The sequence below is a fragment of the Lysinibacillus sp. FSL W7-1291 genome, assembly GCF_038593415.1.
GTDB classification, from domain to species: domain Bacteria; phylum Bacillota; class Bacilli; order Bacillales_A; family Planococcaceae; genus Lysinibacillus; species Lysinibacillus fusiformis_D.
The window spans coordinates 1-57,671 of record NZ_CP151994.1; the positions used below are offsets into that span (position 1 = coordinate 1).

The following is a 57,671-nucleotide window of genomic DNA, read 5'->3' on the forward strand; positions in this document are numbered from 1 at the left end:
TTGGAACATTTAGAAGAACTATGGAATAATGTCCTGGCTCAAGTTGAACAAAAAATTTCTAAACCAAGCTTCGAAACGTGGCTAAAGTCTACAAAACTACTATCTTATAATGGTAGTGGTTCCACTGTGACAATAGCTGCGCCTAATTCGTTTGCTCGAGACTGGCTTGAGAATCATTATATTCATTTGATTACAGGTATATTAACGGAGCTTACAGGCGAAGACTTGCTTATTAAATTTGTTGTTCAAAAAAACCAGGATTCGGACGATTTCGATTTGCCGGCGCCGATTATCCAAGCGAAAAATAACGATCACCATGATATTTCACCAGGTATGTTAAATCCGAAATATACTTTTGATACGTTTGTTATTGGCTCTGGTAACCGCTTTGCACACGCTGCCTCGTTAGCTGTCGCTGAAGCCCCTGCAAAGGCATATAATCCTTTCTTTATTTATGGGGGAGTTGGGCTAGGTAAAACACACTTAATGCATGCGATTGGCCATTATGTTTTAGAACATAATCCAAATGCAAAAGTAGTCTACTTATCATCCGAGAAATTTACAAATGAATTTATTAACTCTATTCGTGATAACAAAGCACTTGATTTTCGCAATAAGTACCGCAACGTGGATGTACTGCTAATTGATGATATTCAATTCCTTGCTGGAAAAGAATCAACTCAAGAAGAATTTTTCCACACTTTTAATACTTTACATGAAGAATCAAAACAAATTGTTATATCCAGTGACCGTCCTCCTAAGGAAATTCCAACATTGGAAGATCGTCTACGTTCACGCTTTGAGTGGGGGTTAATAACTGATATTGCGCCGCCTGATTTGGAAACTCGTATAGCTATCTTGCGCAAAAAAGCAAAAGCAGATGGTCTAGAGGTACCAAATGAAGTAATGCTTTATATTGCGAACCAGATTGACTCCAATATTAGGGAGCTTGAAGGTGCGCTTATTCGCGTCGTCGCCTATTCTTCACTGGTGAACAAAGATATTACGGCAACATTAGCAGCTGAGGCATTAAAAGATATAATCCCAAATTCAAAGCCGCGAGCAGTGACAATACTAGATATTCAAAATGCAGTAGGGGAACATTTTAATATACGTTTAGAAGATTTCTCTGCCAAAAAACGTACAAAATTAATTGCTTTCCCACGTCAAATCGCTATGTATTTATCACGCGAATTAACAGATTTTTCGCTGCCGAAAATCGGCGAAGAATTTGGTGGTCGCGACCATACGACTGTCATCCATGCACACGAAAAAATATCTTCTATGTTGAAAGATGACGTTCAACTACAACAAGATGTTAAACAAATTCGTAGTATGTTAGGTAAGTAATTACTGTGGACAAACCAACTATTTAAACACAAACTTATACACAGTCTATCTACATGTGGATAGACTGATTTTATTCATAAAAATACACTTATCCACAAATCCACAGGGCCTATTACTATATCTTTTTATTTTATATAAATAAATAATATAAATATGTGAGGGAAATAGAATGAAATTTGATATTTTACGTGACCGTTTATTAGAGGGTTTAAATGATGTCATGAAAGCAGTAAGTTCAAAAACAACTATTCCGATTTTAACGGGGATTAAAATTGATGTAACAGAGGAAGGTATCCGCTTAACAGGTAGTGATGCTGATATTACAATTCAAACATTTATTCCAGTAGAGGAAGATGGACAACAAATTATTCACATTACTGAAACAGGATCTATTGTTGTACAAGCACGTATGTTTAATGAAATTGTACGTAAATTACCAACAAACGATGTTGAAATCCAAGTAACACCAGGTTTCCAAACGCATATTCGTTCAGGTAAATCTGAGTTCCATCTAATTGGCTCTGATGCAGCAGAGTACCCATTATTACCAGAATTAACGGAAGATCAAAAATTTACTATTCCGGCTGATCTTTTAAAAACAATTATCCGTGAAACAGTATTTGCTGTTGCCACTTCTGAAAGTAGACCAGTGTTGACAGGTGTAAACTGGCAGATCAAAAACGAAACTTTAATCTGTGTTGCAACAGATAGTCATCGATTAGCAAGACGTAAAGTGCAATTGGAAAATTTACCAGAAGTTGAACATAGCGTAGTTATTCCAGGGAAAAGTTTAAATGAATTAAATAAAGTACTAGAAGATTCAACAAATCTAGTGCAAATTGTTATTACAAGCCAGCAAGTATTATTTAAAACTGGTGATGTATTATTCTTCTCTCGTTTACTGGAAGGCAATTACCCAGATACAACGCGTTTAATCCCTGAAGAATATCAAACAAATGTAACGATTAACGGTAAAGCTTTATTACAAGCTATCGATCGTGCGTCACTTGTTGCACGAGGAGATCGTAACAATGTTGTACGTTTTGAAATATTAGATAACCAAGCAGTTGAAGTTTCTTCTAATTCTCCTGAGATCGGTAAAGTGCAAGAAGAAATTCCTGTTGAATCATTAGAAGGAGAAAGCTTGAAAATTTCCTTCAGTGCAAAATATATGATGGAAGCTTTAAAAGCAATTGATGGCCAAGATGTAGTTATTCAATTTACAGGAGCGATGAGACCATTTATTTTACGCTCCGTTCACGATGATGCTATTTTACAATTGATTTTACCTGTACGAACTTATTAAAAATTTCATAACTGCTAAGATAGTCGCTATTGTGACTATCTTTTTTTACTTATGGCGTAATTTTAGGTATGATAGAGAGATAGACAGTCTGTATTCGGAGGGAAACACACTATGCAGGACATTAAAATTGATGAGGAGTTCATCACGTTAGGGCAGCTTTTAAAAATCACTGATGCCATTAGTTCAGGTGGCATGGCCAAGTGGTTTTTACAAGAAAATGCTGTATATGTAAATGGAGAAGTAGACGATCGTCGAGGTCGAAAATTACGTGACGGAGACGTTATAAATATTCCCGGATGTGGTCGCTTCCAAATCGTAGGACCAGCTGGACAATAAATTATGTATATTGAGCAAATAAAACTTACAAATTATCGTAACTATGATGCCTTAGCTTTAAACTTTTCTCCAAAAATTAATGTTTTTATTGGTGAAAATGCTCAAGGAAAAACAAATGTTATGGAGTCCATCTATGTTTTAGCAATGGCTAAATCCCATCGAACAACGAACGATAAAGAATTGATACGTTGGGATTCAGACTATGGTAAAATAGAAGGGGCCGTTAAAAAAAGGCATGGTATTTTACCAATCGAACTTACGATTACAAAGAAAGGTAAAAAGGGCAAGATAAATCATATAGAGCAAAGTCGCCTCAGTCATTATATTGGTCAAATGAACGTTGTTATGTTTGCGCCAGAAGACTTGAACGTTGTAAAGGGGAGTCCTCAAATACGCCGACGTTTTATTGATATGGAGATTGGGCAAATTTCGCCTGTCTATTTACATGATTTATTGACCTTTCAAAAAGTTTTAAAACAACGTAATCATTTCTTAAAGATGAATCAAGGCAAGTCCATGTCAAATGATGTGATGTATGAGGTCTACAATGAACAATATATTCATGCAGCTACCCAAATTATTCGTAAAAGATTTCAATTTATGGATTTATTGCAGGAGTGGGCAGAACCTATACACGCAGGCATATCACAAGGTAAGGAAACACTGGTTATAAAATATCGTACGGTAGCTGGTATTGAAAAAGAACACTCTACCAGTGAAATTGAAAATACTTTACATCAAAAATTGATTGAAGCGAGAGAACGTGAATTTGACAGGGGTGTGACACTTGTTGGCCCACACCGTGATGATTTGCAGTTTTTAGTAAATGGCTATGATGTTCAAACTTATGGCTCTCAAGGACAACAACGTACAACTGCATTGTCTTTAAAGCTTGCTGAAATTGAATTAATTAAACAAGAAACAAAAGAAACACCCATACTACTTTTAGATGATGTTTTGTCGGAACTCGATGATTATCGTCAATCGCATTTATTAAATACCATTCAAGGTGAAGTCCAAACCTTTGTAACAACTACAAGTGTGGATGGAATTCATCATGAAACGATGGAACAGGCTCAACTGTTCCACGTGAAACAAGGTGCGATTGAAAAAAGTTAGCCAGGGTAGTTTTTTAGATTACAAAAGAATGGTAATAGTCAGCTCGGTTGACTGTTCATTCATTTACACACAATGATGTTATGAAGGAGTAGATGAAAGCCGTGGCTATAGAGAACGAAGGTTTACAAAACCAAGCTTATGAAGCCGATCAGATACAGGTACTAGAAGGTTTAGAGGCAGTACGTAAAAGACCAGGGATGTATATCGGTTCAACAAGTTCTAAAGGGCTTCACCATTTAGTATGGGAAATTGTTGATAATAGTATCGATGAAGCTCTTGCAGGATTTTGTACAGATATACAAGTAACAATTGAAAAAGAGAACTGGATTCGCGTAGAAGATAACGGTCGAGGTATTCCAGTTAGCATTCAAGAAAAAATGGGTAAGCCAGCTGTTGAAGTTATTATGACAGTTTTACATGCTGGTGGTAAATTTGGCGGTGGAGGCTATAAAGTTTCTGGTGGTCTTCATGGAGTTGGGGCATCAGTGGTGAATGCACTTTCTGTTGAAACAATTGTTCAGGTTCATCGTGAAGGTCATATTCATGAAATTAAGTTTGAACGTGGGAAAACTGTTCAAGAATTAATGGTGATCGGTGAAACAAACCACAATGGTACAACAACGCGATTTAAAGCTGATCCAGAAATTTTTAAAGAAACGACTGTTTATGAATATGATATTTTAGCTCATCGTATTAGAGAATTGGCTTATTTAAATCGTGGTATTAAGATTACGATTGCTGATGAACGAGAAGAAGAGGTTCGTTCAACTACATATCACTATGAAGGTGGTATTCGATCTTATGTTGAGCATTTAAACCAATCTAAAGAGCCAATCCATGATCCAATTGATGTTCTTGGAGAGAAGGATGGCATCTCAGTGGAAATTGCTATGCAATACAATGCTGGATTCTCCTCTAATATTTTTTCATTTGCTAATAATATTAATACGTATGAAGGCGGTACACATGAGTCTGGTTTTAAAACAGCCCTTACACGTGTTATTAACGACTATGCTCGAAAAAATGGATTGCTTAAAGAATCTGATGCCAATCTTACAGGCGAGGATGTACGTGAAGGGTTAACAGCTATTGTTTCTGTTAAACATCCAGATCCACAATTTGAAGGACAAACGAAAACAAAGCTAGGGAATTCAGAAGTAAGTCAAATTACTAATTCATTATTCTCAGATGGCTTTGAACGTTTTATGTTAGAAAATCCAACTGTTGCTCGTAAGGTAGTAGAAAAAGGTTTAATGGCTGCCCGTGCACGTGTAGCAGCGAAAAAGGCACGTGAATTTACTCGTCGTAAAAATGCACTTGAAGTATCAAGCTTACCGGGTAAATTAGCTGACTGTTCTTCTACTATCCCCGCTGATTGTGAAATTTATATTGTTGAGGGTGATTCAGCCGGCGGTTCGGCTAAATCTGGACGTGACCGTCACTTCCAAGCGATTTTGCCTTTACGTGGTAAGATTCTTAACGTTGAGAAAGCTCGACTAGATAAAATTTTATCGAATGCGGAAATTCGTGCAATGATTACAGCATTCGGCACAGGTATTGGTGAAGAGTTTAATTTAGAAAAAGCTCGTTATCATAAAATCATTATCATGACAGATGCCGATGTCGATGGAGCACATATTCGTACATTACTTTTAACATTCTTCTTCCGTTTCCTTCGACCACTTATAGAAGCAGGCTATATTTATATTGCACAGCCACCACTTTATCAAGTGAAACAAGGTAAGCATATTGAGTACTGCTACGATGAAGAAACATTAAAAGAAATTATAGAACGACTACCAAAAATGCCAAAACCAAATGTGCAGCGTTATAAAGGTCTTGGTGAAATGAACGCTGAGCAACTTTGGGAAACAACAATGGATCCAGAGTACCGCACATTATTACAAGTAGAATTAGATGATGCAATTAAAGCTAACCAAGCATTTGAGCGTTTAATGGGCGATGAAGTTGAACCTCGTCGTCAATTTATCGAGGAAAATGCCGTATACGCTAATTTAGATATCTAATTTTTCTTGAGAGGAGGTCTACACTTTGTCAGAACAAGAACGCTCCGGTGTTAAAGGAGTTAATATCACAGAAGAAATTGAAACATCCTTTCTTGATTATGCAATGAGTGTAATTGTATCGCGTGCATTACCTGATGTACGTGATGGATTAAAACCAGTTCATCGTCGTATTTTATATGGGATGCAGGAATTAGGTAACACCGCAGATAAAGCTTACAAAAAATCAGCACGTATTGTTGGGGATGTAATGGGTAAGTACCATCCACATGGTGACTCATCCATTTATGATGCAATGGTACGTATGGCGCAAGATTTTAGTTATCGTTATATGCTTGTTGATGGTCACGGAAACTTTGGCTCTGTTGATGGTGATGGAGCAGCAGCCATGCGTTATACAGAATCACGTATGTCTAAAATAGCTATGGAAATGCTTCGTGATATCAATAAAGATACAATTGACTACACTGATAACTATGATGGATCAGAAAAAGAACCAATTGTTTTACCAAGTCGCTATCCAAACCTTTTAGTGAACGGTGCTGCGGGAATTGCCGTTGGTATGGCAACGAATATTCCTCCTCACCAGTTAGGAGAAACAATTGATGCTGTTATAGCACTTTCTGAAAATCCAGCCATTACTACTGAGGAGTTAATGGATATTATTCCAGGTCCTGATTTCCCTACTGGAGGATTGATTTTAGGGCGTAGTGGTATTCGCAGAGCTTATGAAACTGGACGTGGTTCCATCATTATTCGCGCGAAGGTGGAAATTGAGCAAAAGTCAAATGGTAAGGAGACCATTCTTATTCATGAATTACCTTACCAAGTGAATAAGGCTAAGCTTATTGAAAAAATCGCAGAGCTTGTACGTGATAAAAAAATAGATGGTATTACAAATTTACGTGATGAATCTGACCGTCGTGGTATGCGAGTAGTCATTGAAGTTCGTAAAGATGCCAACGCTAATGTAGTTTTAAATAATTTATATAAACAAACAGCTATGCAATCAAGCTTTGGTATCAATATGCTGTCATTAGTAAATGGTCAACCAAAAGTATTGGGCTTAAAAGAAATGCTTTACCATTATTTAGAGCACCAAAAGGTAATTATTCGTCGTCGTACAGAATTCGAACTTCGAAAGGCTGAAGATCGTGCTCATATTTTAGAAGGCTTACGAATTGCACTCGATCATATTGATGAAATAATTGCCATCATTCGTGGTTCACGTAGCGGCGAAGAAGCAAAGCCGCAATTAATGGAGCGTTTTAGCTTATCAGAGCGCCAGGCTCAAGCTATTTTAGATATGCGTTTAGTTCGCTTAAGTGGATTAGAACGTGAAAAAATTGAAGCAGAATACCAAGAGCTTCAAATTCTTATTGCGGATTTAAAAGCAATTTTAGCGGATGAAGAAAAAATTGTGGATATTATTCGTACTGAAATTTTAGAGGTGAAAGAACGTTTTAATGATATACGCCGTACTGAGATTACATCTGGTGGTCTAGAAATGATTGAGGATGAGGACTTAATTCCTGTTGAAAACTCAGTTGTTACTTTAACACATAATGGCTATATCAAGCGTTTAGCTGCGAATACATATCGTAGTCAAAAGCGTGGTGGTCGTGGTGTACAAGGAATGGGGACAAACGAAGATGATTTTGTAGAGCATCTAATGAATACCTCTACCCATGATACAATTTTATTCTTTACGTCAAAAGGTAAAGTATTTAGAGCAAAAGGATATGAAATTCCAGAGTTCGGTCGTACCGCTAAAGGATTACCAATTGTAAACCTACTCAACATAGATAAAGGTGAAAAAGTAACAGCCATGATTCGCGTTGGATCGTTTGATGAAGATGCTTACTTTATCTTTACGACGAAAACAGGTATTACGAAACGTACACCTGTCTCACAATTTGCTAACATTCGAACAAATGGTTTAATAGCTATTAGCTTACGAGAAGATGATGATCTTATTTCTGTACGTCTAACAGATGGAGATAAGCAAGTGATTATTGGTACACGCGATGGTATGCTCGTTCGTTTCCAAGAAGATGACATTCGTTCTATGGGTCGTACAGCTGGTGGAGTGCGAGGCATTAAGCTACGTGATGGTGACGAAGTAGTAGGCATGGAGATTGTTGAACCAGGGCAAGAAATTTTAGTAGTTACTGAAAAAGGTTACGGTAAACGTACTTCTGAAGATGAATATCGTTTACAAAGTCGCGGTGGTGTAGGTCTGAAAACCATCCAGATTACAGATAAAAATGGACCTATGGTAGCTGTGAAAACAGTTGATGGTTCTGAAGATCTCATGCTTATTACAATCAACGGTATGTTGATCCGTATGGATATCAATGATATTTCATTAATTGGACGTAGTACGCAAGGAGTTCGTTTAATTCGATTAGGAGACGACGAATTAGTTGCGACTGTAGCTAAAGTTGAAAAAGCTGAAGAGTCTCCAGAAGACGAAGAAGATGAAATAGAGGAATAATTTCAACCGATGACGACAGAATTACATGTCGTTCATCGGTTTTTTTTACGTAAATAATGAAAAATAAGTAATTATTTAGAATTCCATGATAAAATGAAGATACCTTATTTGAAGCAAGAAACAGTGGAGAGGTGTTCATTTCGTGGAAACTATATATGTTCCGATTTCAGAGTTAGGCGTTGGTAAAGTAATTTCTGAAGATATTTTTGCTAATACACAGTATCCAATCATTTTTAAAGATACGATGATTTCCTACGTACATTTGCAAGTATTTCATGCGTTTAATATTTTCAACGTCCCCGTTTATAAAAATGAAAACGATACTCGAGTAGAGAAGAAAGAAAATGATGTTGAGGTTGTGATAGAAGAAATACCGACTTTTAGAAAAGTCTATAATAATTCTGTTGAACAATTCAAAAAAGAATTTAAAAATTGGGAAGCCGGAGCAAAAGTAGATATTGCCAAGGCAAGGACAATTATTTTACCTCTAGTAGAGATGGTCCTAGATGATCGTACAATTATATTTGATTTAAATGAGTATTCAAATGCGAAAGACTACTTGTATCACCATTGTGTTGCAACTGGTTTGATTTCCGCAGTGATTGCTCAAAAGCTTGGTTATGATAGAGGGATTACCATTCAAGTTGCAATAGGTGGTTTATTAGCTGATTGTGGTATGGCTAAAGTACACCCACGTATTAGAGATAAGAAGACACCTTTAACAGAGCAAGAGTATGATGAAATTTATAAACATCCAATTTATAGCTATAATATGGTAAAAGATTTAACAATTTTAAAGGAGACAATGAAAGAGGCAATTTTCCAACACCATGAACGTTTAAATGGAAGCGGCTATCCGAAAGGTGAAAAGATCGCTAATATCTCAATTTTTGCTCAAATTATAGCTGTGGCAGATGTCTTTCATGCTATGACATGTGAACGAGTATATAGATCAAAACAATCTTCATTTAAAGTTATAGAAATGATTAATGAATCTGAGTTTGGGAAGTTCGATATTAAAGTAGTACGTGCTTTAATCGATATTGTTGCAGATCTTCCTATAGGTACGATTGTTGAACTGTCTAATTTGGAACGTGGTGAAGTAATGTTTGTAAATAAATTTGCACCAACACGTCCACTCATTAAATTAATCCATTCAGGAGAAATTTTCGATTTAGGAAAAAATCGTAGTTTTTATATTTCACGAATTATAACAAGTCTTTAAAAATATTAGGGCAAACCATATATTATGGCTTGCCATTTTTTGACCCTTAATGCCATTAGTAAAGTATGTGTCCATGTTGAGTATAGTTTGCATCTTCTTTACTAAGTGTCTGGATAGTATATTTTTATAAAATAACAAACAATATTAATCCATTAGGTAGTAGTCTTATTTGCTATGATGGTGTTTAAACGCATTTAATTATATTGCATTTAAATATTTTCGGAGAAAGTGTTGACATAGTTTTAGAATCTTGATATTATAAATGAGTCGCCAAGAGGTGACAGTGAAATAATGAACATGAACCTTGAAAACTGAACAAGCAAAACGTAATCAATAAAGTTTTCAGTAACTAACTTCGGTTAGTGAACAAAACAAAATTTTGGACATCAAAATGATGCCAGCAAAACAATTTGAGCTATTCAAATTTCTTTTATGGAGAGTTTGATCCTGGCTCAGGACGAACGCTGGCGGCGTGCCTAATACATGCAAGTCGAGCGAACAGAGAAGGAGCTTGCTCCTTTGACGTTAGCGGCGGACGGGTGAGTAACACGTGGGCAACCTACCTTATAGTTTGGGATAACTCCGGGAAACCGGGGCTAATACCGAATAATCTGTTTCACCTCATGGTGAAACACTGAAAGACGGTTTCGGCTGTCGCTATAGGATGGGCCCGCGGCGCATTAGCTAGTTGGTGAGGTAACGGCTCACCAAGGCGACGATGCGTAGCCGACCTGAGAGGGTGATCGGCCACACTGGGACTGAGACACGGCCCAGACTCCTACGGGAGGCAGCAGTAGGGAATCTTCCACAATGGGCGAAAGCCTGATGGAGCAACGCCGCGTGAGTGAAGAAGGATTTCGGTTCGTAAAACTCTGTTGTAAGGGAAGAACAAGTACAGTAGTAACTGGCTGTACCTTGACGGTACCTTATTAGAAAGCCACGGCTAACTACGTGCCAGCAGCCGCGGTAATACGTAGGTGGCAAGCGTTGTCCGGAATTATTGGGCGTAAAGCGCGCGCAGGTGGTTTCTTAAGTCTGATGTGAAAGCCCACGGCTCAACCGTGGAGGGTCATTGGAAACTGGGAGACTTGAGTGCAGAAGAGGATAGTGGAATTCCAAGTGTAGCGGTGAAATGCGTAGAGATTTGGAGGAACACCAGTGGCGAAGGCGACTATCTGGTCTGTAACTGACACTGAGGCGCGAAAGCGTGGGGAGCAAACAGGATTAGATACCCTGGTAGTCCACGCCGTAAACGATGAGTGCTAAGTGTTAGGGGGTTTCCGCCCCTTAGTGCTGCAGCTAACGCATTAAGCACTCCGCCTGGGGAGTACGGTCGCAAGACTGAAACTCAAAGGAATTGACGGGGGCCCGCACAAGCGGTGGAGCATGTGGTTTAATTCGAAGCAACGCGAAGAACCTTACCAGGTCTTGACATCCCGTTGACCACTGTAGAGATATAGTTTCCCCTTCGGGGGCAACGGTGACAGGTGGTGCATGGTTGTCGTCAGCTCGTGTCGTGAGATGTTGGGTTAAGTCCCGCAACGAGCGCAACCCTTGATCTTAGTTGCCATCATTTAGTTGGGCACTCTAAGGTGACTGCCGGTGACAAACCGGAGGAAGGTGGGGATGACGTCAAATCATCATGCCCCTTATGACCTGGGCTACACACGTGCTACAATGGACGATACAAACGGTTGCCAACTCGCGAGAGGGAGCTAATCCGATAAAGTCGTTCTCAGTTCGGATTGTAGGCTGCAACTCGCCTACATGAAGCCGGAATCGCTAGTAATCGCGGATCAGCATGCCGCGGTGAATACGTTCCCGGGCCTTGTACACACCGCCCGTCACACCACGAGAGTTTGTAACACCCGAAGTCGGTGAGGTAACCTTTTGGAGCCAGCCGCCGAAGGTGGGATAGATGATTGGGGTGAAGTCGTAACAAGGTAGCCGTATCGGAAGGTGCGGCTGGATCACCTCCTTTCTAAGGATTATTTCGGAATACAAACCTAGGGTTTGTAAGATTACGTTTTGCGTTCAGTTTTGAAGGTTTATTAAATAATATAAAACTTCCAAGAGGGCCTATAGCTCAGCTGGTTAGAGCGCACGCCTGATAAGCGTGAGGTCGATGGTTCGAGTCCATTTAGGCCCACCATATATACCTCTTGGGGCCTTAGCTCAGCTGGGAGAGCGCCTGCCTTGCACGCAGGAGGTCAGCGGTTCGATCCCGCTAGGCTCCACCAATCTTTGTTCTTTGAAAACTGGATAAAACGACATTGAAATTGTAACAAACACATTTATTTTTTAAGTTTTTTTATAGGCTTAATAACATTAGAAGGTTTCAAGACACGAGCAGTTCTAGGAAGCAATCGAGTGAATGAAGGAGCGTACTTGAGTACGTGACTGATTGAACGAGTGAAGCTGACAACGAAATGTGATGTGTATTGAAAGCCGTTAGGTTAAGTTATTAAGGGCGCACGGCGAATGCCTTGGCACTAGGAGCCGAAGAAGGACGGCACTAACACCGATATGCTTCGGGGAGCTGTAAGTGAGCTTTGATCCGGAGATTTCCGAATGGGGGAACCCACTACGTTTAATCGCGTAGTATCTTGACGTGAATACATAGCGTCTTGAAGGCAGACCCAGGGAACTGAAACATCTAAGTACCTGGAGGAAGAGAAAGAAAAATCGATTCCCTGAGTAGCGGCGAGCGAAACGGGAAGAGCCCAAACCAAGAGGCTTGCCTCTTGGGGTTGTAGGACACTCAATACGGAGTTACAAAAGAGCGAGTTAGATGAAGCGACTTGGAAAGGTCCGCCAGAGCAGGTAAAAGCCCTGTAGTCGAAAGTTCGTTCTCTCCTGAGTGGATCCTGAGTACGGCGGAACACGTGAAATTCCGTCGGAATCCGGGAGGACCATCTCCCAAGGCTAAATACTACCTAGTGACCGATAGTGAACCAGTACCGTGAGGGAAAGGTGAAAAGCACCCCGGAAGGGGAGTGAAAGAGATCCTGAAACCGTGTGCCTACAAGTAGTTAGAGCCCGTTAATGGGTGATAGCGTGCCTTTTGTAGAATGAACCGGCGAGTTACGATTACGTGCGAGGTTAAGCTTTAGAAGGCGGAGCCGCAGCGAAAGCGAGTCTGAATAGGGCGAAATAGTACGTGGTCGTAGACCCGAAACCAGGTGATCTACCCATGTCCAGGGTGAAGGTAAGGTAACACTTACTGGAGGCCCGAACCCACGCACGTTGAAAAGTGCGGGGATGAGGTGTGGGTAGCGGAGAAATTCCAATCGAACTTGGAGATAGCTGGTTCTCTCCGAAATAGCTTTAGGGCTAGCCTCGTGATGAGAATACTGGAGGTAGAGCACTGTTTGGACTAGGGGGCCATCCCGGTTTACCGAATTCAGACAAACTCCGAATGCCAGATATTTATACACGGGAGTCAGACTGCGAGTGATAAGATCCGTAGTCAAAAGGGAAACAGCCCAGACCACCAGCTAAGGTCCCAAAGTAATCGTTAAGTGGAAAAGGATGTGGCGTTGCACAGACAACCAGGATGTTGGCTTAGAAGCAGCCATCATTTAAAGAGTGCGTAATAGCTCACTGGTCGAGTGACGCTGCGCCGAAAATGTATCGGGGCTAAACGATTCACCGAAGCTGTGGATTGACATCTACGATGTCAGTGGTAGGAGAGCGTTCTAAGTGCGTTGAAGTCAGACCGGAAGGACTGGTGGAGCGCTTAGAAGTGAGAATGCCGGTATGAGTAGCGAAAGACGGGTGAGAATCCCGTCCACCGTATGACTAAGGTTTCCTGAGGAAGGCTCGTCCGCTCAGGGTTAGTCGGGACCTAAGCCGAGGCCGATAGGCGTAGGCGATGGACAACAGGTTGATATTCCTGTACCACCTCCTCACCGTTTGAGAAATGGGGGGACGCAGTAGGATAGGGTAAGCGCGCTGTTGGTTATGCGCGTCCAAGCAGTAAGGCGTGTGTGTAGGCAAATCCGCACACTGTAACGTTGAGCTGTGATGGCGAGTCCGTATGGACGAAGTTCCTGATTTCACACTGCCAAGAAAAGCCTCTATCGAGGTGAGAGGTGCCCGTACCGCAAACCGACACAGGTAGTCGAGGAGAGAATCCTAAGGTGTGCGAGAGAACTCTCGTTAAGGAACTCGGCAAAATGACCCCGTAACTTCGGGAGAAGGGGTGCTCTTGAGCGTGCAAGCGCATGAGAGCCGCAGTGAATAGGCCCAGGCGACTGTTTAGCAAAAACACAGGTCTCTGCAAAACCGTAAGGTGACGTATAGGGGCTGACGCCTGCCCGGTGCTGGAAGGTTAAGAGGAGTGGTTAGCGCAAGCGAAGCTGCGAATTGAAGCCCCAGTAAACGGCGGCCGTAACTATAACGGTCCTAAGGTAGCGAAATTCCTTGTCGGGTAAGTTCCGACCCGCACGAAAGGCGTAACGATCTGGGCACTGTCTCAACGAGAGACTCGGTGAAATTATAGTACCTGTGAAGATGCAGGTTACCCGCGACAGGACGGAAAGACCCCGTGGAGCTTTACTGTAGCCTGATATTGAATTTTGGTACAACTTGTACAGGATAGGTAGGAGCCAGAGATCTCGGAGCGCCAGCTTCGAAGGAGGCGTCGGTGGGATACTACCCTGGTTGTATTGAAATTCTAACCCATGCCCCTTAGCGGGGCAGGAGACAGTGTCAGGCGGACAGTTTGACTGGGGCGGTCGCCTCCTAAAAGGTAACGGAGGCGCCCAAAGGTTCCCTCAGAATGGTTGGAAATCATTCGTAGAGTGTAAAGGCACAAGGGAGCTTGACTGCGAGACCTACAAGTCGAGCAGGGTCGAAAGACGGGCTTAGTGATCCGGTGGTTCCGCATGGAAGGGCCATCGCTCAACGGATAAAAGCTACCCCGGGGATAACAGGCTTATCTCCCCCAAGAGTCCACATCGACGGGGAGGTTTGGCACCTCGATGTCGGCTCATCGCATCCTGGGGCTGTAGTCGGTCCCAAGGGTTGGGCTGTTCGCCCATTAAAGCGGTACGCGAGCTGGGTTCAGAACGTCGTGAGACAGTTCGGTCCCTATCCGTCGTGGGCGTAGGAAATTTGAGAGGAGCTGTCCTTAGTACGAGAGGACCGGGATGGACACACCGCTGGTGTACCAGTTGTCTTGCCAAAGGCATCGCTGGGTAGCTATGTGTGGACGGGATAAGTGCTGAAAGCATCTAAGCATGAAGCCCCCCTCAAGATGAGATTTCCCATTACGCAAGTAAGTAAGATCCCTCAAAGACGATGAGGTAGATAGGTTCGAGGTGGAAGTGTGGTGACACATGGAGCTGACGAATACTAATCGATCGAGGACTTAACCAAAAACGTTTGAACCATTCAATGAACCGTTTATCCAGTTTTGAAAGAATAATTTCTTTTATGAAGGGTTTCAAAATACGAGTAGTTCGAGGAAGCAATGGAGAGAGGAAAGGAGCGTACTCAAGTACGTGACTGACTGAAGGACAGAAGCTGACGAAGAAATGCGATGTATATTGAAAGCCGACCATAGTCTAGTGATGATGGCAAAGAGGTCACACCCGTTCCCATACCGAACACGGAAGTTAAGCTCTTTAGCGCCGATGGTAGTTGGGGGCTTCCCCCTGTGAGAGTAGGACGTCGCTAGGCAATAGAAACAGTCAGCTGTGTGCTGGCTGTTTTTTTATTTTTGTATCTTTTGAAAACCCCTTGCTATGCGAGGGGTTCTAAAGAGCTTCTAGCTATGGACAAGAAAAAATCCCCAATCGTATAATGAATTCTGGTCTGGTCAACCGACTTCGTACGAAAGGGGATCCAAATAGATAACAAGAGTTTAGCACACACAACATGGAATTGTAAGTATCACATTGTCTTTGCGCCAAAATATAGAAGGCAGATTATTTGTGTACAAATTAAAGTTAATATAGGGAGAATCCTTTGCTAGTTAGGTGAAAGAAAAGGAGCAGAAATTATCGAAGCAACAGCCTGCCCTGATTATATTCATATGTTGGTGAGTAATTCTCCAAAATTAAGTGTTTCATATGGGTTATTTGAAAGGGAAAGGTAGTTTAATGAAATTTGATTGACAGGCGAATCTGAAATACAAATATATTAACAGGGAGTTTTGATGTCGTGGATATTATGTAGATACAGTAGGAAGAAACAAAAAACATTCAGAAATATATAGTCAATGACAACAGTATTCTTGAGGATCAAATGATCATGAAGGGTTGTTCGTGCATAAAAATCTTGACTAATTTAAATTTATTTTCAGCTATATGTATGGAATGTCCTGTGCGCTTCCTTTCTCTACTATGACATAATAAGACCAATTATATTTTTGCATAAATCGTTACACTATTTTTTTGTTGGTAGATTTCCGAAAAATGTAGTGATTTCACCTTAACCATAACGAAATGTATGGCCTGCCCTTACCTTACCTGACTGTTTCGCCTCTTTCTCCTCTACGAATGTTTCAATAGCATTTTAACTGTGTGTGTTTTATATTCAGTTCCTCTAGTACTTGTTTTACTGGTATACAAGCAACTTCATTTCATTTGCCCTCATTTTACTTCAAATGGGTAACTTACTCTTAATAGCCATAGAAAAAACGTCTCTCTTAATTAATAGGTCAGTATGTACTAATTACCTTCCTTTTGTGAAACCCCTTTTATTCCGTATATTAGAAAAAATCCAATTCGATCATAAACAAAAGTTGTTAACCATGTTTTAGGTTTCGACAATAAAGTATAAATTTTAGTTCTAATCATCATTACCCTCTCTTATACTGTAAAGATTACATCAAAAAGGAGAGGAAATTTTGTGGATTGATGGCGTTTTTTCTGGTGGTGGTTTGAAGGGATTTGCCCTGGTTGGGGCATATCAAGTACTAGAAGCTGAACATTTTCGTTTTAAACGTGTAGCTGGTACAAGTGCAGGTGCAATTTTAGCTGCGTTTATTGCTGCAGGATATAGCGGTAAAGAGATCGAAGCTATGCTAGAAGAATTGGATGTACCTTCATTACTGGATCCTAGAAGAACAATATTACCTTTCCCTTTTATGAAATGGATAAATGTTTATAATCATTTAGGTCTTTATAAAGGAAAGGCATTAGAAAAATGGTTTTTTCAAAAATTAGCTGCAAAAGGTGTATATACTTTTGGAGATTTGCCTAAAGATTCACTAAAATTAGTAGCTTCAGATTTGACCAATGGTAGAATGATTGTTTTACCAGATGATCTACACAAATATCAGATTGATGCGAAGAACTTTTCAGTTGCTTGTGCACTACGTATGAGTTGTGGTATACCATTTTTCTTTGAACCAGTTACCTTAAAAACTGGCAAAGGAGAATCAGTAATCGTGGATGGTGGGGTTTTAAGTAATTTCCCATTATGGATATTTGATGATAAAGAAGGTCGAAAAGTACGACCAATTTTGGGTTTGAAGCTAAGCAGAAGGAGAGAAGAACAATGTCCGCAAGAAATTAAAAATGGCCTAAACTTATTTGAAGCATTATTTTCAACTATGAAAGACGCACATGATGAGAGGTATATATCAAGGCGACATGAAAGAGATATTATCTTTATTCCTGTAGAAGATTATAGTGCAACTCAATTTGATTTAAATGAGGAGACAAAAGAAACTCTTTTAGAAATAGGAAGAAATCGTACAATTCAATTTTTACGGAATTGGCCAAGGTTGAAATTTTAGTTCGTTTAAAATTATTTATATAAAACTATTGACCAATAATAAATGAGGTGTTATTATATAAAAGTTGCTGTTGAGATAAGCAACTACTAAAATATAAAAATAAAATAACTGTTGACATTAAATATTAAACATGTTATTATATAAAAGTTAGCTCTTAACAAAGAGAAAACATAAAATGAACCTTGAAAACTGAACAAGCAAAACGTAATCAATAAAGTTTTTAGTAACTAACCTTGGTTAGTGAACAAAACAAAATTTTGGACATCAAAATGATGCCAGCAAAACAATTTGAGCTATTCAAATTTCTTTTATGGAGAGTTTGATCCTGGCTCAGGACGAACGCTGGCGGCGTGCCTAATACATGCAAGTCGAGCGAACAGAGAAGGAGCTTGCTCCTTCGACGTTAGCGGCGGACGGGTGAGTAACACGTGGGCAACCTACCTTATAGTTTGGGATAACTCCGGGAAACCGGGGCTAATACCGAATAATCTGTTTCACCTCATGGTGAAACACTGAAAGACGGTTTCGGCTGTCGCTATAGGATGGGCCCGCGGCGCATTAGCTAGTTGGTGAGGTAACGGCTCACCAAGGCGACGATGCGTAGCCGACCTGAGAGGGTGATCGGCCACACTGGGACTGAGACACGGCCCAGACTCCTACGGGAGGCAGCAGTAGGGAATCTTCCACAATGGGCGAAAGCCTGATGGAGCAACGCCGCGTGAGTGAAGAAGGATTTCGGTTCGTAAAACTCTGTTGTAAGGGAAGAACAAGTACAGTAGTAACTGGCTGTACCTTGACGGTACCTTATTAGAAAGCCACGGCTAACTACGTGCCAGCAGCCGCGGTAATACGTAGGTGGCAAGCGTTGTCCGGAATTATTGGGCGTAAAGCGCGCGCAGGTGGTTTCTTAAGTCTGATGTGAAAGCCCACGGCTCAACCGTGGAGGGTCATTGGAAACTGGGAGACTTGAGTGCAGAAGAGGATAGTGGAATTCCAAGTGTAGCGGTGAAATGCGTAGAGATTTGGAGGAACACCAGTGGCGAAGGCGACTATCTGGTCTGTAACTGACACTGAGGCGCGAAAGCGTGGGGAGCAAACAGGATTAGATACCCTGGTAGTCCACGCCGTAAACGATGAGTGCTAAGTGTTAGGGGGTTTCCGCCCCTTAGTGCTGCAGCTAACGCATTAAGCACTCCGCCTGGGGAGTACGGTCGCAAGACTGAAACTCAAAGGAATTGACGGGGGCCCGCACAAGCGGTGGAGCATGTGGTTTAATTCGAAGCAACGCGAAGAACCTTACCAGGTCTTGACATCCCGTTGACCACTGTAGAGATATAGTTTCCCCTTCGGGGGCAACGGTGACAGGTGGTGCATGGTTGTCGTCAGCTCGTGTCGTGAGATGTTGGGTTAAGTCCCGCAACGAGCGCAACCCTTGATCTTAGTTGCCATCATTTAGTTGGGCACTCTAAGGTGACTGCCGGTGACAAACCGGAGGAAGGTGGGGATGACGTCAAATCATCATGCCCCTTATGACCTGGGCTACACACGTGCTACAATGGACGATACAAACGGTTGCCAACTCGCGAGAGGGAGCTAATCCGATAAAGTCGTTCTCAGTTCGGATTGTAGGCTGCAACTCGCCTACATGAAGCCGGAATCGCTAGTAATCGCGGATCAGCATGCCGCGGTGAATACGTTCCCGGGCCTTGTACACACCGCCCGTCACACCACGAGAGTTTGTAACACCCGAAGTCGGTGAGGTAACCTTTTGGAGCCAGCCGCCGAAGGTGGGATAGATGATTGGGGTGAAGTCGTAACAAGGTAGCCGTATCGGAAGGTGCGGCTGGATCACCTCCTTTCTAAGGATTATTTCGGAATACAAACCTAGGGTTTGTAAGATTACGTTTTGCGTTCAGTTTTGAAGGTTTATTAAATAATATAAAACTTCCAAGAGGGCCTATAGCTCAGCTGGTTAGAGCGCACGCCTGATAAGCGTGAGGTCGATGGTTCGAGTCCATTTAGGCCCACCATATATACCTCTTGGGGCCTTAGCTCAGCTGGGAGAGCGCCTGCCTTGCACGCAGGAGGTCAGCGGTTCGATCCCGCTAGGCTCCACCAATCTTTGTTCTTTGAAAACTGGATAAAACGACATTGAAATTGTAACAAACACATTTATTTTTTAAGTTTTTTTATAGGCTTAATAACATTAGAAGGTTTCAAGACACGAGCAGTTCTAGGAAGCAATCGAGTGAATGAAGGAGCGTACTTGAGTACGTGACTGATTGAACGAGTGAAGCTGACAACGAAATGTGATGTGTATTGAAAGCCGTTAGGTTAAGTTATTAAGGGCGCACGGCGAATGCCTTGGCACTAGGAGCCGAAGAAGGACGGCACTAACACCGATATGCTTCGGGGAGCTGTAAGTGAGCTTTGATCCGGAGATTTCCGAATGGGGGAACCCACTACGTTTAATCGCGTAGTATCTTGACGTGAATACATAGCGTCTTGAAGGCAGACCCAGGGAACTGAAACATCTAAGTACCTGGAGGAAGAGAAAGAAAAATCGATTCCCTGAGTAGCGGCGAGCGAAACGGGAAGAGCCCAAACCAAGAGGCTTGCCTCTTGGGGTTGTAGGACACTCAATACGGAGTTACAAAAGAGCGAGTTAGATGAAGCGACTTGGAAAGGTCCGCCAGAGCAGGTAAAAGCCCTGTAGTCGAAAGTTCGTTCTCTCCTGAGTGGATCCTGAGTACGGCGGAACACGTGAAATTCCGTCGGAATCCGGGAGGACCATCTCCCAAGGCTAAATACTACCTAGTGACCGATAGTGAACCAGTACCGTGAGGGAAAGGTGAAAAGCACCCCGGAAGGGGAGTGAAAGAGATCCTGAAACCGTGTGCCTACAAGTAGTTAGAGCCCGTTAATGGGTGATAGCGTGCCTTTTGTAGAATGAACCGGCGAGTTACGATTACGTGCGAGGTTAAGCTTTAGAAGGCGGAGCCGCAGCGAAAGCGAGTCTGAATAGGGCGAAATAGTACGTGGTCGTAGACCCGAAACCAGGTGATCTACCCATGTCCAGGGTGAAGGTAAGGTAACACTTACTGGAGGCCCGAACCCACGCACGTTGAAAAGTGCGGGGATGAGGTGTGGGTAGCGGAGAAATTCCAATCGAACTTGGAGATAGCTGGTTCTCTCCGAAATAGCTTTAGGGCTAGCCTCGTGATGAGAATACTGGAGGTAGAGCACTGTTTGGACTAGGGGGCCATCCCGGTTTACCGAATTCAGACAAACTCCGAATGCCAGATATTTATACACGGGAGTCAGACTGCGAGTGATAAGATCCGTAGTCAAAAGGGAAACAGCCCAGACCACCAGCTAAGGTCCCAAAGTAATCGTTAAGTGGAAAAGGATGTGGCGTTGCACAGACAACCAGGATGTTGGCTTAGAAGCAGCCATCATTTAAAGAGTGCGTAATAGCTCACTGGTCGAGTGACGCTGCGCCGAAAATGTATCGGGGCTAAACGATTCACCGAAGCTGTGGATTGACATCTACGATGTCAGTGGTAGGAGAGCGTTCTAAGTGCGTTGAAGTCAGACCGGAAGGACTGGTGGAGCGCTTAGAAGTGAGAATGCCGGTATGAGTAGCGAAAGACGGGTGAGAATCCCGTCCACCGTATGACTAAGGTTTCCTGAGGAAGGCTCGTCCGCTCAGGGTTAGTCGGGACCTAAGCCGAGGCCGATAGGCGTAGGCGATGGACAACAGGTTGATATTCCTGTACCACCTCCTCACCGTTTGAGAAATGGGGGGACGCAGTAGGATAGGGTAAGCGCGCTGTTGGTTATGCGCGTCCAAGCAGTAAGGCGTGTGTGTAGGCAAATCCGCACACTGTAACGTTGAGCTGTGATGGCGAGTCCGTATGGACGAAGTTCCTGATTTCACACTGCCAAGAAAAGCCTCTATCGAGGTGAGAGGTGCCCGTACCGCAAACCGACACAGGTAGTCGAGGAGAGAATCCTAAGGTGTGCGAGAGAACTCTCGTTAAGGAACTCGGCAAAATGACCCCGTAACTTCGGGAGAAGGGGTGCTCTTGAGCGTGCAAGCGCATGAGAGCCGCAGTGAATAGGCCCAGGCGACTGTTTAGCAAAAACACAGGTCTCTGCAAAACCGTAAGGTGACGTATAGGGGCTGACGCCTGCCCGGTGCTGGAAGGTTAAGAGGAGTGGTTAGCGCAAGCGAAGCTGCGAATTGAAGCCCCAGTAAACGGCGGCCGTAACTATAACGGTCCTAAGGTAGCGAAATTCCTTGTCGGGTAAGTTCCGACCCGCACGAAAGGCGTAACGATCTGGGCACTGTCTCAACGAGAGACTCGGTGAAATTATAGTACCTGTGAAGATGCAGGTTACCCGCGACAGGACGGAAAGACCCCGTGGAGCTTTACTGTAGCCTGATATTGAATTTTGGTACAACTTGTACAGGATAGGTAGGAGCCAGAGATCTCGGAGCGCCAGCTTCGAAGGAGGCGTCGGTGGGATACTACCCTGGTTGTATTGAAATTCTAACCCATGCCCCTTAGCGGGGCAGGAGACAGTGTCAGGCGGACAGTTTGACTGGGGCGGTCGCCTCCTAAAAGGTAACGGAGGCGCCCAAAGGTTCCCTCAGAATGGTTGGAAATCATTCGTAGAGTGTAAAGGCACAAGGGAGCTTGACTGCGAGACCTACAAGTCGAGCAGGGTCGAAAGACGGGCTTAGTGATCCGGTGGTTCCGCATGGAAGGGCCATCGCTCAACGGATAAAAGCTACCCCGGGGATAACAGGCTTATCTCCCCCAAGAGTCCACATCGACGGGGAGGTTTGGCACCTCGATGTCGGCTCATCGCATCCTGGGGCTGTAGTCGGTCCCAAGGGTTGGGCTGTTCGCCCATTAAAGCGGTACGCGAGCTGGGTTCAGAACGTCGTGAGACAGTTCGGTCCCTATCCGTCGTGGGCGTAGGAAATTTGAGAGGAGCTGTCCTTAGTACGAGAGGACCGGGATGGACACACCGCTGGTGTACCAGTTGTCTTGCCAAAGGCATCGCTGGGTAGCTATGTGTGGACGGGATAAGTGCTGAAAGCATCTAAGCATGAAGCCCCCCTCAAGATGAGATTTCCCATTACGCAAGTAAGTAAGATCCCTCAAAGACGATGAGGTAGATAGGTTCGAGGTGGAAGTGTGGTGACACATGGAGCTGACGAATACTAATCGATCGAGGACTTAACCAAAACGTTTGAAACATTCAATGAACCGTTTATCCAGTTTTGAAAGAACAAAACTTTCAATAAAAAAAGAGCTTCAAGACACAAGTAGAACAAGGAAGCAAACGAGTGATTGAAGGAGCGTACTTCTGTACGTGACTGATTGAACGAGAGCAGCTGACGCAGTAATACGCCGTGTATTGAAGGTCGACCATAGTCTAGTGATGATGGCAAAGAGGTCACACCCGTTCCCATACCGAACACGGAAGTTAAGCTCTTTAGCGCCGATGGTAGTTGGGGGCTTCCCCCTGTGAGAGTAGGACATCGCTAGGCAAAAAAAACAGTCAGCTGTGTGCTGGCTGTTTTTTTATTTCCTAATGAAATTCTTTAATAATTTAAAGGATTTTCTACAAAAAACAATTACTTTCTAAGAAATATTATGAAAAAATTAAATATATCTAACTCATTCTATATTTTTACTGTAGCTATTTATTTGGATTTTTAATTAAAATTTGCTATCATTAAAAATCTGAATTGTCTTTCTTTTATAAGTTTCTTGACAGTAGCAGTCCACGTTGTTAATCTTACAATTAATATTCTTTTAACTATAGGAGGAAGTTACGAAAATGTGGGAGACTAAATTTGCCAAAGAAGGTTTAACTTTTGATGATGTATTATTAGTACCAGCTCATTCCGAAGTATTACCGAAAGATGTTGATCTATCTGTTCAATTAACACCAAAGATTAAATTAAACATTCCAATGGTCAGTGCAGGTATGGATACAGTTACAGAGTCTAAAATGGCGATTGCTATGGCACGTCAAGGCGGTATCGGTATTATTCATAAAAACATGGGGATCGATGAGCAAGCTGAACAAGTAGAAAAAGTAAAACGTTCTGAAAATGGTGTTATTACAAACCCATTCTTCTTAACTCCGACACATCAAGTTTTCGATGCTGAGCATCTAATGGGTAAATACCGAATCTCTGGTGTACCTATTGTTGATAGTATGGAAAATCAAAAGCTAGTAGGGATTATTACAAACCGTGATTTACGTTTTATCTCTGATTACTCTTTAAAAATTGAAGATGTAATGACAAAAGAAGATTTGATTACAGCACCTGTAGGAACGACTTTAGAGGATGCTGAAAAAATTCTTCAACAATATAAAATCGAAAAACTTCCAATTGTAGATGAAGAAGGTAGATTAACTGGTCTTATTACAATTAAAGATATCGAGAAAGTAATTGAGTTCCCAAATGCTGCTAAAGATACACATGGTCGTTTACTAGTAGGAGCAGCAGTCGGTGTATCAAAAGATACAATGGTGCGTATTGAGAAACTTGTAGAAGCACAAGTTGACATTGTAGTAATCGATACAGCCCATGGGCATTCAGAAGGCGTTTTACAAACAATCCGTTCAATCCGAGAAACCTACCCAGAGTTAGAGATCATTGCTGGTAACGTAGCAACAGGAGAAGGTGCACGTGCATTATTTGAAGCTGGTGCAGATGTTGTTAAAGTAGGTATTGGTCCAGGTTCTATTTGTACTACACGTGTTGTAGCTGGTGTGGGTGTACCACAAATTACAGCAGTATATGATTGTGCTACAGTAGCTCGTGAGCTTGGTAAAACAATTATTGCTGATGGTGGTATTAAATACTCTGGTGATATCGTAAAAGCTCTAGCAGCTGGAGGTAATGTTGTAATGCTTGGTTCACTTCTTGCAGGTACATCTGAATCTCCTGGAGAAACAGAAATCTTCCAAGGACGTCGTTTCAAAGTTTACCGTGGTATGGGTTCTATCGGAGCAATGGAAAAAGGTTCTAAAGATCGTTACTTCCAAGAGGATGCGAAAAAATTAGTACCTGAGGGTATTGAGGGTCGCCTTCCATATAAGGGACCATTAGCTGATACAATTTACCAACTGATTGGTGGTATTCGCGCTGGTATGGGTTATTGTGGAGCACCACATCTTGAGCACCTACGAGATAATGCACAATTTGTTAGAATGACAGGTGCTGGTCTACGTGAATCACATCCACATGATGTACAGATTACAAAAGAATCACCAAACTATTCCATGTAATAAATTACTTGCAACTTTTATGCTTTCGCATCGTCTACAAAGATGGCGCGAGAGCATTTTTTTATGGTAGAGAGTCAACACGGTTGTTGTTATCTATGATAAAATGTCGAGGACAAGATTATTTTTTTGGAGGGCTTTAAAGGTGAAAAAGAAAATGAACACCGTATTACGTTTACTCCTAATCCCTGTTTTATTATTTAGTATTTTTGCGGGTATTCCTGCAAAGGCAAATGCGGAAACAGATTTGGGATTAACAGTGGATGCTGCGATTTTAATTGACGCAGATTCAGGGAAAATTTTATATGAACAAAACGCAGATACTTCACTAGGTATTGCAAGTATGACGAAAATGATGACTGAATACCTGTTACTGGACGCGATTGATGCAGGGACAGTTAAGTGGGAACAGGAATATCAAGTAACAGATTATACGTATCGTATGTCTCAAAATCGTGCATTAAGTAATGTACCTTTACGTAGAGATGGCTCTTACACGATTCGTGAGTTATACGAAGCCATGGCCATTTATTCGGCAAATGCGGCAACCGTAGCTATTGCCGAAACGATTGCGGGTTCTGAGACTGAATTTTTAAAGTTAATGAATAAAAAAGCAGAGGAACTTGGCTTAGAGGGCTATAAATTTGTCAATTCTACGGGTCTTAATAACGCTGATTTATTTGGTATGCATCCATCAGGTACAGGTCCAGAAGACGAAAATGTGATGCCTGCTAAATCTGTAGCTAAATTGGCGTATCATCTATTAAAAGACCACCCGAAGGTTTTAGAAACATCTCAAATTACAAAGAAAACGTTCCGTGAAGGCACAGATGATGCCATTGAAATGTCTAACTGGAACTTTATGTTACCTGGATTAGTGTATGAATATCAAGGGGTAGATGGATTAAAAACAGGTACAACAAACTTTGCAGGTCACTGCTTCACAGGTACTGCAGAGCGCAATGGTACTCGTTTGATTGCAGTGGTTATGAAAGCTGTTGATGCAAATGGACAAGGATCATATGCAGCTCGCTTTGATGCCACAGCAAAATTATTTAATTATGGTTTTTCACAATTCTCTAAACAAGAAATTTTACCAGCGAACTATACATTCAAAGATCAAAAAACGGTAAAAGTGACAAAAGGTAAAGAAGACAAAGTAGCGATTGCAGTAAAAGAACCAATTTCATTTATGATTAAGTCTTCTGATAAAGATTTATATAAACCTACATTGGTTTTAGATAAAAAGAGTTTAGAGGCAGATGTTAAGAAAGACACTGTTGTAGGAAAGGTCGTTATTGAGCGCACAGAAGGCACTGATTACGGCTTTATCGATGGCAAGGATATTTCATCCGATGTTGTCACAACAGAGGCTGTAGAGCGTGCTAGCGGTATTTCATTGTTCTTCCAAGGTATAGGTAACTTCTTCGGCAATTTATGGGGAGGCATTACAGACTTTGTTGGGGGACTATTTTAATCTATAGTTAATGAGCACATGAATGTTATAAAGCATTCATGTGCTTTTTCACATTTTAGCATAGTCCTGCATAAGCTAATAGGCGAAAGGATGTGGCTAAATGTGTGGAATTACAGGATGGGCTAGTTTTCAAAGGGATTTAAGAACAAGTGACACAATTTTAAAATCGATGACACAAACATTAAATAAAAGAGGGCCGGATGATGAAAATATTTGGTGTAGTGAGCATATTGCATTTGGCCATCGACGATTGGCAGTTATCGATTTAATTGGCGGCAAACAGCCAATGAAAAAAATACATGATGGTGTAAACTATGTCATTACATACAATGGCGAACTTTATAATACGGAAGAGTTACGTAAAGAACTTCTAAAAAGAGGACATAGCTTTACAACACATTCAGATACGGAAGTGTTATTAACTGCCTATATTGAATGGAAAGAAAAATGTGTAGATTTTTTAAATGGCATTTTTGCCTTCGGTGTTTGGGATGAGCAAACACAATCACTATTTTTATGCCGAGATCGATTAGGTGTAAAACCTTTGTATTATACAGAGCAACAAGGCGGTGTGCTTTTTGCATCTGAAGTGAAGGCCTTGTTGGCACATCCCATGGTTCAAGCAAGTGTAAATGTGGAAGGATTGGCAAGTATGATGGCTGTAGGGCCCTCTAGAGCACCAGGCAAGACACTTTTTCAAAATATCGAGGAATTAAGACCGGGATATGCTATGCGGTTTTCCAGAGAAGGCTTGAAAAAGTGGCCATATTGGCAGCTACAAAGCCAAAGGCATGAAGAAACATTAGAGGAAACTACTGAGCATGTTCGTTTTTTATTGACGGATGCGATTGAACGTCAGCTTATTTCAGATGTACCTATTTGTACATTTCTTTCAGGTGGACTTGATTCAAGTATCATTACCGGCATTGCAGCAAATAGATTTCAACAACAAAATCATAAATTGCATACATTTTCTATCGATTACGAAGATAATGAACGTTTCTTTAATCCACATGCTTTCCAAACATCAACGGATACGTATTGGATTCAAAAAATGACGGATACTTTCCAGACAACACATCATGCAGAGGAAATCACGCAACAGCAGTTAATTGATTTATTAGTAGAGTCAGTGATCGTCCGGGATTCTCCTGGAATGGCAGATGTCGACTCATCGTTATTATGGTTTTGTCGAGAAATAAAAAAAGATTTTACTGTAGCATTATCAGGAGAGTGTGCAGATGAAATTTTTGGTGGATACCCATGGTTTCAAGAAAAAACTTCAGGTTTTCCTTGGATTCGTTCATTGTCTGAAAGAGGTGGATTACTTCAAGAGAAGTGGGATAAAAAATTAAAAATTGAGTCCTATGCACATCAACTCTACACACAAACAATGGCTGAAGTACCGTTGTTAGATGGAGAAAGTCTGGCAGAAGCAAGACATCGAGAAATGTTTTATTTAAATATGCTCTGGTTCATGCAAACATTGTTAGAAAGAAAAGATCGTATGAGCATGGGGGCAAGTTTAGAGGTGCGTGTTCCTTTTGCAGATCATAGGCTTGTGGAATATGCTTGGAATATTCCGTGGGAAATGAAGAATTTGGATGGAATAGAAAAAGGATTACTTCGAAAATCGATGGCACACTTATTACCTGATGAAGTGTTGTATCGTAAAAAGAATCCTTATCCTAAAACGTACCACCCTGTTTATACAGCAGGTGTTCAAAAATGGTTGAGAGAAATCCTTCACGATAAAAATTCAATTTTACATGAACTATTTGAACGACAAAAGCTTGCAGAGTTAATTGAATCGGGAGGTAGCTCTTTTAAAATTCCATGGTATGGGCAATTAATGGCAGGGCCTCAGCTTTTAGCATATTTAGGGCAAATTCATACATGGTTTGAACACTATCAGATTCAATTGATTGAAACGTAAAAGAAAATGACCTATCTACTAACTAGTAGACGGGTCATTTTTTTCTATTTCCCAACAATCCATCAGCTGTTCAATGGATTGTTCAATTGTTTGAACAGGTATTCCACCAAAGCCAAGTAAAAATTGAGCATGTGAAGATTCATAATGGTCTAGTCTATAAGCAGATAACGGATAAATACCAATCTCCGCTTGAGAAGCAAGTTGCTGTAATTGTTTTTCTGATAAAATGTGCTGTACTTCTAATAAAATATGCATTCCAGCTTGTTCACCAGTTATTTTAATCGCTGAAGAATATTTTTCTAAAAAGGAGGTTAGCTTATCATGTTTTTTTCGATAAACTTTACGCATTCGATTAAGGTGCTTTGCAAAATGCCCGTCTCGCATAAAATTTGCCACGATATGCTGATCGAAGCGAGGTACAGTAGACGAATAATAATTAAAGACATCGTTATATGTGGCAAGTAGTTTAGGTGGAAGTACAAAATAAGCTACTCGCAAGGATGGCATTAATGACTTTGTAAAAGTACTCATGTAAATCACTGTATCATTTCGATCTAAGGCATGTAGTGCAGGAATGGGTTTTCCAGCATAACGAAATTCCGAGTCATAATCATCTTCAATAATATAACGTGAGGAGCTCTGAGCAGCCCAGTTTAAAGCTTGTGCCCGTCTAGTGGCAGATAATACCGCACCGGTAGGAAATTGGTGTGAGGGTGTAATATAAACGACATTAGCGCTCGTTTTTTCAAGCTCATGAATAATAATTCCCTCTTCATCCACTGCAATCGGATAGACTTTTCGTTTATGCTGCGAAAACATACGATGCACGGCTGGGTACCCTGGGTTTTCTAAGGCAAAGCAGGTATCGTCGTTAAAAAGACGTAGGATCATAGGCAGAAGCTGTTCAGTACCAGAGCCAATTACGATTTGCTCTGGATGACAGACAACACCGCGTGATTGATATAGATAATTTGCAATCTCAGTACGTAAAGAAAGTTCACCTTGAGGTTCACCTGTTAATAATAATTCTTTTGAGGTATCGTCAAAAAGCTCTTTCGCATACTTTCTCCATGTTTGAAACGGAAAGGCATCGATATCAATAGAACCAGGATTAAAATCAATTTTATATGTTTTTTTCTTAGGATGCTCATTGACGGAGGTTACATTGTCTTGCTGAATGTAGGGTAGTTCATCTATTTCTTCAACAAAGTAGCCAATCCGTGATTTAGACATAATATAACCTTCAGCTAATAGCTGTGCATAAGCAATTTCAATTGTTGTTTGAGAGATATTTAAAAAATCGGATAATTTTCTTTTTGACGGTAATTTTTCTCCTACCATTATTTTCTTGGAAATAATAGCATCCTTAATACCGTTATAAAGCTGATCATAAAGCGGTTTATCACTATCTCTTTCAAGCTGAAATAAAAGCATATCCATGTTGTATAACCTCCTGACCTTATGATTATTTTAAAAACTGGATATTTTTATATGGTCAATTTCTATTATACTAAACTTCATCATAAAGGTGGAGGTTAGAAAATGAAACAAACAGGTACAGAGTTAGTAAAACGTGGAATGGCAGAAATGCAAAAGGGCGGCGTTATTATGGACGTCATTAATGCAGAGCAAGCAAAAATAGCAGAAGCAGCAGGCGCTGTAGCCGTTATGGCATTAGAAAGGGTACCTTCAGATATTCGTAAGGCAGGTGGCGTTGCACGTATGGCTGATCCTCGTATTGTGGAGGAAGTAATGGCGGCTGTAACCATTCCTGTTATGGCAAAGGCACGTATAGGACATATCGTTGAAGCACGCGTTTTAGAGGCAATGGGGGTTGATTATATTGATGAAAGTGAAGTTTTAACACCAGCAGATGAAGAATACCATTTATTAAAAAGTGATTACACAGTACCGTTTGTGTGCGGCTGTCGTGATTTAGGTGAAGCAGCCCGTCGTATCGGAGAAGGCGCGTCAATGCTACGAACAAAAGGTGAACCAGGAACAGGGAATATAGTGGAGGCAGTTCGACATATTCGCAAAGTAAATGCTCAGGTACGTAAAGTAGTGGGTATGACAGAAGATGAATTAATGACGGAGGCAAAATTACTGGGGGCTCCTTTCGAATTATTAAGAGAAATTAAACGTCTTGGTCGTTTACCAGTAGTAAATTTTGCGGCAGGTGGTGTTGCTACGCCAGCCGATGCTGCATTAATGATGGAGCTTGGAGCTGATGGCGTTTTCGTGGGCTCTGGTATTTTCAAATCCGAAAATCCAGAAAAATTTGCACGTGCTATTGTGGAGGCGACTACCCACTATAAAGACTATAAGCTAATTGCTGAAATATCTAAAGAGCTCGGTGTACCAATGAAGGGTATTGATGTTGCACAGCTTGGGCAAAACGAGCGTATGCAAGAGCGAGGCTGGTAAAATGAAACGAATTGGTGTTTTAGCATTACAAGGAGCAGTCCGTGAGCATGTCCAAATGTTAGAAGGGCTTGATTGTGAAGCGATTTTAGTAAAACAGAAGAAGGATTTAGTGAATCTCGATGGACTTGTACTACCTGGTGGGGAAAGTACGACAATGCGAAAATTGCTGGACCGTTTTGACCTACTAGAGCCAATCCGTGAACTTGCACAGCAAGGTTTACCGGTATTTGGCACATGTGCAGGATTAATTTTATTAGCCAATCAATTAGTGGATGACGAACCGCATTTAGCAGTTATGGATGTGACGGTAGCAAGAAATTCATTTGGACGTCAGATAGATAGCTTCGAAGTTCAACTGGATATTCCTAAAATAGGTGCACGTATTCCAGCAGTTTTTATTCGTGCACCTCATATTGAAGCGGTAGGTAAAGATGTTGATGTTCTCGCTCAGCATGACGGAAAAATAATTTTGGCGCAAGATGGTCATTTATTAGGTTGTTCGTTTCATCCTGAATTAACAGCAGATAAGCGAATTCTTGAATATTTTGTCTCCTCTATGGTATGACTTGCAAAATTTGTTTTCATATAGTACAGTATGGTTAAAATTTAAATAATTGAACACGATGATGGGAAGTAGTAGCAAGCACGTTTTTTTTAGAGAGTCAGCGGTTGGTGGAAGCTGATAAAAGCACTTGTGAATCCGTCCTGGAGTTGCACAGTCGAAGTGATTGAAGTAGACTGTAGCCGGCTGAAATGCCGTTATAAAATAAGTGGATTAGGCATACGCCTAGTCAATTAGGGTGGCAACGCGGGTAGCTCTCGTCCCTTTCCAGGGATGAGGGCTTTTTTGTGTTTATTTTGATGCAACAATTTCCCATCATTAAAGAAACTATTGGAGGTATGAATATGTTAGATATTAAACGTGTACGCGATAATTTCGCGGAAATTAAAGAAATGCTATTAACACGTAATGAAGATTTAGGTAACTTAGATGACTTTGAAGGCTTAGATGCAAAGCGTCGTGAATTAATTGCTAAAACGGAAGAATTAAAAGCAGAACGTAATAAAGTATCTGAACAAATTTCACTTATGAAGCGCAATAAGGAAAACGCAGATGAAGTCATTGCTCGTATGCGTCAGGTAGGCGATGAAATTAAAGAATTAGACAATCAATTAAATGATGTAGAAGAGCGCTTTAAAGATATGATGATGCGTTTACCAAACATTCCTCATGAATCTGTCCCAGTAGGTACAACAGAGGACGACAATGTTGAGGAATATACTTGGGGCGAAATTCCAGCATTTGATTTTGATATTAAAGCACACTGGGATCTAGCGACAGATTTGAAAATTGTGGATTTTGAACGTGGAGCAAAAGTAACAGGTAGCCGTTTCTTATTCTACCGTGGTCTTGGAGCTCGTTTAGAACGTGCATTAATGACGTTCATGATGGATTTACATGCAGAAGAGCATGGCTATGAGGAAATGCTACCACCTGTCATTGTAAATCGTGATAGCTTAACAGGTACTGGACAGCTTCCAAAATTCGAGGAAGATGTATTCAAATTAGAAGAAACGGATTATTTCATGATTCCAACAGCAGAGGTTCCAGTAACGAACTTCTATCGTGATGAAATATTACCAGTTGAGGCTTTACCACAAGGCTTTGCTGCGTACAGTGCATGCTTCCGCTCAGAGGCAGGTTCTGCAGGACGTGATACACGTGGTTTAATCCGTCAACACCAATTCAATAAAGTAGAACTAGTTCGTTTTGTAAAACCAGAGGAATCATACGAACAATTAGAGCTATTAACATGTCATGCTGAAAAAGTACTGCAATTATTAGGATTACCATATCGTAAACTAAAAATGTGTACAGCCGATTTAGGCTTTACTGCAGCAAAGAAATATGATTTAGAAGTGTGGATTCCAGCACAAAACATGTACCGTGAAATTTCTTCTTGTTCTAACTTTGAGGATTTCCAAGCACGACGTGCAAATATCCGCTTCCGTCGTGAGCCAAATGCAAAACCAGAGTATGTTCACACATTAAATGGTTCAGGTCTTGCCATTGGTCGTACAGTTGCGGCTATCCTGGAAAACTATCAACAAGCTGATGGAAGCGTAGTGATTCCTGAAGTTTTAAGACCTTATATGGGTGGTAAAGACGTAATCGCACCAAAATAAAAAACAAATAAAAGCTATTTTAGACCATCCTTTAGGGGAGAATCTAAAATGGCTTTTTTGCTTTTCCAAAATTGAAATCTCTCATGAAAGGTTTTGCAATTTTTTATGATCTAGCAAATTTAAATATATTATTAGAAATTGGCTTAACACCTGAAACAAGTACCGTTTTTGAAGTTATGCAACCAGGGAAACCCGTTTTAACCTATGGGCAACAGCTTACAACATTAGATGGTTTTAGTTATTTATCGCTAAACTTATCCCATTATGGAGCAATGGAAAGCTATGGAGGCAATTGAATTCTCAGAGCATTTTTATGAAAGTAAGCAATTAAAATGCTTAAATAATTTCCTGGGACATAATCTATCTCGAGATAATCATACGGCCTATCGTCTAGAGGATTTCATTACGATAAACACTGAAATGAAGTCTCAACTTGAAAAGGCCAGTCTGAGCGCAAAGAAAAATGCTCCGATTTTATTAACAGGGGAAACTAGAACAGAGAAAGATTTTATAGCACAAGTTCTTCATAATGAAAGTGGATGCTATACTAAGTAAATGAAGAAAGAAAAGGACAGTTACAGGAAGCTAATGGTGGAACGTTACTCATTGACCACCAGATGTATCTTTACAAGCAAAGTTATATCGAAGGTGAATGTGTTTTCAGACGATTAACTATTTAACCTTAATGTTCATTACCTATGAAGATGCTGTTGCTGCTACGACACAGTTCATATATATTGCTATTACTCTGAGGATAAAAAAGAAGGTGTCTCATTAGGAGGCACCTTCTTTAATTGATAGTCTCATTTTTCGAAGCTATACGTGCTTTTTTCTCAGCTTTTTTACGCTCTCGTAAAGCTTTAAAAAAATGGGTTAAGATTTGTCCACATTCATCTGCCAAGATTCCTTCAGATACTTCACATTCATGGTTAAAGCGTGCATCGTTTAATAAACGATAGAGTGAATCTACACAGCCTGCTTTGATATCTCTTGCACCATAGACAACACGTGGTACACGAGATTGCAAAATTGCACCTGCGCACATTGGGCAAGGTTCAAGCGTAACATAGAGTGTTGTTTTTTCGAGACGCCAGCTGCCGATTTTTTTACAAGCCTCTTGAATAACCATTAGCTCAGCATGTGTTGTTGCATTTTGTGTTGTTTCTCGTAAATTATGAGCTTTTGCAATAATTTCCCCATTATAAACAAGTACAGCACCTATAGGCACTTCCCCAAGTATAGCTGCTTTTTTGGCTTCTTCTAATGCTTGTTTCATAAATTGACGATCTGTTTCAAAAATATCCACTAAAAATCTCTCCTTATAAAGTAGTTTATCCTGCTTAATTGGTAATTGCTACTTTTAACTTTCTTTCAGCGGGTGTCAAGGAATCAGAAAGGAACGCTTTGTGTAAGCACAAAGCTAAATCTGAATGCAACTAGGCTTCGGTATAGTTGATTATTGACATTCCTAAAATAACCCTATATATTTATACATGAACACATGCTCATATATAAATATTTAAGAATGGGGTAAACTTTTATGGATGAAACATTAAAAAGTTCAAAAACACAAAAAATTGCAATTCAGCATTTAGATGAAGAGACATTATTTGTAGTATCTCAAACCTTTAAGGCATTGAGTGATCCGACTCGAATTCGCATTTTAAACTTACTATGTACAGATGAACATTCAGTCAACGACATTGCTGAAATTTTAGATTTAGGCCAATCGACTGTTTCTCATCAATTACGTTTTTTAAAAAATTTACGCTTAGTGAAATTTCGAAGAGAGGGAACAACCTTGTATTATTCTAAGGATGACGATCACATTATGAATTTATTGAAGCAAGCTATTGAGCATGCGACACATAATTAAATGAAATGGAGGAATATAAATGGGACATCAACACGATCACGGTCATGATCATACACATGGTGCAAATAAAAAGGTGTTATTACTGTCGTTTATTATTATTACAGGCTATATGATAGTAGAGGCAATTGGTGGTTTTTTAACGAATAGCTTAGCTCTTTTATCAGACGCAGGTCATATGTTAAGTGACTCTATCTCTTTAGGTATTGCGATGTTAGCCTTTATGTTTGGAGAAAAGGCGGCTAGCTATAGTAAAACGTATGGTTATAAACGATTTGAAATTTTAGCTGCTGTATTAAATGGTATTACATTAATAGGGATAGCATTATTTATTTTCTATGAAGCGTTTAAACGCTTTGCCAATCCGCCTGAAGTAGCTACTTCAGGAATGCTTATTATTAGTACGATTGGTTTGTTCATTAATATTTTAGTGGCATGGATTATGCTGCGTGGCAGTGACACAAAAGATAATTTAAATATGCGTGGCGCTTTTTTACATGTACTTAGCGATATGCTAGGGTCTGTAGGGGCAATTGTTGCGGCTTTATTAATTATGTTTTTTGGCTGGGGCTGGGCAGATCCACTTGCGAGCGTAATTGTTGCTTTATTAGTAGTAAGAAGTGGCTACTATGTCACAAAGGCTTCAATCCATGTCTTAATGGAAGGAACACCTTCAAATGTAGATGTTCAGGAAATTATTCAACTAATAGAACAGACGGATGGAATAAAAAGTATCCATGATCTACACATCTGGACAATTACTAGTGGAACGAATGCATTGTCCTGTCATGCGGTTGTCAATGAACAGTTAAAAATAGCTGATGGTGAGCATATTCTACGAAAAATTGAACATAATCTTGAGCATAAGGGTATTAAGCATGTAACCATTCAATTAGAAACGGCATCACATCAACATGAAAATACAATTTTATGCCAATTAAAAAATGATCATGAGCATCATCATGAATAAAAAAATTTTTATCGCTTGCATACCCTTCTTGGGTATAGTATTATGAAGTTGAGATAGGAGGGGTAGAATGGAAGACACAGTAAAAGATGATGTTTGTCATACAGAGGGAGCTACGTCTTGTCGAAAAAGTCATCACCCTGAGCGTGTGAAAAAGGATTTAACAACGCGCTTAAATCGTATTGAAGGCCAAATTCGCGGCATTAAAGGAATGATTGATAAAGACGTTTACTGTGATGATATTATTACGCAACTATCTGCTACACAGTCAGCATTGAATAGTGTGGCAAAAATATTATTAGAAGGTCACTTAAAGGGTTGTGTTGTAGATCGTTTATCAGAGGGCGATGAAGCGGTTTTAGATGAGTTAGTAGTAACGATTCAAAAGTTAATGAAAAAATAAATATAAACCATATTAAAAGGAGAGATTTTATTATGCAAAACGTAACGTTAAATGTACAAGGAATGTCATGTGGTCATTGTGTAAGTGCAGTTGAAAAAAATGTTGGTGCTTTAGCTGGTGTTGAACAAGTAAAAGTTAATTTAGCAGATGGTTTAGTTGATGTTGCATTTGATGATGCACAGGTATCCATTGATCAAATTAAAGAGACAATTGATGATCAAGGCTATGATGTAAAATAGTAGTTGCAGAGTGCTCCTGTAGCACTCTCTTATTTTCAAAATTATATACCCCCTGTTGGTATAAGGAGAGGTGAAAGGTAAATGAGTTCTGATATAAAAGAAGCGAATTTGCAAATTACAGGCATGACATGTGCAGCCTGTGCCACTCGTATAGAAAAAGGCTTAAATAAAATGGATGGGGTAGAACAAGCGACGGTTAATTTAGCGCTAGAAAAATCATCTATTAAGTATGACTCAAAAAAGCTAACTGAAGAAGATTTTGAAAAGAAAATAGAAGCACTAGGTTATGGTGTTGTTAAACAAAAGACTGAGCTTGATATTACGGGTATGACATGTGCAGCTTGTGCGACTCGCATTGAAAAAGGGTTAAATAAGCTAAGTGGTATTTCTTCTGCCAATGTTAACCTAGCACTGGAAAAAGCGGTGATTGAGTTTAATCCATCAGAAGTGTCCATGGCAGATATCATTGCAAAGGTAGAGAAGTTAGGCTATGGTGCTCATCAAAAGGCAGATGAGCAGGAAACAGTGGATTACCGTGAAAAAGCCATTAAACAGCAACAACGGAAATTTATTTTTTCGGCTATTCTTTCTTTACCATTGCTTTGGACGATGGTCGGCCATTTTTCCTTTACGTCATTTTTATATGTGCCAGAATTCCTTATGAATCCATGGGTCCAAATGCTATTGGCTACTCCTGTGCAATTTATTATCGGTAAGCAATTTTATGTAGGTGCCTATAAAGCATTACGCAATGGCAGTGCAAATATGGATGTACTTGTGGTCATGGGGACATCAGCAGCTTATTTCTATAGTGTCTATCAAGCAATTGTGACGATAGGATCACATCATGGTCCACATCTTTATTTTGAAACGAGTGCAGTTTTAATTACATTAATTTTATTAGGTAAATTATTTGAAGCAAAAGCAAAAGGACGCTCATCTGAAGCCATAAAAAAACTAATGGGACTTCAAGCCAAAACCGCTATTGTTGTACGTGATGGTGTAGAAAAAGAGATTCCTTTAGAAGAAGTGATCATTGGCGATGTAATGTTAGTGAAACCAGGGGAAAAGATTCCAGTTGATGGCGAGGTAATTGAGGGAATAACAGCCGTTGACGAATCAATGTTAACAGGGGAAAGTCTACCAGTTGATAAAAAACAAGGCGATCCATTATTTGGTTCTACGATTAATAAAAATGGTTTTATTAAAATGATAGCGACAAAGGTTGGTCGTGATACAGCATTAGCGCAAATCATAAAAGTGGTAGAAGATGCTCAAGGATCAAAAGCACCGATTCAACGTTTGGCAGATCGAATTTCAGGAATTTTTGTACCAATCGTTGTTGGCATTGCAATTGTCACATTTTTAATTTGGATTATATGGGTTCGACCTGGTGAATTTACACCTGCTTTAGAGGTTTTAATTGCAGTACTTGTCATTGCTTGTCCATGTGCTCTTGGATTAGCAACGCCAACGTCAATAATGGCAGGCTCAGGACGTGCAGCTGAATTTGGTATTTTATTTAAAGGTGGAGAACATTTAGAACAAACACAAAGTATTGATACAGTAGTTGTAGATAAAACTGGTACAGTGACACATGGTAAACCTGAGCTTACAGATGTTTTATTAGCATCAGAGCAGGATGAAGTACGCTTTTTATCTTTAATTGGGGCAGCTGAGAAACAATCAGAGCACCCTCTAGCAGAAGCCATTGTACACGGTATAGAAGATCGTGGTATCGCTTTAGGTGAAGTTCAATTCTTCGAAGCAATACCTGGTTATGGTGTGCAGGCAACTGTCTCAGGTCAAGGTATTGTCATTGGTACACGTAAATTAATGCAACAATATGGAATTTATATTGATGATATATTACCAACCATGGAGCAACTAGAACGCAACGGCAAAACAGCGATGCTTGCTGCCATTAATGGTCGATATGCAGGCTTAGTAGCGGTCGCTGATACAGTGAAAGATACATCAAAAGAGGCTATTCATCGTTTACAGGATATGGGCATTACGGTCATTATGATGACTGGTGATAATGAACGGACTGCTCAAGCCATAGGAACAGAGGTAGGCGTAAATCATGTAATTGCTGAAGTATTACCTGAAGGCAAAGCAGATGAAGTGAAAAAGCTTCAAGCTCAAGGGAAAAAAGTAGCGATGGTAGGTGACGGTATTAATGATGCACCTGCACTGGCAACCGCAAATATTGGTATGGCAATCGGTACAGGAACAGACGTTGCGATGGAAGCGGCAGACATTACGCTAATTCGTGGTGACTTAAATAGTATCGCAGATGCCATTCTAATGAGTCGAAAAACAATGCGTAATATTAAACAAAATCTATTTTGGGCATTTGCCTATAATACATTAGGTATTCCTATTGCTGCAATCGGTCTACTTGCTCCGTGGGTGGCAGGGGCGGCAATGGCTTTCAGTTCGGTATCGGTAGTATTGAATGCACTACGATTACAGCGAGTGAAATTATAAGAATTGTAAGGGCATTGGGAAGTATATTCTCGATGTCTTTTTTCTATGAATTAGAGAAAAATCGCGCAGAGAAATTTACTAGAACAATCAATAGGTTGATTCTGTTTTTCATTTTCCTACTATGATAGAATGAAAAGTACTGATTTATTTAATGAATGAGGTGCCAAAGTAGGGCACAACGTGATAATCCATCGAACAAAAAGGAGGAACTTCTGGTGACGGTTCCATTTGTTACGGTAGAAGGTCCGATTGGTGTTGGTAAAACCTCTTTATCAAAAGAGATAGCAGCGACATTTAATTACCATCTATTAAAAGAAATTGTAGACGAAAACCCTTTTTTAAATAAGTTTTATGAAAACATTGAGGAGTGGAGTTTCCAAACGGAAATGTTCTTCCTTTGTAATCGCTATAAGCAATTAACGGATATTAAAAAATTTCGATTAGCGCATGCCAAACCGGTTGTAGCAGACTATCATATTTTTAAAAATTTAATATTTGCGAAACGTACATTGGCGCCAACTGAGTACGACAAGTACGAGGAAATCTATAGAATTTTAACGAAGGATATGCCTGTTCCAAATGTAGTGGTTTATTTACATGCCAGCGTTGAAACATTAATGAAGCGTATCGCCATGCGTGGTCGAGAATTTGAAAAGATGATTTCACGAGATTACATGGAGCAGCTTGTGGCTGATTATCATTCCTTTATCCAGCATTTTGAGAACATGCATCCTGAAATTCCGGTTATTCGATTTAATGGAGATCAGCTTGATTTTGTAAAAAATCCAAATGATTTAGAACATGTTTTAAAAATAATTAAAGATACGTTACAACAAAGGAGTTTGCAATAATGAATTTAAGAGAGAAGTATGATATTCCACCACAAACAGTCATCACTATTGCAGGAACTGTTGGTGTAGGAAAATCAACGATGACAAAGGCGTTGGCAGAGGCACTAAACTTTCGTACATCATTCGAGAAAGTAGATACGAATCCATACCTTGATAAATTTTATGATGACTTTGAAAAATGGAGCTTTCATTTACAGGTTTACTTTTTAGCAGAGCGATTTAAAGAACAGAAGCGTATTTTTGAATATGGCGGAGGATTTGTACAAGATCGATCCATTTACGAAGATACTGGGATTTTTGCTAAGATGCACTATGATAAAGGAACAATGAGTCCGACAGATTATGAAACATATACAAATTTGTTTGATGCGATGGTGATGACACCCTATTTCCCGCATCCAGATTTGCTTGTCTATCTTGAAGGACCAATTGATGCAGTTATTGGTCGTATTCAAGAGCGTGGACGTGCCATGGAGCAACAGACACCGAATGATTATTGGGTAGAAATGCATGAACGCTACGAAAACTGGATTAATAACTTTAATTCCTGTCCAGTTCTTCGTTTAGATATTAACGATTATGATTTATTAAAAAATCCTGATGCCATTGAATCAATTGTGAGCCGCATCAGTCATATGCTAAAACAAACAAGCCATTTACGAAAGTAAAAGTAAATGACCAAAAAACGTGGGACAATATATAGCTGATTGTTGCACGTTTTTTGAATAGGAGGGATTACTATAAGAATTGCAGTGTATTGCGGATCTGGTTTAGGTAAAAATCCTATTTATGCTGAGAAGGCGGCGGAGCTAGGTACAGCACTAGCTAACAGCGGTCATGGTGTGGTCTATGGTGGTTCTAAAACAGGGTTAATGGGGAAGGTAGCCGATGCTGTTTTAGCAGCGGGTGGAGAAGTAATTGGTGTGATGCCCACTCATTTACAGAAGAGAGAATTGGCACATGCCTCATTAACAGAGATTCATTTTGTAGACTCTATGCATATTCGTAAGGCTAAAATGGCAGAGTTAGCCGATGCCTTTATTGCTCTTCCTGGTGGCGCAGGAACTTTAGATGAATATTTTGAGGTATTTACTTGGGCACAGATTGGACTGCATGAAAAACCTGTCATTTTATATAATGTAAATGGATTCTATAATGCAATTTTGAAGCATTTTAAAATAATGTTAGAGGAAGACTTTATACGTGCAGAACAAAAGGCGCTCTTTCATGTGGCAACGACTTCGAAAGGTGTTTTACGTTTATTAAAAAAACATGGGTGAGCATTCCCATGTTTTTTATGTAAGATAAAAGTTAAATAATTATATTTTAAGTAAAAAAATAGAAATAAATGAGGTGTTGTATATGCACAGTGTAGATGCTCAAGTAACCGATGATTTAGTAGTACAAGCCATTGAACGTAATATAGCAATTATCCGCTTTAATATGGACAGAAGAGTAGCATACGTCAATGAGCTATTTGCTCAAACATTAGGTTATACCGTACAGGAGATGTTAGGAAAGCACCATAAAGAACTTTGCTTGCCTGATTTTACGAATAGTAGCGAGTACGATAAATTTTGGCGTAATCTAACAGCTGGAAATAGCTATCAGGATAAAGTTGAGCGAATCGATGCTAACGGTCAAAGAATTTGGTTGGAAGCGACATATATGCCTGTTTTCGCAAATAATACAAGAAAAGTAATAGGTGTTTCTAAAATAGCTGCTAATATTACTGAACGTCAAAATGAGATAATGAGCGTAGCCGACAAATTAAAGAGTATGTCTAAAGAGCTTTATCAGCGTTCAGAGGCTGGTATTCAAAATAGCCAGGACCTACTGGAAACCATTCAAGTAGTGTCACAGGAATCAAATGAAAATGTAAGTAATCTTGCACAGCTTCAAAAACAAGCGGATTCTATAAAAGGCATTGTCAAAACGATTCAAGAGATTGCCTCACAAACTAATTTATTGGCTTTAAATGCGGCCATTGAAGCAGCTAGAGCTGGCGAATATGGTAGAGGTTTTGATGTAGTAGCCAAAGAGGTTCGAAAGCTTTCTGTAAGAGTTGAGCAATCCATTTCAGAAGTGAAAGATAATGTTGAAGGGATTGAACGAGAAATTAGTCAGGTGACAGACAGTATTACAAGGATAGCTGAAAAAGCGGATAAAACGAATGAACAAATTACCGTCACTACAAATGATTTTAGTGAAATTGCATCTGCTGCTGAAGCATTAGATGAACAATCCAAGCAGTTTATCGAAATCATTTAATCTTAAACATGGCACTATCCTTTAAATGGATGATGCCATTTTAATATCAATACACATATTTCATAAAAAATAATGGTGAAATACTGTTGTCATTTTTTCCACTTGTTTTCGATATATATTGAAATAGTCTATATTTTTTATTTACAATAATAGTGTAAGGCTTTCATCAATCATAATAGGGGTGTTATGTATGACAAAAGTGGAAGTAAGCTTTCAGCATCTACCAACTACAGCTATATCAGATGCGACAGGTGGGCATACCAATTTGCGTAGTGATATCAAGCCGTTAGCAGATCATTTTAAAATTGCAGGGCGAGCTGTGACTGTACGTTTACCAGATGGTGAAAACGGGGCAGTATTGGAAGCAATTAGAGCAGCGAATGAAGGGGATATTTTAGTAATTGATGCAAAAGGAAATACGAATAGAGCGGTAGCTGGAGATTTTGTGATTTCCTTAGCAAAGGGCATTGGTGTACAAGGTTTTGTTGTAGATGGCGTAATCCGTGATATTGAAGCAATTCGGGAGCTAAATTTCCCTATATTCTCGTTAGGTACTACCGTAGCTGCAGGCAATAAAAATGGTGGTGGTCAAGTAAATGTGCCCATTGCCATAGGGGGAGTAACAGTTCTCCCTGGTGATTATATAATTGGGGATGTAGACGGTGTGATTGTTGTGCCACAGCAAGAGGCTGAAAAAATTGTAGCAGCAGCAGAAGCCAAACTCGAAAAAGATGAAAAGCGTGCACAGGAAGCACATGTCAATGGAAAAGAATCCATTATAGCTTATTTAGATAAAATATTAGCAAAATAAAAAAACCCTCACGATGCCATCCAACATCGTGAGGATTTTTTTAACTTACGCTAGATTTTCATTATCATTAAAGTAATTTTTCATCTTTTCGCGATCGAAACGACCTTCCCATTTTGCCATTACTAATGACGCTAATGAGTTACCAATTACGTTAACAACTGTACGTCCCATATCAAGAATACGGTCAATACCAGCGATAAATGCTAGTCCTTCAAGTGGAATACCGACAGTACCTAAAGTTGCTAGAAGTACTACGAATGATACTCCTGGAACACCTGCAATCCCTTTAGATGTAACCATTAGTACAAGCATTAACGTAATTTGTTCACCAATGCTTAGGTGAATACCGTACATTTGAGCAATAAATAATGCTGCAATGGCTTGGTAGAGTGTTGATCCATCTAAGTTAAAGGAGTAACCAGTTGGTATAACAAAGGAAACAATATCCTTTGGCGCACCTAATTTCTCCATTTTCATCATAACACGTGGTAATACAGCTTCAGAACTTGCTGTAGAGAACGCTAAAATTAGTTCATCTTTTAATACTTTAATTAAATAGAAGATGCTAATTCCTGCGAATTTTGCCACAAGGCCAAGAACGACAAAGATAAAGAATAGCATTGTTGCATATACAAGAATGGCCAATTTGGCAAGTGGAACCAGGGAGGCAAACCCATATTTGGAAACGGTTACACCAATTAAACCAAATACCCCAAGTGGAGCGAATTTCATTACGAGGTTTGTTACCCAGAACATAGCATCTGCTACCCCTTGGAAGAAGTCTAAGACTGGTTTTCCTCGATCACCAACTGCAGCAACCCCTAAACCAAAAAGAACTGAGAAGAAGATAATCGCAAGCATATCACCTTCAGCCATTGACTGAATGATATTTGTTGGGACAATGCCTACAATGATATCAAATGGCCCCTCATGCTGTACTTCTTCAGTTGTTGATACATACTTTGAAATATCACCTTGAGATAGTTCATTCATATTTATACCTGCACCAGGTTGGAAAATGTTCGCAGAAAGTAATCCAACTACGATGGCAACAGTTGTAATAATTTCAAAGTAAATAATAGATTTCCCGCCTAATCGTCCAAGTTGCTTCATATCTCCAGTACCAGCAACACCAACGATTAAAGTCGAAATTATAATCGGTACAACAATCATCTTAATTAGATGTAAAAATATATCCCCTAATGGTTGTAAATATGTCTCAATTTTGGGGTTTCCGTAAAAGATACCACCAATAATGATCCCTAAAATCAAACCGATTAAAATTTGAGCGGCTAAACTGATTTTAAATTTCTTTTTCAAATCCTTTGTACCTCCCCTAGTATTAAATTTTCAGGACACGCCTTACTTTAATAATACAGAGGACTTACGGAATCCGACAAAATCCGAGAAAATTAATTTACTTTTGTTAAAATGTCTGAATATAAAACTTGAATAAACTTCTTAATATTAACCTTTGCTTTACGATTATCGTGGTCTTCAATTTGTGTCATGAGCTGGCGAATCTCTTTAAAATCAAAGTAGCGTGGGGCATAGTACTCGAATTCAGAGTTTGTATAATCAACAACCCCTAAATTAGCAAGATTAATCATTGCAGCTAATATTGTTCGGCGCACACGCTGTTCAATGGCTTTACTTTCCTTTAATATGTCATCGGGTGTAGCCTTTGTCACAGCTGCAATTTCTTCATACAGCTCTTTTAATGGAGGAAGAGGTGCAATCTTATGCTGATGAGCAAGTAATGTTTCTATAATGGCAATTATATCCTCACTACCAATTTCACCGACAATGCCCATATCATTTAAAATAGATTGAATATGATCTCGTGATGTTGCTTTATGAGCCTTTTGTTCAGTTAATTCAATGTTTGTAAGTGATTGACGTATAACTAACAGTGAATTTTTAAGTCGAAATTGTTCAGTTGTTTTTTTCAAAACATTTTCTACTTCGATACGGTTGATTGGTTTATGAATGAAGAAATCAATTCCTTGTTCATAGGCCTCACCAACCATTTCCTTATTCACAACTTGTGAAATCATAATAAATTGTCCCTCAAAACGATTTTGCATAAGTTGCTCAACTGTTGCTATACCATCGAGCTTGGGCATCAGTAAATCAATTAACACAAATTCTGGCTGCGTCATTAAAATCTGTGGTATGGCATCCTCACCATTACGTGCCTCACCAATAACTGTACCTAGCCCGCTATCTTCAATAATTTGTTTTAACATAACACGACTTGCACGATCATCGTCTACAATAAAATACCTCATTTAAGTCTCTCCCGTTTGAATAGTTTGCGTAGGAATTATGATTTTAAACGTTGTATATTGATCGTCTGAATCAACGGTTATTGAGCCTTTTAATTTTTCTACTAATTCAGCAACGTGTGAAAGCCCAATGCCAGTTGCCGCTACACCATCAATATTGAACTTGGTTGTGTATCCAGGTTCAAAGATAACAGAAATATCTGCTTGTGAAATTCCTTGCCCATTATCACATACTGTTATTACAGTATTATCTTCTTGGCGCCCAATAGCAATAGAAATGATACCTTGTTCTTCAATAGCCTCAACAGCATTGGCAGATAAGTTATTTAAAAGAGCAAGGAGTGCAATATGTTCCTTTGTTTGAAAATCGAAGTCTATACATGTATTAAATTGTATATCCTTACCAAGTAATTCAGCGTATTTCCTATTGCCTTCTTCAATATAATGCAATAATTCAGATAATACGAAAGGGCCGAAGCTTCTTTCGCCCACAATCTTCGAAATACCAGCATATATACGTTGAGAATCTTTCTTCACTTCATGGATTTCCTGGGCAATATGAAGTGCCTGTAAACTTTCAGCTCGATAACCTAGCACTTTTAACTGTCGATATAATTCATAACCGCTGGCTGTAATAGTTTCAATATGGTTCATTGATTTTTTTAAGTATAGGGTCTCAACATAGAGGTCAGATCCGATATTGAGCATTTCTTGTACTCGTTTTTTTTGCTCAGCAATCAAAATGGAGCTATAAATACCTACTACAAAAAAACTGCGTAATATAGCTACGGCTAATAGGATCAGGAGGTCATGAAGAAATAAAAAAGTATAATTTTGGACAAAAAATCGAAAAATTTGTTCTGCTAAATTACTAATGACCTCACTAAAGGCGACGAGTAAACCAAGTTTTAAAGGTTTTTCTCTATATTGTTGAATATCTAAAATTTGTAGGCACACTGCAAACAATACATAAAATAACGCGGCTGGTAAATGGTTAAATAGACTCTCAGAAATTGGAACGTTGTGTAACGTGGAATTAATAACACGAAAAATTGTTGTCACTATACTTGTTGCAATACCGGCTAAAATAATCGGTGTAGGTTTAAGTAGTGTGCATAAAAAGAAGATGATTGTACCTAAACCAAAACGGAATGTTGTATTAGCAAATGGCATAATTTTAATTTCACTACCAATTGCGGTCAGGACAGCAATAATGAAAATCCAAGTAAGGGAAGCACGTGTCATAGATAATTTCGATTGCAATATTACAACCTCCCATCATTCATATAATAAAAAATACCACAACCGAGGCGGAAGTGGTATCTAACAAGTAATACATACAATTTTGGCAAAAAAAAACGGCTACAATTGTAGTCGGAAATTTTAAAAATGGAGGAGGTAGAGGGATTCGAACCCCCGCGCGGTGTTACCCGCCTGTCGGTTTTCAAGACCGATCCCTTCAGCCAGACTTGGGTATACCTCCATGTTATATTGCTCTGCTGTCTTATCGACAAAAATAAATTTATCATAACTAGAAACACTCGTCAATATTTTTTTGAAAAAAATTTAAGTAGTTTATTCAGGGCTTGGAAATAAATAATTTGTGCATTAAGTTGCAATTTATACAAACTGTCAGTATACTAGTTATTGCCGTGCTAGGTGGGAAGGTAGCGGTGTCCTGTAACTCGCAATCCGCTCTAGCGAGACTGAATTCCTTTTTCGAGGCTGTCCGTATTGTTTGGTCTGCCTTTTGCACGTAGTGTTGACGATTGGGTCCTGCGCAATGGATACCCATGAACCATGTCAGGTCCGGAAGGAAGCAGCATTAAGTGGTCTTATCCATGTGCCGCGGGGTTGCCTAATCCGAGCTAACGACAAGAGTAACGCTTATGTGCGGCTGTCAAGGAAAGGTGCACGGCATTAACTTGCCAATTCAAAGCATCCGTCTACTATAAGGCGGGTGCTTTTTTATTTTTAAATTTAGTAACTTCATTTTCTATATAAGAAGGCAAATGCTATAATATAACTATTCAATTAAATGGAGAAGGAGAGAGGAAATCAGTGACGTATCAAGCATTTTATCGTGTGTATCGACCGCAATCTTTTCGAGAAATGTCTGGCCAAGCACATGTCAAAAGAACGCTACAAAATGCTCTCCTAGCAAATAAAACAACGCATGCTTACTTATTTTCTGGGCCGCGTGGTACAGGGAAAACAAGTACAGCCAAAATCTTTGCGAAGGCTTTAAATTGTGAACATGCACCATCGAAAGAACCGTGTAATGAATGCGCTACATGCATAAGTATTACGGATGGCTCCCATCCTGATGTCATTGAATTTGACGCGGCTTCGAATTCACGTGTTGAAGAGATTAGGGATATTATAGAAAAGGTTCGCTTTGCTCCTGCAAGCAGTAGATATAAGGTGTACATCATAGACGAAGTGCATATGCTTTCTACAAGTGCCTTTAACGCTCTTTTAAAAACTTTGGAAGAGCCACCTCCTCATGCTGTATTTATTTTAGCAACAACAGAGCCTCACAAATTGCCTGCAACGATTATTTCTCGTTGTCAGCGCTTTGATTTTAAGCGACTTTCTACCAATGATATTATTGAACGTATGAAGGTTGTCCTAGAAGATATTGATTTACCATATGAAGAACAAGGTTTAAAGGTGATCGCACAATCAGCCGCAGGAGGAATGCGTGATGCTTTAAGTTTGCTAGACCAAGTTGTGTCATTTAGTGGCGAAAAATTAAAGCTTGAGGACACATTATTAGTTACAGGTTCAATTAGTCAGGATGTTTTTTATGACTTAGCTGAAGCATTGAAAGTAAAAGATGTTGCTCAAATGCTAGCTCTTTTAGAGCAACTTATAGCTGATGGCAAGGATCCCTTGCGCCTTTCAGAAGATTTAATTACTTTTTTCCGTGATTTACTATTACTTCAAATAAGTGATAATTTAGCTGAACTTTTAGAGTTAGTGTCCCCTGAGGAGCGTGTATTTACTTTAGCACACGAATTTGCTCCAGATATGCTTTATGGCTATATTGATATACTCGCAAAAATACAGCAGGAGATGCGTTTCTCTCACCATACGAAAATTTACTTAGAAACAGCATTGCTTAAAATGGCACAATTTTCGGGAGGGTTAGCGCATCAAACAGTGGCTATGAACGAAACTGTACAAAGCTCAGAACTCACGCAAAAGGTGGTAGCGCTTGAGCAGATGGTTCAACAATTATCCTTGCAACTGCAAACAGGAACTCCTGTGCAAACGACGTCAGCGCAAAAAGAGCAAAGACCTCGTGCTAAAAACCCGAATGGCTATAAAGCACCCACTGGTCGTATTCAGGAAGTGTTGAAAGATGCTACAAAGCAAGATGTGCAACGTATCAAGTCAGTTTGGGCACAAGCATTAAATCAAATGCAAAAATCTCAATCGGCTCTTTTAGCAGAGGCTGAACCTGTTGCGGCATCTTCGAGTGCTTTTGTGTTAAAATTCAAGTATGATATTCATTGTCAGATGGTTGCCGATAACCAATCTTTAAAGGCTCACTTTACACAATTAATTGCTGGGCAAACTGGTACAATGTACGAGATGCTATGTATACCAGAAGAATCTTGGTTGAAAATGCGTGAAGAGTTTATCCGTGATCACAGTCTACAGCAAAAGAAATCACAGGCTGTCTCAGAGCATGGAGAAGAATTATTAGAGCCACCACCGGCAGAAATGCCAGATGAACCATTTATCGATGATGCCCAACCTCTTGCTTCACAAGATCCACTTGTGACAGAGGCTGAAAAGCTCTTTGGTAAAGATTTTGTTGAAATTATTGAAGATTAAATTTTTAGGAGGAAGACATTTATGCGTGGAATGGGAAATATGCAAGGTATGATGAAAAAGATGCAAAAAATGCAAAAGGAAATGATGGAGGCTCAAGAGGCTTTAAATGCTGAGCAATTTGAAGGTGTTGCAGGCGGCGGCATGGTAAAAGTAACAGTTTCTGGTCAGCGTGAAGTAGTGTCAGTAAATCTAGATGAAGCTGTAGTAGACCCAGAAGACATCGAAATGTTACAAGACCTAATTGTTATTGCAACAAATGAAGCGTTGAAAAAGGTAGAAGAAAAAACAAACTCAACGATGGGTAAATTCACTCAAGGCTTAAACCTTCCATTCTAGGAGGTAATCATATGTACTACCCAGAACCAATATCTAAATTGATCGATAGTTTTATGAAATTGCCAGGTATCGGGCCGAAAACCGCGGCTCGTCTGGCGTTTTTTGTGTTATCTATGAAAGAAGACGATGTATTATCTTTCTCTAAAGCATTGATTGATGCTAAACGAAACCTGAGTTACTGTTCTGTCTGTGGCAATATAACAGATGTAGACCCATGTCACATTTGTGCAGACAAGCAGCGAGATCATTCTATTATTTGTGTTGTGCAAGATACAAAGGATGTTATTGCAATGGAAAAAATGCGTGACTACAACGGCATGTATCATGTACTTCAAGGTGCAATTTCTCCAATGGATGGTATCGGTCCAGAGGATATTAATGTTGCTTCCTTGTTAGTGCGTTTGCAAGATGAAAGTGTACAAGAGCTTATTTTAGCTACGAATTCAACAATTGAAGGTGAGGCAACAGCTATGTACATATCTCGCCTTGTCAAACCTTCAGGGATTCGTACGACTCGTATTGCGCATGGATTGCCAGTAGGGGGAGATTTAGAATACGCAGATGAGGTTACGCTATCTAAGGCAATGGAAGGCCGACGCGAATTATGAGTGAGGGATTAATATGTTCTTCCGTAGTAAAGGAAAGTTAAAAAAAGAATTCGATGATAGGCTTGTGAATCTTATAAAAGAAACAAAAGAGGATTTACAGCAGGCGAAGATAATAGAAGAATTAATGGATGACTATGATCTCGGAGTAATTGCTCAACGCAAAACAGCAGAAAGTATTCATTTCTATTTATTTAAGGAAGCTAGAATTCGCAAGGTATTAATAAAATAGTTCTTATTTAAATATTCATAGAAGCGATACAGGAAACATAAACTTTCATAATTATTTAATTGAGGGGGCAACCATATTGTCTTGGTTAGTAATTATGAGTATTAGTATTCCTGTAGGGCTTCTTTTTCTTTATGTAATAATAAGACATGCTAAACTAGGTAAGATTTTAGAAGGGTTATCGGTGTTTTGGTTTAGATTTGCATTTGCTTTTCTATTATTATTTATAATCCATTTAGGTATTGGTTATATAGGATATAATGTACCCATCAATCTATTTTCAGTCTTAACTATTGCCGTCTTAGGTATTCCGGGTGTATTAGGAATAACAGCTTTAATATTTTTTTTATAAAAAGCTTGCAATATGAAAAGAATATGATATAGTTATAAAAGTCGCTAATATAACTGATTGAAACGAAAATAAATTAAAAATTTATGTTGACACATTATATGCGACATGATATTATATAAGAGTTGCTGCTAAAACAGCAGTTAACGAAATGAACCTTGAAAACTGAACAAGCAAAACGTAATCAATAAAGTTTTCAGTAACTAACTTCTGTTAGTGAACGAAACAAAATTTTGGACATCAAAATTGATGCCAGCAAAACAATTTGAGCTATTCAAATTTCTTTTATGGAGAGTTTGATCCTGGCTCAGGACGAACGCTGGCGGCGTGCCTAATACATGCAAGTCGAGCGAACAGAGAAGGAGCTTGCTCCTTTGACGTTAGCGGCGGACGGGTGAGTAACACGTGGGCAACCTACCTTATAGTTTGGGATAACTCCGGGAAACCGGGGCTAATACCGAATAATCTGTTTCACCTCATGGTGAAACACTGAAAGACGGTTTCGGCTGTCGCTATAGGATGGGCCCGCGGCGCATTAGCTAGTTGGTGAGGTAACGGCTCACCAAGGCGACGATGCGTAGCCGACCTGAGAGGGTGATCGGCCACACTGGGACTGAGACACGGCCCAGACTCCTACGGGAGGCAGCAGTAGGGAATCTTCCACAATGGGCGAAAGCCTGATGGAGCAACGCCGCGTGAGTGAAGAAGGATTTCGGTTCGTAAAACTCTGTTGTAAGGGAAGAACAAGTACAGTAGTAACTGGCTGTACCTTGACGGTACCTTATTAGAAAGCCACGGCTAACTACGTGCCAGCAGCCGCGGTAATACGTAGGTGGCAAGCGTTGTCCGGAATTATTGGGCGTAAAGCGCGCGCAGGTGGTTTCTTAAGTCTGATGTGAAAGCCCACGGCTCAACCGTGGAGGGTCATTGGAAACTGGGAGACTTGAGTGCAGAAGAGGATAGTGGAATTCCAAGTGTAGCGGTGAAATGCGTAGAGATTTGGAGGAACACCAGTGGCGAAGGCGACTATCTGGTCTGTAACTGACACTGAGGCGCGAAAGCGTGGGGAGCAAACAGGATTAGATACCCTGGTAGTCCACGCCGTAAACGATGAGTGCTAAGTGTTAGGGGGTTTCCGCCCCTTAGTGCTGCAGCTAACGCATTAAGCACTCCGCCTGGGGAGTACGGTCGCAAGACTGAAACTCAAAGGAATTGACGGGGGCCCGCACAAGCGGTGGAGCATGTGGTTTAATTCGAAGCAACGCGAAGAACCTTACCAGGTCTTGACATCCCGTTGACCACTGTAGAGATATAGTTTCCCCTTCGGGGGCAACGGTGACAGGTGGTGCATGGTTGTCGTCAGCTCGTGTCGTGAGATGTTGGGTTAAGTCCCGCAACGAGCGCAACCCTTGATCTTAGTTGCCATCATTTAGTTGGGCACTCTAAGGTGACTGCCGGTGACAAACCGGAGGAAGGTGGGGATGACGTCAAATCATCATGCCCCTTATGACCTGGGCTACACACGTGCTACAATGGACGATACAAACGGTTGCCAACTCGCGAGAGGGAGCTAATCCGATAAAGTCGTTCTCAGTTCGGATTGTAGGCTGCAACTCGCCTACATGAAGCCGGAATCGCTAGTAATCGCGGATCAGCATGCCGCGGTGAATACGTTCCCGGGCCTTGTACACACCGCCCGTCACACCACGAGAGTTTGTAACACCCGAAGTCGGTGAGGTAACCTTTTGGAGCCAGCCGCCGAAGGTGGGATAGATGATTGGGGTGAAGTCGTAACAAGGTAGCCGTATCGGAAGGTGCGGCTGGATCACCTCCTTTCTAAGGATTATTTCGGAATACAAACCTAGGGTTTGTAAGATTACGTTTTGCGTTCAGTTTTGAAGGTTCATTCTTCTTGAATGAAAAGCTTCAAAACTTGTTCTTTGAAAACTGGATAAAACGACATTGAAATTGTAACAAACACATTTATTTTTTAAGTTTTTTTATAGGCTTAATAACTTGGTTAAGTTATTAAGGGCGCACGGCGAATGCCTTGGCACTAGGAGCCGAAGAAGGACGGCACTAACACCGATATGCTTCGGGGAGCTGTAAGTGAGCTTTGATCCGGAGATTTCCGAATGGGGGAACCCACTACGTTTAATCGCGTAGTATCTTGACGTGAATACATAGCGTCTTGAAGGCAGACCCAGGGAACTGAAACATCTAAGTACCTGGAGGAAGAGAAAGAAAAATCGATTCCCTGAGTAGCGGCGAGCGAAACGGGAAGAGCCCAAACCAAGAGGCTTGCCTCTTGGGGTTGTAGGACACTCAATACGGAGTTACAAAAGAGCGAGTTAGATGAAGCGACTTGGAAAGGTCCGCCAGAGCAGGTAAAAGCCCTGTAGTCGAAAGTTCGTTCTCTCCTGAGTGGATCCTGAGTACGGCGGAACACGTGAAATTCCGTCGGAATCCGGGAGGACCATCTCCCAAGGCTAAATACTACCTAGTGACCGATAGTGAACCAGTACCGTGAGGGAAAGGTGAAAAGCACCCCGGAAGGGGAGTGAAAGAGATCCTGAAACCGTGTGCCTACAAGTAGTTAGAGCCCGTTAATGGGTGATAGCGTGCCTTTTGTAGAATGAACCGGCGAGTTACGATTACGTGCGAGGTTAAGCTTTAGAAGGCGGAGCCGCAGCGAAAGCGAGTCTGAATAGGGCGAAATAGTACGTGGTCGTAGACCCGAAACCAGGTGATCTACCCATGTCCAGGGTGAAGGTAAGGTAACACTTACTGGAGGCCCGAACCCACGCACGTTGAAAAGTGCGGGGATGAGGTGTGGGTAGCGGAGAAATTCCAATCGAACTTGGAGATAGCTGGTTCTCTCCGAAATAGCTTTAGGGCTAGCCTCGTGATGAGAATACTGGAGGTAGAGCACTGTTTGGACTAGGGGGCCATCCCGGTTTACCGAATTCAGACAAACTCCGAATGCCAGATATTTATACACGGGAGTCAGACTGCGAGTGATAAGATCCGTAGTCAAAAGGGAAACAGCCCAGACCACCAGCTAAGGTCCCAAAGTAATCGTTAAGTGGAAAAGGATGTGGCGTTGCACAGACAACCAGGATGTTGGCTTAGAAGCAGCCATCATTTAAAGAGTGCGTAATAGCTCACTGGTCGAGTGACGCTGCGCCGAAAATGTATCGGGGCTAAACGATTCACCGAAGCTGTGGATTGACATCTACGATGTCAGTGGTAGGAGAGCGTTCTAAGTGCGTTGAAGTCAGACCGGAAGGACTGGTGGAGCGCTTAGAAGTGAGAATGCCGGTATGAGTAGCGAAAGACGGGTGAGAATCCCGTCCACCGTATGACTAAGGTTTCCTGAGGAAGGCTCGTCCGCTCAGGGTTAGTCGGGACCTAAGCCGAGGCCGATAGGCGTAGGCGATGGACAACAGGTTGATATTCCTGTACCACCTCCTCACCGTTTGAGAAATGGGGGGACGCAGTAGGATAGGGTAAGCGCGCTGTTGGTTATGCGCGTCCAAGCAGTAAGGCGTGTGTGTAGGCAAATCCGCACACTGTAACGTTGAGCTGTGATGGCGAGTCCGTATGGACGAAGTTCCTGATTTCACACTGCCAAGAAAAGCCTCTATCGAGGTGAGAGGTGCCCGTACCGCAAACCGACACAGGTAGTCGAGGAGAGAATCCTAAGGTGTGCGAGAGAACTCTCGTTAAGGAACTCGGCAAAATGACCCCGTAACTTCGGGAGAAGGGGTGCTCTTGAGCGTGCAAGCGCATGAGAGCCGCAGTGAATAGGCCCAGGCGACTGTTTAGCAAAAACACAGGTCTCTGCAAAACCGTAAGGTGACGTATAGGGGCTGACGCCTGCCCGGTGCTGGAAGGTTAAGAGGAGTGGTTAGCGCAAGCGAAGCTGCGAATTGAAGCCCCAGTAAACGGCGGCCGTAACTATAACGGTCCTAAGGTAGCGAAATTCCTTGTCGGGTAAGTTCCGACCCGCACGAAAGGCGTAACGATCTGGGCACTGTCTCAACGAGAGACTCGGTGAAATTATAGTACCTGTGAAGATGCAGGTTACCCGCGACAGGACGGAAAGACCCCGTGGAGCTTTACTGTAGCCTGATATTGAATTTTGGTACAACTTGTACAGGATAGGTAGGAGCCAGAGATCTCGGAGCGCCAGCTTCGAAGGAGGCGTCGGTGGGATACTACCCTGGTTGTATTGAAATTCTAACCCATGCCCCTTAGCGGGGCAGGAGACAGTGTCAGGCGGACAGTTTGACTGGGGCGGTCGCCTCCTAAAAGGTAACGGAGGCGCCCAAAGGTTCCCTCAGAATGGTTGGAAATCATTCGTAGAGTGTAAAGGCACAAGGGAGCTTGACTGCGAGACCTACAAGTCGAGCAGGGTCGAAAGACGGGCTTAGTGATCCGGTGGTTCCGCATGGAAGGGCCATCGCTCAACGGATAAAAGCTACCCCGGGGATAACAGGCTTATCTCCCCCAAGAGTCCACATCGACGGGGAGGTTTGGCACCTCGATGTCGGCTCATCGCATCCTGGGGCTGTAGTCGGTCCCAAGGGTTGGGCTGTTCGCCCATTAAAGCGGTACGCGAGCTGGGTTCAGAACGTCGTGAGACAGTTCGGTCCCTATCCGTCGTGGGCGTAGGAAATTTGAGAGGAGCTGTCCTTAGTACGAGAGGACCGGGATGGACACACCGCTGGTGTACCAGTTGTCTTGCCAAAGGCATCGCTGGGTAGCTATGTGTGGACGGGATAAGTGCTGAAAGCATCTAAGCATGAAGCCCCCCTCAAGATGAGATTTCCCATTACGCAAGTAAGTAAGATCCCTCAAAGACGATGAGGTAGATAGGTTCGAGGTGGAAGTGTGGTGACACATGGAGCTGACGAATACTAATCGATCGAGGACTTAACCAAAAACGTTTGAACCATTCAATGAACCGTTTATCCAGTTTTGAAAGAATAATTTCTTTTATGAAGGGTTTCAAAATACGAGTAGTTCGAGGAAGCAATGGAGAGAGGAAAGGAGCGTACTCAAGTACGTGACTGACTGAAGGACAGAAGCTGACGAAGAAATGCGATGTATATTGAAAGCCGACCATAGTCTAGTGATGATGGCAAAGAGGTCACACCCGTTCCCATACCGAACACGGAAGTTAAGCTCTTTAGCGCCGATGGTAGTTGGGGGCTTCCCCCTGTGAGAGTAGGACGTCGCTAGGCAACAAAGTAACCACTGAGAAATCAGTGGTTTTTTTTATTTATTTAGAGACCTATAAAATGTTAAAGTTTAATGGAGTGATTAAAACACACAAAGGGGTGCAATGTAATGGCAACTGGACAATATAGTAAGAATATCAGTATGCAGAAAGAAAAGTTAGAGGAATTTATTCAAAATAAAGAACAATGGGCTGTTTTAATACCAGGTTACTTACACCACGAATTACTGAATGAAAATGATATGATTTGGGTCTTTCAAGGAGATTTTGGCATTATTCAAAAAGCTGTTAAAGTGGAGCTGAAGGTGAAAAAATCAGATGCTCATCAGATACTTTTTGATTTGGAGGGCTTATCCGATCCGATAAATGGCGATGGTTCATTTGAAATAAAACAAAATCAAGATCAATCATTGCAACTTACTGGTAAGTTAACAATGAAGGCTAGCGGCTTTTTAGCAGGAATGATGAATCCAGTTTTAGATAATTTTGTCCCAAGACTAGTGGAGCAATTAGTAAAGGAAATGGCCGTTAAAGTGGTAAAAGAATAGTTTTGTGGAAAAGGGTGGGAGAACCGATTATTGCAGATAACGGCAATAATCGGTTTTTATATGGAATGAGCAAATGTTTTTTTACTAAATGTTCTCTCTTCGATAATGAGGTAAAGAATGTCTGCTTTTTAGTGGCTATTCAAATATCTATTCAAATAGAATGCCGGCGTGACTAAATTATGTTGTCACATAGCCTCTAAACGATGATTCCTTTGGAGTAAACTCAAAGTAATCTAGATGCAATGGAAACAGAGATAATAAGACGTTTTGTTGAAAAATTTTAGTTCAACAGATAAATATGGAGAACCTTGTTGAGGGATAGCTTTTTTATCTCGTTATAATTTCGTATAATTAAATAAGAATCTAACGAAAATGGGTGTTTGTTTTGCAAAAGAAAAAGCCAATTATAGAGGGATTAGAACGTTTTAGACAACAACAAAATATTTCTTTTCATGTCCCAGGTCATAAGCATGGCGAACTGTCCCATCTTCCGCAAGCATTTAAAGATGTTATGCGTTATGATGTAACTGAATTAACAGGTTTAGATGATTTGCATTACCCTGAGGAAATGATATTAGAAGCAGAAAATTTACTAGCAGATACATATGGAGCAATGAAGAGTTTCTTTCTAGTGGGCGGTTCTACTGTTGGGAATTTAGCGATGATTTATGCTACATGCGATAAAGGCGATACCATTATTGTCCAACGTAATGCCCATAAATCAATTTTCCACGCCATTGAACTTGTGGGGGCTAAGCCTATTTTTGTCTCACCAATCTGGGATGAGCGAACGTTAACGGCAACGCATGTCACTTATAAAGATCTTAAAGAAGCAGTGAAAAATTATCCAGAGGCGAAAGCGGTCGTTTTAACATATCCTACTTATTATGGGATGACATCGAATGAAATACAGCAACAAATTGCTTATTGTCATGAAAAAGAAATCCCTGTCTTAGTGGATGAGGCACATGGCGCTCATTTTAATGCGTGTACATTATTTCAACCATCCGCTTTGTCATTAGGAGCAGATGTCGTTGTACAATCAGCACATAAGACATTACCTGCAATGACGATGGCATCCTTTATGCATGTTAAGTCGAAATTAGTTGATGCTGACAAAATACATCACTATCTACGAATGCTGCAATCTAGTAGCCCATCCTATGTATTATTAGCCTCATTAGATGATGCTCGCTATTATGTACAGACATATATGGAGAGTGATGGGGCATATATAATAGAAAAAAAGAATCAATGGATTGAAGCATTACGATCAATTGGTTCCTTAGAGGTAATTGAAGTAGATGACCCACTTAAGGTATTGTTACGTGTCAATGGTTATAGTGGTTTTCAATTACAGGAG

General features: G+C 40.7%; 38 protein-coding genes, 5 tRNA genes, 9 rRNA genes, 1 other RNA gene, 1 pseudogene and 1 other annotated feature (1 of these 55 running past the window's edge). Of the genes and pseudogenes, 48 read left to right on the forward strand and 6 right to left on the reverse strand.

All coding sequences use genetic code 11. The annotated features are described in order from the left end of the window. The 22 genes and pseudogenes from dnaA to asnB all read left to right on the forward strand — a co-directional run bounded on the left by dnaA (nucleotide 1) and on the right by asnB (nucleotide 28,340). Nucleotides 1-1,350 carry a chromosomal replication initiator protein DnaA gene (dnaA, locus tag NST76_RS00005; protein WP_036119568.1) on the forward strand — a complete coding sequence of 450 codons (1,350 nt, stop codon included), beginning with the start codon at nucleotides 1-3 and terminating at the stop codon, nucleotides 1,348-1,350. Between the two features lie 169 nt (nucleotides 1,351-1,519). Then, complete coding sequence (gene dnaN / locus NST76_RS00010; RefSeq protein WP_036119570.1) at nucleotides 1,520-2,656, forward strand: DNA polymerase III subunit beta; 1,137 nt, start codon at nucleotides 1,520-1,522, stop codon at nucleotides 2,654-2,656. A 111-nt stretch (nucleotides 2,657-2,767) separates the two neighbouring features. After that, on the forward strand, nucleotides 2,768-2,992 hold the full coding sequence (yaaA, locus tag NST76_RS00015; RefSeq protein WP_036119572.1) for a S4 domain-containing protein YaaA: 225 nt from the start codon (nucleotides 2,768-2,770) through the stop codon (nucleotides 2,990-2,992). 3 nt (nucleotides 2,993-2,995) lie between these two features. Further along, the gene (gene recF / locus NST76_RS00020) at nucleotides 2,996-4,111 is read left to right on the forward strand and encodes a DNA replication/repair protein RecF (RefSeq protein ID WP_036119574.1); all 1,116 of its coding nucleotides are present in this window, start codon (nucleotides 2,996-2,998) and stop codon (nucleotides 4,109-4,111) included. A 92-nt stretch (nucleotides 4,112-4,203) separates the two neighbouring features. Next, nucleotides 4,204-6,138 carry a DNA topoisomerase (ATP-hydrolyzing) subunit B gene (gyrB, locus tag NST76_RS00025; protein ID WP_051891598.1) on the forward strand — a complete coding sequence of 645 codons (1,935 nt, stop codon included), beginning with the start codon at nucleotides 4,204-4,206 and terminating at the stop codon, nucleotides 6,136-6,138. 25 nt (nucleotides 6,139-6,163) lie between these two features. Then, nucleotides 6,164-8,632, forward strand: coding sequence for a DNA gyrase subunit A (gene gyrA, locus NST76_RS00030; RefSeq protein WP_089933324.1), 2,469 nt, complete (start codon nucleotides 6,164-6,166; stop codon nucleotides 8,630-8,632). A 142-nt stretch (nucleotides 8,633-8,774) separates the two neighbouring features. Then, nucleotides 8,775-9,857, forward strand: coding sequence for an HD-GYP domain-containing protein (locus NST76_RS00035; RefSeq protein WP_036119578.1), 1,083 nt, complete (start codon nucleotides 8,775-8,777; stop codon nucleotides 9,855-9,857). A gap of 429 nt (nucleotides 9,858-10,286) precedes the next feature. After that, nucleotides 10,287-11,838: ribosomal RNA gene (locus tag NST76_RS00040) — 16S ribosomal RNA — on the forward strand. 94 nt (nucleotides 11,839-11,932) lie between these two features. After that, nucleotides 11,933-12,009 (forward strand) — tRNA-Ile (locus tag NST76_RS00045). A gap of 12 nt (nucleotides 12,010-12,021) precedes the next feature. Further along, a tRNA-Ala gene (locus NST76_RS00050) sits at nucleotides 12,022-12,097 on the forward strand. A 214-nt stretch (nucleotides 12,098-12,311) separates the two neighbouring features. Continuing rightward, nucleotides 12,312-15,239, forward strand: a 23S ribosomal RNA gene (locus tag NST76_RS00055). A gap of 187 nt (nucleotides 15,240-15,426) precedes the next feature. Then, nucleotides 15,427-15,542: ribosomal RNA gene (gene rrf / locus NST76_RS00060) — 5S ribosomal RNA — on the forward strand. The 16S, 23S and 5S rRNA genes sit together here with 2 tRNA genes alongside, the layout of an rRNA operon. Before the next feature lie 169 nt (nucleotides 15,543-15,711). Continuing rightward, nucleotides 15,712-16,018 (forward strand): annotated as a pseudogene (gene tnpA, locus NST76_RS00065) (IS200/IS605 family transposase); the annotation flags it as partial. A 695-nt stretch (nucleotides 16,019-16,713) separates the two neighbouring features. Continuing rightward, entirely contained in the window at nucleotides 16,714-17,607 is an 894-nt protein-coding gene (locus tag NST76_RS00070; protein ID WP_036124545.1) for a patatin-like phospholipase family protein, read from the forward strand. 307 nt (nucleotides 17,608-17,914) lie between these two features. After that, nucleotides 17,915-19,466, forward strand: a 16S ribosomal RNA gene (locus tag NST76_RS00075). 94 nt (nucleotides 19,467-19,560) lie between these two features. Continuing rightward, nucleotides 19,561-19,637 (forward strand) — tRNA-Ile (locus NST76_RS00080). Nucleotides 19,638-19,649: 12 nt separating this feature from the next. Continuing rightward, nucleotides 19,650-19,725, forward strand: a tRNA-Ala gene (locus NST76_RS00085). A gap of 214 nt (nucleotides 19,726-19,939) precedes the next feature. After that, a 23S ribosomal RNA gene (locus NST76_RS00090) occupies nucleotides 19,940-22,867 on the forward strand. 190 nt (nucleotides 22,868-23,057) lie between these two features. Beyond that, nucleotides 23,058-23,173: ribosomal RNA gene (gene rrf / locus NST76_RS00095) — 5S ribosomal RNA — on the forward strand. A 293-nt stretch (nucleotides 23,174-23,466) separates the two neighbouring features. Further along, nucleotides 23,467-24,930, forward strand: a complete 1,464-nt coding sequence (gene guaB, locus NST76_RS00100) for an IMP dehydrogenase (RefSeq protein WP_036122042.1) — start codon at nucleotides 23,467-23,469, stop codon at nucleotides 24,928-24,930. 142 nt (nucleotides 24,931-25,072) lie between these two features. Continuing rightward, nucleotides 25,073-26,404, forward strand: coding sequence for a D-alanyl-D-alanine carboxypeptidase family protein (locus tag NST76_RS00105; protein WP_080717062.1), 1,332 nt, complete (start codon nucleotides 25,073-25,075; stop codon nucleotides 26,402-26,404). A 100-nt stretch (nucleotides 26,405-26,504) separates the two neighbouring features. Continuing rightward, nucleotides 26,505-28,340 (forward strand): asparagine synthase (glutamine-hydrolyzing), encoded by a 1,836-nt coding sequence (gene asnB / locus NST76_RS00110; protein ID WP_342544480.1) that lies wholly within the window; start codon nucleotides 26,505-26,507, stop codon nucleotides 28,338-28,340. A gap of 18 nt (nucleotides 28,341-28,358) precedes the next feature. Here asnB and NST76_RS00115 read toward each other — a convergent pair whose 3' ends face one another. Beyond that, entirely contained in the window at nucleotides 28,359-29,780 is a 1,422-nt protein-coding gene (locus tag NST76_RS00115) for a PLP-dependent aminotransferase family protein (protein ID WP_342544481.1), read from the reverse strand. Between the two features lie 102 nt (nucleotides 29,781-29,882). Here NST76_RS00115 and pdxS point away from each other — a divergent pair, with 102 nt between their 5' ends. The 5 genes from pdxS (at nucleotide 29,883) to NST76_RS00140 (ending at nucleotide 33,509) form a co-directional block, all read left to right on the forward strand. Then, complete coding sequence (gene pdxS, locus NST76_RS00120; RefSeq protein WP_342544482.1) at nucleotides 29,883-30,767, forward strand: pyridoxal 5'-phosphate synthase lyase subunit PdxS; 885 nt, start codon at nucleotides 29,883-29,885, stop codon at nucleotides 30,765-30,767. A 1-nt stretch (nucleotide 30,768) separates the two neighbouring features. Next, nucleotides 30,769-31,332: a pyridoxal 5'-phosphate synthase glutaminase subunit PdxT gene (pdxT, locus tag NST76_RS00125; RefSeq protein ID WP_036122068.1), complete on the forward strand. Its 564-nt coding sequence runs from the start codon at nucleotides 30,769-30,771 to the stop codon at nucleotides 31,330-31,332. Nucleotides 31,333-31,381: 49 nt separating this feature from the next. Beyond that, nucleotides 31,382-31,597 (forward strand) — a binding site (T-box leader). Between the two features lie 76 nt (nucleotides 31,598-31,673). Further along, the gene (gene serS / locus NST76_RS00130) at nucleotides 31,674-32,954 is read left to right on the forward strand and encodes a serine--tRNA ligase (RefSeq protein WP_342544483.1); all 1,281 of its coding nucleotides are present in this window, start codon (nucleotides 31,674-31,676) and stop codon (nucleotides 32,952-32,954) included. Nucleotides 32,955-33,037: 83 nt separating this feature from the next. Then, entirely contained in the window at nucleotides 33,038-33,250 is a 213-nt protein-coding gene (locus NST76_RS00135) for a hypothetical protein (protein WP_342544484.1), read from the forward strand. Further along, a complete protein-coding gene (locus NST76_RS00140) occupies nucleotides 33,237-33,509 on the forward strand; it encodes a sigma 54-interacting transcriptional regulator (protein ID WP_342544485.1) in 273 nt (90 codons plus the stop codon). The genes NST76_RS00135 and NST76_RS00140 overlap by 14 nt, the downstream gene beginning before the upstream one ends. A 235-nt stretch (nucleotides 33,510-33,744) precedes the next feature. Here the strand turns inward: NST76_RS00140 and tadA are convergent, their stop codons facing one another. Beyond that, complete coding sequence (tadA, locus tag NST76_RS00145) at nucleotides 33,745-34,260, reverse strand: tRNA adenosine(34) deaminase TadA (RefSeq protein WP_342544486.1); 516 nt, start codon at nucleotides 34,258-34,260, stop codon at nucleotides 33,745-33,747. A gap of 234 nt (nucleotides 34,261-34,494) precedes the next feature. On the opposite strand from tadA, the gene NST76_RS00150 reads away from it, so the two are divergent. From NST76_RS00150 to NST76_RS00195, 10 genes are all read left to right on the forward strand, one after another. Next, complete coding sequence (locus tag NST76_RS00150) at nucleotides 34,495-34,830, forward strand: metalloregulator ArsR/SmtB family transcription factor (RefSeq protein WP_089934908.1); 336 nt, start codon at nucleotides 34,495-34,497, stop codon at nucleotides 34,828-34,830. Nucleotides 34,831-34,849: 19 nt separating this feature from the next. Next, nucleotides 34,850-35,797 (forward strand): cation diffusion facilitator family transporter, encoded by a 948-nt coding sequence (locus NST76_RS00155; protein ID WP_342544487.1) that lies wholly within the window; start codon nucleotides 34,850-34,852, stop codon nucleotides 35,795-35,797. 67 nt (nucleotides 35,798-35,864) lie between these two features. Continuing rightward, on the forward strand, nucleotides 35,865-36,197 hold the full coding sequence (locus NST76_RS00160) for a metal-sensitive transcriptional regulator (protein WP_036122075.1): 333 nt from the start codon (nucleotides 35,865-35,867) through the stop codon (nucleotides 36,195-36,197). Nucleotides 36,198-36,229: 32 nt separating this feature from the next. After that, the gene (gene copZ, locus NST76_RS00165; protein ID WP_058843215.1) at nucleotides 36,230-36,436 is read left to right on the forward strand and encodes a copper chaperone CopZ; all 207 of its coding nucleotides are present in this window, start codon (nucleotides 36,230-36,232) and stop codon (nucleotides 36,434-36,436) included. Nucleotides 36,437-36,517: 81 nt separating this feature from the next. Further along, the gene (locus NST76_RS00170; protein WP_101966290.1) at nucleotides 36,518-38,929 is read left to right on the forward strand and encodes a heavy metal translocating P-type ATPase; all 2,412 of its coding nucleotides are present in this window, start codon (nucleotides 36,518-36,520) and stop codon (nucleotides 38,927-38,929) included. 215 nt (nucleotides 38,930-39,144) lie between these two features. Then, nucleotides 39,145-39,780, forward strand: coding sequence for a deoxynucleoside kinase (locus NST76_RS00175; protein ID WP_036122083.1), 636 nt, complete (start codon nucleotides 39,145-39,147; stop codon nucleotides 39,778-39,780). Further along, nucleotides 39,780-40,448 carry a deoxynucleoside kinase gene (locus NST76_RS00180; protein ID WP_036122086.1) on the forward strand — a complete coding sequence of 223 codons (669 nt, stop codon included), beginning with the start codon at nucleotides 39,780-39,782 and terminating at the stop codon, nucleotides 40,446-40,448. The genes NST76_RS00175 and NST76_RS00180 overlap by 1 nt, the downstream gene beginning before the upstream one ends. Nucleotides 40,449-40,532: 84 nt before the next feature. Beyond that, a complete protein-coding gene (locus NST76_RS00185; protein WP_058843213.1) occupies nucleotides 40,533-41,060 on the forward strand; it encodes a TIGR00730 family Rossman fold protein in 528 nt (175 codons plus the stop codon). Between the two features lie 82 nt (nucleotides 41,061-41,142). After that, on the forward strand, nucleotides 41,143-42,051 hold the full coding sequence (locus NST76_RS00190; RefSeq protein ID WP_036122113.1) for a methyl-accepting chemotaxis protein: 909 nt from the start codon (nucleotides 41,143-41,145) through the stop codon (nucleotides 42,049-42,051). A gap of 190 nt (nucleotides 42,052-42,241) precedes the next feature. Then, nucleotides 42,242-42,862, forward strand: a complete 621-nt coding sequence (locus tag NST76_RS00195) for an RraA family protein (protein WP_058843212.1) — start codon at nucleotides 42,242-42,244, stop codon at nucleotides 42,860-42,862. 45 nt (nucleotides 42,863-42,907) lie between these two features. Here NST76_RS00195 and NST76_RS00200 read toward each other — a convergent pair whose 3' ends face one another. The 4 genes from NST76_RS00200 to NST76_RS00215 form a co-directional block, all read right to left on the reverse strand. Then, nucleotides 42,908-44,182, reverse strand: coding sequence for a cation:dicarboxylase symporter family transporter (locus tag NST76_RS00200; RefSeq protein WP_036122120.1), 1,275 nt, complete (start codon nucleotides 44,180-44,182; stop codon nucleotides 42,908-42,910). 92 nt (nucleotides 44,183-44,274) lie between these two features. Next, on the reverse strand, nucleotides 44,275-45,153 hold the full coding sequence (locus NST76_RS00205) for a response regulator (RefSeq protein WP_036122124.1): 879 nt from the start codon (nucleotides 45,151-45,153) through the stop codon (nucleotides 44,275-44,277). After that, nucleotides 45,154-46,413, reverse strand: coding sequence for an ATP-binding protein (locus NST76_RS00210; RefSeq protein WP_051891648.1), 1,260 nt, complete (start codon nucleotides 46,411-46,413; stop codon nucleotides 45,154-45,156). It lies immediately after the preceding gene. A gap of 127 nt (nucleotides 46,414-46,540) precedes the next feature. Then, nucleotides 46,541-46,633: transfer RNA gene (locus tag NST76_RS00215), tRNA-Ser, on the reverse strand. 167 nt (nucleotides 46,634-46,800) lie between these two features. Between NST76_RS00215 and ffs the strand changes: the two genes are divergently transcribed. From ffs to NST76_RS00270, 11 genes are all read left to right on the forward strand, one after another. Then, an RNA gene (gene ffs / locus NST76_RS00220) (signal recognition particle sRNA large type) lies at nucleotides 46,801-47,068 on the forward strand. Nucleotides 47,069-47,211: 143 nt separating this feature from the next. Next, complete coding sequence (gene dnaX / locus NST76_RS00225) at nucleotides 47,212-48,996, forward strand: DNA polymerase III subunit gamma/tau (protein ID WP_342544488.1); 1,785 nt, start codon at nucleotides 47,212-47,214, stop codon at nucleotides 48,994-48,996. A gap of 21 nt (nucleotides 48,997-49,017) precedes the next feature. Further along, entirely contained in the window at nucleotides 49,018-49,332 is a 315-nt protein-coding gene (locus NST76_RS00230) for a YbaB/EbfC family nucleoid-associated protein (RefSeq protein ID WP_036122138.1), read from the forward strand. Between the two features lie 11 nt (nucleotides 49,333-49,343). Further along, complete coding sequence (gene recR / locus NST76_RS00235) at nucleotides 49,344-49,940, forward strand: recombination mediator RecR (protein WP_036122141.1); 597 nt, start codon at nucleotides 49,344-49,346, stop codon at nucleotides 49,938-49,940. 13 nt (nucleotides 49,941-49,953) lie between these two features. Beyond that, the gene (locus tag NST76_RS00240) at nucleotides 49,954-50,169 is read left to right on the forward strand and encodes a YaaL family protein (RefSeq protein ID WP_036122143.1); all 216 of its coding nucleotides are present in this window, start codon (nucleotides 49,954-49,956) and stop codon (nucleotides 50,167-50,169) included. Nucleotides 50,170-50,245: 76 nt separating this feature from the next. Then, entirely contained in the window at nucleotides 50,246-50,518 is a 273-nt protein-coding gene (locus NST76_RS00245; protein WP_036122146.1) for a pro-sigmaK processing inhibitor BofA family protein, read from the forward strand. Nucleotides 50,519-50,799: 281 nt separating this feature from the next. Further along, nucleotides 50,800-52,351, forward strand: a 16S ribosomal RNA gene (locus tag NST76_RS00250). A gap of 182 nt (nucleotides 52,352-52,533) precedes the next feature. Continuing rightward, nucleotides 52,534-55,461, forward strand: a 23S ribosomal RNA gene (locus tag NST76_RS00255). Nucleotides 55,462-55,648: 187 nt separating this feature from the next. Beyond that, a 5S ribosomal RNA gene (gene rrf, locus NST76_RS00260) occupies nucleotides 55,649-55,764 on the forward strand. Nucleotides 55,765-55,870: 106 nt separating this feature from the next. Then, nucleotides 55,871-56,308, forward strand: a complete 438-nt coding sequence (locus tag NST76_RS00265) for an SRPBCC family protein (protein ID WP_330494075.1) — start codon at nucleotides 55,871-55,873, stop codon at nucleotides 56,306-56,308. A gap of 376 nt (nucleotides 56,309-56,684) precedes the next feature. After that, nucleotides 56,685-57,671: the 5' portion of an aminotransferase class I/II-fold pyridoxal phosphate-dependent enzyme gene (locus tag NST76_RS00270; protein WP_342535239.1), read on the forward strand. 447 nt of this gene lie beyond the right edge of the window; only the first 987 of its 1,434 coding nucleotides appear in the window; it begins with the start codon at nucleotides 56,685-56,687; the stop codon falls past the right edge of the window.

Excerpts from the sequence above, each read along its gene's own strand:
- dnaN (WP_036119570.1), top strand. The coding sequence starts at position 1,520 with ATGAAATTTGATATTTTACGTGACCGTTTATTAGAGGGTTTAAATGAT.
- yaaA (WP_036119572.1), top strand. The coding sequence starts at position 2,768 with ATGCAGGACATTAAAATTGATGAGGAGTTCATCACGTTAGGGCAGCTT.
- recF (WP_036119574.1), top strand. The coding sequence starts at position 2,996 with ATGTATATTGAGCAAATAAAACTTACAAATTATCGTAACTATGATGCC.
- gyrB (WP_051891598.1), top strand. The coding sequence starts at position 4,204 with ATGAAAGCCGTGGCTATAGAGAACGAAGGTTTACAAAACCAAGCTTAT.
- guaB (WP_036122042.1), top strand. The coding sequence starts at position 23,467 with ATGTGGGAGACTAAATTTGCCAAAGAAGGTTTAACTTTTGATGATGTA.
- asnB (WP_342544480.1), top strand. The coding sequence starts at position 26,505 with ATGTGTGGAATTACAGGATGGGCTAGTTTTCAAAGGGATTTAAGAACA.
- NST76_RS00115 (WP_342544481.1), bottom strand. The coding sequence starts at position 29,780 with ATGGATATGCTTTTATTTCAGCTTGAAAGAGATAGTGATAAACCGCTT.
- pdxS (WP_342544482.1), top strand. The coding sequence starts at position 29,883 with ATGAAACAAACAGGTACAGAGTTAGTAAAACGTGGAATGGCAGAAATG.
- pdxT (WP_036122068.1), top strand. The coding sequence starts at position 30,769 with ATGAAACGAATTGGTGTTTTAGCATTACAAGGAGCAGTCCGTGAGCAT.
- serS (WP_342544483.1), top strand. The coding sequence starts at position 31,674 with ATGTTAGATATTAAACGTGTACGCGATAATTTCGCGGAAATTAAAGAA.
- NST76_RS00135 (WP_342544484.1), top strand. The coding sequence starts at position 33,038 with ATGAAAGGTTTTGCAATTTTTTATGATCTAGCAAATTTAAATATATTA.
- NST76_RS00140 (WP_342544485.1), top strand. The coding sequence starts at position 33,237 with ATGGAGGCAATTGAATTCTCAGAGCATTTTTATGAAAGTAAGCAATTA.
- NST76_RS00150 (WP_089934908.1), top strand. The coding sequence starts at position 34,495 with ATGGATGAAACATTAAAAAGTTCAAAAACACAAAAAATTGCAATTCAG.
- NST76_RS00155 (WP_342544487.1), top strand. The coding sequence starts at position 34,850 with ATGGGACATCAACACGATCACGGTCATGATCATACACATGGTGCAAAT.
- NST76_RS00160 (WP_036122075.1), top strand. The coding sequence starts at position 35,865 with ATGGAAGACACAGTAAAAGATGATGTTTGTCATACAGAGGGAGCTACG.
- copZ (WP_058843215.1), top strand. The coding sequence starts at position 36,230 with ATGCAAAACGTAACGTTAAATGTACAAGGAATGTCATGTGGTCATTGT.
- NST76_RS00170 (WP_101966290.1), top strand. The coding sequence starts at position 36,518 with ATGAGTTCTGATATAAAAGAAGCGAATTTGCAAATTACAGGCATGACA.
- NST76_RS00180 (WP_036122086.1), top strand. The coding sequence starts at position 39,780 with ATGAATTTAAGAGAGAAGTATGATATTCCACCACAAACAGTCATCACT.
- NST76_RS00190 (WP_036122113.1), top strand. The coding sequence starts at position 41,143 with ATGCACAGTGTAGATGCTCAAGTAACCGATGATTTAGTAGTACAAGCC.
- NST76_RS00195 (WP_058843212.1), top strand. The coding sequence starts at position 42,242 with ATGACAAAAGTGGAAGTAAGCTTTCAGCATCTACCAACTACAGCTATA.
- NST76_RS00205 (WP_036122124.1), bottom strand. The coding sequence starts at position 45,153 with ATGAGGTATTTTATTGTAGACGATGATCGTGCAAGTCGTGTTATGTTA.
- NST76_RS00230 (WP_036122138.1), top strand. The coding sequence starts at position 49,018 with ATGCGTGGAATGGGAAATATGCAAGGTATGATGAAAAAGATGCAAAAA.
- recR (WP_036122141.1), top strand. The coding sequence starts at position 49,344 with ATGTACTACCCAGAACCAATATCTAAATTGATCGATAGTTTTATGAAA.
- NST76_RS00240 (WP_036122143.1), top strand. The coding sequence starts at position 49,954 with ATGTTCTTCCGTAGTAAAGGAAAGTTAAAAAAAGAATTCGATGATAGG.
- NST76_RS00265 (WP_330494075.1), top strand. The coding sequence starts at position 55,871 with ATGGCAACTGGACAATATAGTAAGAATATCAGTATGCAGAAAGAAAAG.